The sequence below is a fragment of the Bifidobacterium catenulatum DSM 16992 = JCM 1194 = LMG 11043 genome (assembly GCF_001025195.1).
Lineage (GTDB): Bacteria > Actinomycetota > Actinomycetes > Actinomycetales > Bifidobacteriaceae > Bifidobacterium > Bifidobacterium catenulatum.
The window spans coordinates 1-57,671 of record NZ_AP012325.1; the positions used below are offsets into that span (position 1 = coordinate 1).

General features: G+C 57.0%; 42 protein-coding genes and 4 tRNA genes (1 of these 46 running past the window's edge). 23 read left to right on the plus strand and 23 right to left on the minus strand.

The features are described from left to right. From dnaA to BBCT_RS00035, 7 genes are all read left to right on the plus strand, one after another. On the plus strand, positions 1-1,476 hold the full coding sequence (gene dnaA / locus BBCT_RS00005; protein WP_003833534.1) for a chromosomal replication initiator protein DnaA: 1,476 nt from the start codon (positions 1-3) through the stop codon (positions 1,474-1,476). Positions 1,477-2,036: 560 nt separating this feature from the next. Beyond that, complete coding sequence (gene dnaN, locus BBCT_RS00010; RefSeq protein WP_033513127.1) at positions 2,037-3,161, plus strand: DNA polymerase III subunit beta; 1,125 nt, start codon at positions 2,037-2,039, stop codon at positions 3,159-3,161. A gap of 164 nt (positions 3,162-3,325) precedes the next feature. After that, a complete protein-coding gene (gene recF, locus BBCT_RS00015; protein WP_003833543.1) occupies positions 3,326-4,528 on the plus strand; it encodes a DNA replication/repair protein RecF in 1,203 nt (400 codons plus the stop codon). Further along, positions 4,528-5,013 (plus strand): DUF721 domain-containing protein, encoded by a 486-nt coding sequence (locus tag BBCT_RS00020; RefSeq protein WP_003833544.1) that lies wholly within the window; start codon positions 4,528-4,530, stop codon positions 5,011-5,013. The genes recF and BBCT_RS00020 overlap by 1 nt, the downstream gene beginning before the upstream one ends. A gap of 271 nt (positions 5,014-5,284) precedes the next feature. After that, complete coding sequence (gyrB, locus tag BBCT_RS00025; protein WP_003833546.1) at positions 5,285-7,402, plus strand: DNA topoisomerase (ATP-hydrolyzing) subunit B; 2,118 nt, start codon at positions 5,285-5,287, stop codon at positions 7,400-7,402. A gap of 53 nt (positions 7,403-7,455) precedes the next feature. Continuing rightward, positions 7,456-10,140 (plus strand): DNA gyrase subunit A, encoded by a 2,685-nt coding sequence (gene gyrA, locus BBCT_RS00030; protein ID WP_003833547.1) that lies wholly within the window; start codon positions 7,456-7,458, stop codon positions 10,138-10,140. Between the two features lie 75 nt (positions 10,141-10,215). After that, positions 10,216-10,755 (plus strand): DUF3566 domain-containing protein, encoded by a 540-nt coding sequence (locus BBCT_RS00035; RefSeq protein WP_003833550.1) that lies wholly within the window; start codon positions 10,216-10,218, stop codon positions 10,753-10,755. 371 nt (positions 10,756-11,126) lie between these two features. Here the strand turns inward: BBCT_RS00035 and gdhA are convergent, their stop codons facing one another. Further along, entirely contained in the window at positions 11,127-12,473 is a 1,347-nt protein-coding gene (gdhA, locus tag BBCT_RS00040) for an NADP-specific glutamate dehydrogenase (RefSeq protein ID WP_003833554.1), read from the minus strand. Positions 12,474-12,714: 241 nt separating this feature from the next. On the opposite strand from gdhA, the gene BBCT_RS00045 reads away from it, so the two are divergent. Continuing rightward, positions 12,715-13,158 carry an MscL family protein gene (locus tag BBCT_RS00045; RefSeq protein WP_033513124.1) on the plus strand — a complete coding sequence of 148 codons (444 nt, stop codon included), beginning with the start codon at positions 12,715-12,717 and terminating at the stop codon, positions 13,156-13,158. A 226-nt stretch (positions 13,159-13,384) separates the two neighbouring features. On the opposite strand, the gene BBCT_RS00050 is transcribed toward BBCT_RS00045, so the two are convergent. The 3 genes from BBCT_RS00050 to BBCT_RS00060 all read right to left on the minus strand — a co-directional run bounded on the left by BBCT_RS00050 (position 13,385) and on the right by BBCT_RS00060 (position 13,644). After that, a tRNA-Ala gene (locus BBCT_RS00050) sits at positions 13,385-13,457 on the minus strand. A gap of 1 nt (position 13,458) precedes the next feature. Continuing rightward, positions 13,459-13,531, minus strand: a tRNA-Ala gene (locus BBCT_RS00055). A 39-nt stretch (positions 13,532-13,570) separates the two neighbouring features. Further along, positions 13,571-13,644 (minus strand) — tRNA-Ile (locus tag BBCT_RS00060). A gap of 91 nt (positions 13,645-13,735) precedes the next feature. On the opposite strand from BBCT_RS00060, the gene BBCT_RS00065 reads away from it, so the two are divergent. Continuing rightward, complete coding sequence (locus tag BBCT_RS00065; RefSeq protein WP_231858062.1) at positions 13,736-14,386, plus strand: M48 family metallopeptidase; 651 nt, start codon at positions 13,736-13,738, stop codon at positions 14,384-14,386. Positions 14,387-14,651: 265 nt separating this feature from the next. Beyond that, positions 14,652-15,635, plus strand: a complete 984-nt coding sequence (locus tag BBCT_RS00070; RefSeq protein ID WP_003833562.1) for an L-lactate dehydrogenase — start codon at positions 14,652-14,654, stop codon at positions 15,633-15,635. Between the two features lie 175 nt (positions 15,636-15,810). Here the strand turns inward: BBCT_RS00070 and BBCT_RS00075 are convergent, their stop codons facing one another. The 3 genes from BBCT_RS00075 to BBCT_RS00085 all read right to left on the minus strand — a co-directional run bounded on the left by BBCT_RS00075 (position 15,811) and on the right by BBCT_RS00085 (position 21,066). Then, the gene (locus BBCT_RS00075) at positions 15,811-17,142 is read right to left on the minus strand and encodes a hemolysin family protein (RefSeq protein WP_003833564.1); all 1,332 of its coding nucleotides are present in this window, start codon (positions 17,140-17,142) and stop codon (positions 15,811-15,813) included. Positions 17,143-17,290: 148 nt separating this feature from the next. After that, on the minus strand, positions 17,291-17,986 hold the full coding sequence (locus BBCT_RS00080; RefSeq protein ID WP_003833565.1) for a carbonic anhydrase: 696 nt from the start codon (positions 17,984-17,986) through the stop codon (positions 17,291-17,293). A 323-nt stretch (positions 17,987-18,309) separates the two neighbouring features. Then, the gene (locus BBCT_RS00085; RefSeq protein ID WP_003833568.1) at positions 18,310-21,066 is read right to left on the minus strand and encodes a phosphoenolpyruvate carboxylase; all 2,757 of its coding nucleotides are present in this window, start codon (positions 21,064-21,066) and stop codon (positions 18,310-18,312) included. Between the two features lie 362 nt (positions 21,067-21,428). Between BBCT_RS00085 and BBCT_RS00090 the strand changes: the two genes are divergently transcribed. Both BBCT_RS00090 and BBCT_RS00095 read left to right on the plus strand, forming a co-directional pair. Next, entirely contained in the window at positions 21,429-23,156 is a 1,728-nt protein-coding gene (locus BBCT_RS00090) for a threonine/serine exporter family protein (RefSeq protein WP_003833572.1), read from the plus strand. A 308-nt stretch (positions 23,157-23,464) separates the two neighbouring features. After that, a complete protein-coding gene (locus BBCT_RS00095; RefSeq protein WP_003833577.1) occupies positions 23,465-25,093 on the plus strand; it encodes a sodium/proline symporter in 1,629 nt (542 codons plus the stop codon). 122 nt (positions 25,094-25,215) lie between these two features. On the opposite strand, the gene trpS is transcribed toward BBCT_RS00095, so the two are convergent. Continuing rightward, positions 25,216-26,316 (minus strand): tryptophan--tRNA ligase, encoded by a 1,101-nt coding sequence (gene trpS / locus BBCT_RS00100; RefSeq protein WP_033512833.1) that lies wholly within the window; start codon positions 26,314-26,316, stop codon positions 25,216-25,218. Between the two features lie 127 nt (positions 26,317-26,443). On the opposite strand from trpS, the gene BBCT_RS00105 reads away from it, so the two are divergent. Next, the gene (locus BBCT_RS00105; RefSeq protein WP_003833580.1) at positions 26,444-26,824 is read left to right on the plus strand and encodes a DUF3073 domain-containing protein; all 381 of its coding nucleotides are present in this window, start codon (positions 26,444-26,446) and stop codon (positions 26,822-26,824) included. A gap of 111 nt (positions 26,825-26,935) precedes the next feature. Here BBCT_RS00105 and BBCT_RS00110 read toward each other — a convergent pair whose 3' ends face one another. Next, positions 26,936-27,373: a sterol carrier family protein gene (locus BBCT_RS00110; protein ID WP_003833582.1), complete on the minus strand. Its 438-nt coding sequence runs from the start codon at positions 27,371-27,373 to the stop codon at positions 26,936-26,938. A gap of 356 nt (positions 27,374-27,729) precedes the next feature. Between BBCT_RS00110 and BBCT_RS00115 the strand changes: the two genes are divergently transcribed. Continuing rightward, positions 27,730-30,177 (plus strand): glycogen/starch/alpha-glucan phosphorylase, encoded by a 2,448-nt coding sequence (locus BBCT_RS00115; RefSeq protein ID WP_003833584.1) that lies wholly within the window; start codon positions 27,730-27,732, stop codon positions 30,175-30,177. A 220-nt stretch (positions 30,178-30,397) separates the two neighbouring features. Here the strand turns inward: BBCT_RS00115 and BBCT_RS00120 are convergent, their stop codons facing one another. Beyond that, entirely contained in the window at positions 30,398-30,625 is a 228-nt protein-coding gene (locus tag BBCT_RS00120) for a hypothetical protein (protein WP_033512835.1), read from the minus strand. Between the two features lie 186 nt (positions 30,626-30,811). Between BBCT_RS00120 and BBCT_RS00125 the strand changes: the two genes are divergently transcribed. Together BBCT_RS00125 and BBCT_RS09385 are read left to right on the plus strand one after the other, a co-directional pair. Then, positions 30,812-31,606, plus strand: coding sequence for a rhomboid family intramembrane serine protease (locus BBCT_RS00125; protein WP_003833588.1), 795 nt, complete (start codon positions 30,812-30,814; stop codon positions 31,604-31,606). Positions 31,607-31,983: 377 nt separating this feature from the next. After that, the gene (locus tag BBCT_RS09385) at positions 31,984-33,522 is read left to right on the plus strand and encodes a class I SAM-dependent methyltransferase (RefSeq protein WP_003833592.1); all 1,539 of its coding nucleotides are present in this window, start codon (positions 31,984-31,986) and stop codon (positions 33,520-33,522) included. A gap of 186 nt (positions 33,523-33,708) precedes the next feature. Here the strand turns inward: BBCT_RS09385 and crgA are convergent, their stop codons facing one another. Further along, on the minus strand, positions 33,709-34,194 hold the full coding sequence (gene crgA / locus BBCT_RS00135) for a cell division protein CrgA (RefSeq protein ID WP_081450262.1): 486 nt from the start codon (positions 34,192-34,194) through the stop codon (positions 33,709-33,711). A 117-nt stretch (positions 34,195-34,311) separates the two neighbouring features. Between crgA and BBCT_RS00140 the strand changes: the two genes are divergently transcribed. The 3 genes from BBCT_RS00140 (at position 34,312) to BBCT_RS00150 (ending at position 37,061) form a co-directional block, all read left to right on the plus strand. Beyond that, entirely contained in the window at positions 34,312-35,133 is an 822-nt protein-coding gene (locus tag BBCT_RS00140; protein WP_003833598.1) for a DUF881 domain-containing protein, read from the plus strand. 3 nt (positions 35,134-35,136) lie between these two features. Further along, positions 35,137-36,228, plus strand: coding sequence for a class E sortase (locus BBCT_RS00145; RefSeq protein WP_003833600.1), 1,092 nt, complete (start codon positions 35,137-35,139; stop codon positions 36,226-36,228). 188 nt (positions 36,229-36,416) lie between these two features. Further along, a complete protein-coding gene (locus tag BBCT_RS00150; protein WP_033512837.1) occupies positions 36,417-37,061 on the plus strand; it encodes an anthranilate synthase component II in 645 nt (214 codons plus the stop codon). Between the two features lie 94 nt (positions 37,062-37,155). Here BBCT_RS00150 and pknB read toward each other — a convergent pair whose 3' ends face one another. Genes pknB through BBCT_RS00185 form a run of 7 tightly spaced genes read right to left on the minus strand, consistent with a single transcriptional unit; the run spans position 37,156 to position 46,129 of the window. Further along, positions 37,156-39,234 carry a Stk1 family PASTA domain-containing Ser/Thr kinase gene (gene pknB, locus BBCT_RS00155; protein WP_003833606.1) on the minus strand — a complete coding sequence of 693 codons (2,079 nt, stop codon included), beginning with the start codon at positions 39,232-39,234 and terminating at the stop codon, positions 37,156-37,158. Beyond that, positions 39,231-40,175, minus strand: a complete 945-nt coding sequence (locus tag BBCT_RS00160) for a serine/threonine-protein kinase (protein WP_003833608.1) — start codon at positions 40,173-40,175, stop codon at positions 39,231-39,233. The genes pknB and BBCT_RS00160 overlap by 4 nt, the downstream gene beginning before the upstream one ends. Next, positions 40,172-41,638: a peptidoglycan D,D-transpeptidase FtsI family protein gene (locus BBCT_RS00165; RefSeq protein WP_003833611.1), complete on the minus strand. Its 1,467-nt coding sequence runs from the start codon at positions 41,636-41,638 to the stop codon at positions 40,172-40,174. The genes BBCT_RS00160 and BBCT_RS00165 overlap by 4 nt, the downstream gene beginning before the upstream one ends. Further along, positions 41,635-43,260, minus strand: a complete 1,626-nt coding sequence (locus tag BBCT_RS00170; RefSeq protein WP_003833613.1) for an FtsW/RodA/SpoVE family cell cycle protein — start codon at positions 43,258-43,260, stop codon at positions 41,635-41,637. The genes BBCT_RS00165 and BBCT_RS00170 overlap by 4 nt, the downstream gene beginning before the upstream one ends. Next, entirely contained in the window at positions 43,257-44,873 is a 1,617-nt protein-coding gene (locus BBCT_RS00175) for a PP2C family protein-serine/threonine phosphatase (protein ID WP_033512839.1), read from the minus strand. The genes BBCT_RS00170 and BBCT_RS00175 overlap by 4 nt, the downstream gene beginning before the upstream one ends. A gap of 5 nt (positions 44,874-44,878) precedes the next feature. Continuing rightward, the gene (locus BBCT_RS00180; protein WP_003833616.1) at positions 44,879-45,394 is read right to left on the minus strand and encodes an FHA domain-containing protein FhaB/FipA; all 516 of its coding nucleotides are present in this window, start codon (positions 45,392-45,394) and stop codon (positions 44,879-44,881) included. A 27-nt stretch (positions 45,395-45,421) separates the two neighbouring features. Beyond that, positions 45,422-46,129: an FhaA domain-containing protein gene (locus BBCT_RS00185; protein ID WP_003833618.1), complete on the minus strand. Its 708-nt coding sequence runs from the start codon at positions 46,127-46,129 to the stop codon at positions 45,422-45,424. Positions 46,130-46,340: 211 nt separating this feature from the next. Here BBCT_RS00185 and BBCT_RS00190 point away from each other — a divergent pair, with 211 nt between their 5' ends. Beyond that, positions 46,341-48,788, plus strand: a complete 2,448-nt coding sequence (locus BBCT_RS00190) for a S9 family peptidase (protein ID WP_033512841.1) — start codon at positions 46,341-46,343, stop codon at positions 48,786-48,788. A gap of 323 nt (positions 48,789-49,111) precedes the next feature. Here BBCT_RS00190 and BBCT_RS00195 read toward each other — a convergent pair whose 3' ends face one another. From BBCT_RS00195 to BBCT_RS09060, 3 genes are all read right to left on the minus strand, one after another. Beyond that, on the minus strand, positions 49,112-50,059 hold the full coding sequence (locus BBCT_RS00195) for a sensor histidine kinase (protein WP_231858063.1): 948 nt from the start codon (positions 50,057-50,059) through the stop codon (positions 49,112-49,114). 307 nt (positions 50,060-50,366) lie between these two features. After that, complete coding sequence (locus BBCT_RS00200) at positions 50,367-51,023, minus strand: response regulator transcription factor (RefSeq protein ID WP_003833623.1); 657 nt, start codon at positions 51,021-51,023, stop codon at positions 50,367-50,369. A gap of 7 nt (positions 51,024-51,030) precedes the next feature. Beyond that, positions 51,031-51,192 carry a hypothetical protein gene (locus BBCT_RS09060; RefSeq protein ID WP_155812143.1) on the minus strand — a complete coding sequence of 54 codons (162 nt, stop codon included), beginning with the start codon at positions 51,190-51,192 and terminating at the stop codon, positions 51,031-51,033. 130 nt (positions 51,193-51,322) lie between these two features. Between BBCT_RS09060 and BBCT_RS00205 the strand changes: the two genes are divergently transcribed. Further along, positions 51,323-52,393, plus strand: a complete 1,071-nt coding sequence (locus BBCT_RS00205) for an alpha/beta fold hydrolase (RefSeq protein ID WP_172620090.1) — start codon at positions 51,323-51,325, stop codon at positions 52,391-52,393. A 97-nt stretch (positions 52,394-52,490) separates the two neighbouring features. Next, complete coding sequence (locus BBCT_RS00210) at positions 52,491-53,474, plus strand: DMT family transporter (RefSeq protein ID WP_003833628.1); 984 nt, start codon at positions 52,491-52,493, stop codon at positions 53,472-53,474. 166 nt (positions 53,475-53,640) lie between these two features. Here the strand turns inward: BBCT_RS00210 and BBCT_RS00215 are convergent. Both BBCT_RS00215 and tgt read right to left on the minus strand, forming a co-directional pair. Next, positions 53,641-53,726: transfer RNA gene (locus tag BBCT_RS00215), tRNA-Leu, on the minus strand. A 191-nt stretch (positions 53,727-53,917) separates the two neighbouring features. Further along, entirely contained in the window at positions 53,918-55,231 is a 1,314-nt protein-coding gene (tgt, locus tag BBCT_RS00220; RefSeq protein WP_033512857.1) for a tRNA guanosine(34) transglycosylase Tgt, read from the minus strand. Between the two features lie 554 nt (positions 55,232-55,785). Here tgt and BBCT_RS00225 point away from each other — a divergent pair. Then, positions 55,786-57,671 carry the 5' portion of a S1C family serine protease gene (locus BBCT_RS00225; protein ID WP_003833636.1) on the plus strand. The gene runs 118 nt beyond the window's last position, so only the first 1,886 of its 2,004 coding nucleotides appear in the window; its start codon is at positions 55,786-55,788; the stop codon falls past the right edge of the window.

Consider the following 57,671-nt stretch of genomic DNA (forward strand, 5'->3'; position numbering starts at 1 on the left):
GTGGCCGATACGACAACCGATCCTCTCGATCAGGCTCGCGGGGTATGGTCCGACGCGCTGGCGTTGCTGCACCAGAATCCCGCACTTTCTGTACGTGACAAAAGCTGGCTGGAAAATGTTTTTCCGGAAGGTATGTGGGGTCCCACCATCGTGTTGTGCGTGCCCAGCGCGGCCGCGCAGCAGACACTGCAGAACGAATTGAACCAGCCTCTGCTGGAAGCCTTGCGGGAGTCTGCGGAACAGGACATTTTCCCCGCATTCAAGATTGCGGAAAAGAAAGAACCGGCACAGCCGCCCGTTGAAGAATACCCCCATTTCACCCCTGCGCCACATGTTGAGGAAACCACGCAGGGCCAGCTTCCCATTCCGGTCGCCATGCCTCCGGAACGCCCCAACACATTCCAACGAGGCCAGAACAGGCCTTTGCTGGACCCTAAGACCCATCTGAACAAGAACGCCACCTTCGACACCTTCGTCCCTGGCGATTCCAACCGTTTCGCGCGCACTGTCGCATTAGCCGTCGCGGAAGGTTCCGGCCATGATTTCAACCCGCTGTGTATCTACGGCGGCTCCGGCCTGGGCAAAACCCACTTGCTGAACGCCATCGGCAACTACGCACTGGTCAAGGATCCCTCGCTAAAGGTCCGTTACGTGACCAGCGAGGAATTCACCAACGAATTCATCGAAGCATTGGGCGATACCAACCAGAATTCCGGCCAAATCAAGGAATTCAACCGTCGCTACCGTGAAGTCGACGTGCTGCTGATCGACGATATTCAGTTCCTCAGTGGCAAGGACGCGACGCTCGAACAGTTCTTCCACACGTTCAATACCCTGCATCAGGCGAACAAGCGCATCGTGATCGCATCCGATGTACCTCCGAAGGATCTGCAGGGCTTCAACGAACGCCTAATCTCCCGCTTCGAATCCGGCCTGACCGTTGACGTCAAGCCGCCGGATCTGGAGACGCGAATCGCCATTCTGCGCATGATCGCCCATGAATCCAACGTTCAAGACGACGTGCTCAACCTTATTGCGGAACGTTTCACCGAGAACATCCGCGAGCTGGAAGGCGCACTGAACCGCGTGACTGCCATGGCTTCCCTGAGCGGACAGCCGGTGACTCGCGCGCTGGCGGAGCATACGCTGCAAGACTTCTTCGCGACCGATGTGGAGATCAAGCCCACCGACATCATCACTCAGGTGGCGAAATACTTCTACATCACGTTCGACGACATCGTCGGCCGTTCTCGCACGAAGAAAATCGCGCTGGCCCGCCAGATTGCCATGTATTTGGTGCGTGAGCTCACCAGCATGAGCCTGAACGACATCGGCCAGGTGTTTGGCGGCAAAGACCACACCACAGTAATGCACGCCTACACCCGTATCAGCGATGAAATGCAGGAAAAGCAGGAAATCTACAACTATGTGACGGAGCTGACGCTGCAACTCAAACAGCGTTCCGGCGAAAAATAACGTTTTTTGCGCGACTTTGCGCGTTTGCATGTGTTTTCGCACGCCTCAAAAAAACGGTTTTGGTGTTTTCTGCCTTTCTCAGGCGATTTTCAAAAGCCAAGCATGAGTATTGGTAAATTCTTTACCTACTGATTTACCGACCATTCTGACACGCCGGGTTGTGGAATATTTTTATCGAAGTTATCCACATAGTTATGCACAAATCAAGGATTCCTCGGTGGAAAAGCCGTTGGAAACGCGAAAATCGGCGGTGGATGACTTGTGGACTATACACAGGCTTTTGTGGATAACTTTTTTGCATCTCTGAGGCTGTGGATAACCCGGTAGCTTGTCCACACTCCGTTCAAAAGTTATCCACAGGTAGTGAGGTGAACTGAGCCCTTGAAAAACATGGGGTCTGTGCACTTACCCACATTATCCACAGGCCTTATTATGACGAATGTAGGTTGTTATAAGAAAATCATCATCGTCATCATAAGTGGGGAATTCCCCACGCTTCGTCAAAACGCTGGCAGCTCGCTAGAATGACTTATGGACCGAACGAAACGAGGAAATTAGCCATGAAAGTTGAAGTCAATTCCCAAGCGCTGGCAGACGCAGTAGCCTGGACCACCCGCGTGATCGACGCTCGCCCTGCATCTCCCATTTTGGCAGGCGTCCGTTTGGAGGCCATCGACGGCACTCTCCAACTTTCCGCCTTCAATTACGCCATTTCCGCCCGTCATCACATTGAAGCAGGCGTCGATGAAGCCGGATCCGTCTTAGTGCTCGGTAAGCTGCTGGCGGATATCACCAAGTCGCTTCCTGCTGCGAAAACCTATCTTTCCACCGATGGATCGACCATGACCATCACCTCCGGCAAGTCCACATTCACCATGCAGCTCATGCCGGACGCCGAATATCCGGATCTTCCGGTAATTCCGTCCAAACTGGGCCAAGTGGACGCGCAAACCTTCACCCAAGCCGTCACCCAGGCATCCGTTGCCGTTTCCCGTGAGGAGAATCGCCCCGTACTCACCGGCATCCGCGTGCAGTTCCAAGGCGACAAGGTGATCATGAGCTCCACCGACCGTTTCCGTCTGTCTCGTTCGAGCTTCACGTGGACGCCGGAAAACCCGGACACCAACGCCACCGCACTCGTTCGCGGCGCACTGCTGCGCGACGTGGCACGCTCTTTGGATGAGCATCAGAACATCGTTGTGGACTTCGACACGGAGAATCCGTCGCTGCTGGGCTTCGAGAACGCCGGACGCGTATCCACCTCGCAGCTGATCGACGGCGAATTCCCCGCGGTCGACCGCCTATATGCCGACGAATACCCGATTCACGCGGTCATCAACAAGCAGGATCTCATCAGCGCCATCAAGCGTGTCTCCCTCGTCGCCGAGCGCAACGCGCCGATCCGCATGGCCTTCACCAGCCAGGAGCTCACGCTGACGGCAGGAACCGCGGACGAAGCCCAAGCCAAGGAAATCCTCGACATCGACATGGATGGAGAAGACATCACCGTGGCCTTCAACCCGACCTACCTGATCGAAGGCCTGAGCGCCATTGCGGAACCGTTCGTGCGCATGAAGATGACCACCGCTGTCAAGCCTGTGGAATTCAACGGCCAGCAGGAGTCGGATTCCGAGGAATCCATGGACTATCGCTACCTGCTTGTGCCCATGCGTTTCAACAGCTGAACATAAGCCAATCCACACAAAACGTGGACGCATCGCAAAAATAGGGCTGAACATGGCTGTTACTGCCGGTTCAGCCCGTTTGCATGAATATTCATAAACAATCATATTCGTTAATAATTGTGATTATCCACGTAAGAAATTTGCTTGATTCTCAAGGATTGTGAATGTATATTTCCCGCCTAGCACTCGACCACTACCGTTCCTGGGAACATTGCGTGCTCGACTTCGAACCGGGAATCAACATTCTGCAAGGAGCCAACGGACTCGGCAAAACCAATATTGTGGAAGCCGTCGAAGTGCTTTCCACGGGATCAAGCCATCGCACGTCATCATCATTGCCACTAATCGAAAAAGGGTGCACTTCGGCTACCATCCGAGCCAATGTGGAAGACGATGAAACGCAACACACCTACGAAGCGACCATCGTGGCACGAGGCGCGAATCGGGCGCGAATCGATGGCGGAAAATCGCAATACATGCGCGATCTCATCGGACGTACGCCCTCCGTCTCCTTCACCCCCGAAGATCAGCGTTTGGTGGCAGGCGATCCAGCAACCCGACGTAACTTCATCAACCAGGCCGCTTCCCTGCTACTCCCCCACTACGCGCAGCTGCTGCAACAATTCACGCATGTGGCGAAACAACGTACGGCACTGCTCAAACAACTCGGCGACGGCACGAATCTCGACCCGCAATACAGCCAGCAGACGGTTTTAAGCGGACTGGAAATCTGGACGGGACAATTCATCGATCTCGGCATGAGACTGACACGTGAACGCAACGATGTCATCGCACGTCTGGGGGAGCCTTTCGCGCGAATCTACGCGTCTTTGGCAGGCGACGACGAGCGGGCGGCGCTCTCATACGAGCCGTCCTTCGACGAAGTGATGCTGTTCGACGATCCGAGCGCGGAAATCAGCCGTCATTTCCAGCGCATCTACCCGGGCGAAGTGGCACGCGGACAGAATCTGATCGGCCCGCATCGCGACGATCTGACCTTGCTGCTCAACGACATGCCCGCCCGTGAATTCGCGTCCAACGGCGAGATGTGGACCATGGCTTTGGCGCTGAAAATGGCGCTATATGAAGCGGTTTCCGCGCAATTCGAAAGCAAGCCGATCGTGATTCTCGATGATGTGTTCGCACAGCTTGACGAATCCCGTCGTGGGCAGATCCTCGATTTTGCGATGCGGCAGGATCAAGTGCTGATCACCGTCGCCGCGGCAAGCGACATTCCACAAACGGACGCCGTGCACGCGCATGTGATTGACGTGGCCGCGTTGCGTCGACAATCGCAAGATGGCGGCGATGACGATTTGGCGGCGATGATGGCGCAGCTTGCGGCAGGAAGGGAGACTGACCGCTGATGCCTAATCCTCCAATCTGCGAAACATTGCATCTCGACCAACGCAAGTTGCCCGCCGAAGTGTTCGAACGCATCAGCAAACGCGCCGGACGCTACAAGGAACGTGAGGAATGTGCGCGGCAGGCATGGGAGAATTTTGGCAAACCCGGACGCGACCCGCAGACGGTCGGCAATATATTCAACGTGATCGCAACGCAAGGTTTGTGGACGCCGCATTTGAAAATCGCGCAAATGCAGAATCATTGGAACCAGGTGGTCGGTGACGAAAACGCGCGCCACTCCTACCCCGTTGACCTGCGTGACGGCATTTTGACGATTCGATGCGACAGCCCCGCATGGACCACCACCTTGACGTACATGATTCCGCTGCTGACCGACACCATTCGCAGGAGACTTGAGGGGCTGACCATCAACGAAGTGCGCGTCACCGGCCCCCAGCAACAGGGATTCAGCCGAGGGCGAATGACCAGAAGGACCCGGTATTAGCAAAATATCACGCGATATTGGTGTGATAGTTGGTCTGCGATCGGGCGTACGTCGAATATGTCCCCGGAGATGACCTTTGCGAGGGCTGGCAGATACTTTTCCGAACGCGAAAAACAGGGGTAAACGGCTGAATTTCAAGGATAAATGCCTCTGGCGCGCTGTCCCCCTGCATGAGTAGAATATCAAGTAGTGTATGTAAACGCCTAGAAGGGGCCTTTATTTGCGTTCTAGGTGGTATCACCTGCGTGAATGACCCTCATTGGCGGGAAAAATGCAGGAAGGAATCTCTGTGGCAGACCTTGATGCGGATTCGCTGAACGAATCAGCTGAAAACACGCAGGAAGATCAGATCCAAAACGATCAGCTCGAAGATGCGCAGCTCGATGACACCTTGGCTCCGGAGCATTACGACGCGTCCGATCTGAGAGTGTTGGAAGGCCTCGAAGCGGTGCGAATCCGCCCAGGCATGTACATCGGCTCCACCGGCCCCCGTGGCCTGCACCATCTGGTGTATGAGATCGTCGACAACTCCGTCGACGAAGCGCTGGCGGGCTATGCCTCGCATATCGAAGTGACGATTCTGCCGGACGGCGGAGTGCGCGTGGTCGATGATGGCCGAGGCATTCCGGTCGACGAAGTGCCGGGCGAAGGCGTTTCCGGTGTGGAAACCGTGATGACCAAGCTGCACGCAGGCGGCAAGTTCGGTGGCGGCGGCTACGCGGTCTCCGGCGGTCTGCACGGCGTGGGTATTTCCGTGGTGAACGCGTTGTCGACCCGCGTCGACATCGAAGTGCGCCGTCAGGGCTTCCACTGGACCCAGACCTACATCAACCAGAAGCCGACCTCGCGTCTGCTCAAGGGCGAACCGATGGGCGAAGACGAATCCACCGGCACTTCCGTGACCTTCTGGGCCGACGGCGCGATCTTCGAAACCACCACCTACGATTTCGAGATTCTGCGTAACCGCTTCCAGCAGATGGCATTCCTCAACAAGGGACTGAAGCTGTCCCTAACCGATCTGCGTGAACCGGACCAAGCAGGAGACGAAGTCGCAGGCGACGGTGACGACAATGCCGAACCGAAGCATCAGACAGTCACCTACCAGTACAACGACGGCATCAAGGATTACGTCGATTACTTGGTGAAGTCCCGCAAGGCAACCCCGATTGAACCGGATGTCATCGATTTCGAAGCGGAAGATCTGAAAATCGGCATTTCCGCGGAAATCGCCATGCAGTGGACCACCGCATACTCCGAAGCGGTGCACACCTTCGCCAACACCATCTCCACCACCGAAGGCGGCACCCACGAAGAAGGCTTCCGTGCGGCTCTGACTTCGCTCGTCAATCGTTACGCACGTGAGAAGAACATCCTCAAAGACAAGGATGAGAACCTCTCCGGCGACGACGTGCGCGAAGGCCTGACCGCAGTGGTGTCGGTGAAGCTCACCACCCCGCAGTTCGAAGGCCAGACCAAGACCAAGCTCGGCAATTCCGAAGCGAAAACCTTCGTGCAGCGCGTGATGACCGACAAGCTCGGCGACTGGTTCGATTCGCATCCTAGCGAAGCCAAGAACATCATCCAGAAGGCCATTGAAGCCTCCCGTGCGCGTCTTGCAGCCAAGAAGGCACGTGAGAATACCCGCCGCAAGTCAATCTTCGAATCCGCGGGCATGCCAGACAAACTGAAGGATTGCCAGTCCAACAATCCTGAAGAATGCGAACTGTTCATCGTGGAGGGTGACTCCGCAGGCGGCTCCGCAATTCAGGGACGCAACCCGATCACGCAGGCCATTCTGCCGCTGCGAGGCAAAATCCTCAACACCGAGCGTGCAAGCCTTGACCGCATGATGAAGTCCGAAACCATCGAATCGCTGATCACCGCGGTCGGCGGCGGTTACGGCGAGGATTTCGACCTGAACAAAGTCCGCTATCACAAGGTCATCATCATGGCCGATGCTGATGTGGACGGCGCGCATATCGCAACCCTGAATCTGACGCTGTTCTTCCGCTACATGCGCCCGATGATTACCGCTGGTTACGTGTATGTGGCCATGCCGCCGCTGTACCGACTCAAGTGGACCAAAGGCGCGCACGACTTCGTGTACACCGACGCCGAACGCGACCGCGTGCTCGCCGAAGGCAAGGCCGCCGGCCGTCAGTTGCCGAAGGGCGAAGGCATCCAGCGTTACAAGGGTCTGGGTGAAATGAGCTACCAGGAACTGTGGGAAACCACCATGGATCCTGACCACCGCATTCTGAAGCAGGTGCAAATCGAAGACGCGGCTGCAGCCGACGAAACCTTCTCCATGCTCATGGGCGACGAAGTCGAACCTCGCCGTCTGTTCATCCAGCGCAACGCACGCAACGTCAGCTGGATCGACGCGTAGGGATTTCAAGGACTTCAGGCAAGGTTTCATAAGGATTTAGAAGGACTTAGAAGTTGGCAGACGAAAACAACAGCAACGAAGACGGCCAGTTCGTGCCTGATGGCTCCATGGAGCCGTTGAGCCCGCAGGAGGCCGACAACACCGATTACGGCCTGATGGTGGGCGAACGCATCCAGAAGAAGGATCTGCAGCAGGAAATGCGCGATTCCTACCTGGCATACGCCATGTCCGTGATCGTGGACCGTGCGCTCCCGGACGTACGCGACGGCATGAAGCCGGTGCATCGCCGTGTGATCTACGCGATGTACGACGGCGGCTACCGCCCCGACCGTGGTTACTCCAAGTGCGCCCGCGTGGTCGGCGAGGTCATGGGTAAATACCATCCGCACGGCGATTCCGCGATCTACGACACGTTGGTGCGTATGGCACAGTCGTGGTCGATGCGTTACACGCTGGTCGACGGCCAAGGCAACTTCGGCTCCCCCGGTGACGATCCGGCCGCAGCAATGCGTTACACCGAATGCCGTATGGCTCCGCTCGCCATGGAAATGGTGCGCGACATCGACAAAGACACCGTCGATTTCCTGCCGAACTACGATGGCAAGACGCAGGAGCCGACCGTGCTTCCGGCACGATTCCCGAACCTGTTGTGCAATGGTTCGTCTGGTATCGCCGTGGGTATGGCCACCAACATTCCTCCGCACAACATGCGTGAAGTGGCCGAAGGCGTGCATTGGGCGCTTGACCACCCGGACGCAAGCCGCGAAGAGCTGCTCGAAAACCTGATCCGCATCATCAAGGGGCCGGACTTCCCTACTGGCGCAACGATTCTCGGACATAAGGGCATTGAACAGGCCTACCGTACCGGCCGTGGTTTGATCACCATGCGCGCGGTTGTGAACACCGAAGAGATCAAGGGCCGTATGTGCCTCGTGATCACCGAACTGCCGTATCAGGTGAACCCGGACCGACTGGTCGTTTCCATCCGCGAAGCGGTGCGTGACGGCAAGATTCAGGGCATCGCCGACATGCGTGACGAAACCTCCGGCCGTACCGGACAGCGTCTCGTGCTCGTGCTCAAGCGCGACGCCGTGCCGAAGGTTGTGCTCAACAACCTGTACAAGCATTCCCAGCTGCAGCAGACCTTCGGTGCCAACATGCTGGCACTGGTCGATGGAGTGCCACGTACGCTGTCTCTGGACGCGTTCATCCGCCATTGGGTGGGCCACCAGCTGGAAGTCATCGCACGCCGTACCGCCTACCTCAAGCGTGAGGCGGAAGAGCGCGACCACATTCTGCAGGGCTACCTGAAGGCTCTTGACATGATCGACGAGGTCATCGCGCTTATTCGTGCGTCCGAATCTGCGGAAGTCGCACGTACGGGCCTTATGGACCTGCTGGACGTGGACGAAGTGCAGGCCGACGCCATTCTGGCCATGCAGCTGCGCCGACTGGCCGCATTGGAACGCCAGAAGATTCTCGACGAACATAACGAGCTGATGCGTCGTATCGCCGACTACAACGACATTCTCGCCAAGCCGGAGCGTCAACGCAAGATCGTGGGCGACGAGCTTGACGAAATCGTGTCCAAGTATGGCGACGAACGTCGAACCAAGATCCTGCCGTACTCCGGTGAAATGAACGTCGAAGATCTGATTGCGGAAGAAAACGTGGTCGTGACCGTCACTCACTCCGGTTTCATCAAGCGCACCAAGGCTGACGAATACCGTGCGCAGCACCGTGGCGGAAAGGGCATCAAGGGCGCCAAGCTGCGTGAGGACGACGTGGTCGACCACTTCTTCCTGACAAGCACGCACAACTGGCTGCTGTTCTTCACCAACAAGGGACGCGTGTACCGTTTGAAGGCTTACGAGCTTCCGGAAGGATCGCGCGATTCCAAGGGACAGCATGTGGCCAACCTACTGCAGTTCGGCCCTGACGAGACGATCCAAACCGTGCTGTCGATTCCGAACTACGAGGTGGCCAAGTACTTGGTGCTCGCCACTCGTTCCGGCAAGGTCAAGAAGACCGCGCTTGCCGAATACGATTCCCCGCGTCAGGGCGGCCTGATCGCAGTGCGTCTCATGGCTGACGAAAACGGCGAGAACGCCGACGAGCTGATCGGTGCCGCACTGTGCAATGCCGAGGATGACATCATTCTCGTGTCGAAGCTGGGCATGAGCCTGAAGTTCCAGGCCAACGACGAGCAACTGCGCCCGATGGGACGCCAGACTGCCGGCGTGCAGGGCATGAAGTTCCGCGAAGGCGACGAACTGCTGGACATGGACGTGGTCTGGGGTGATTCCGACAAGGATCTGTTCGTGGTCACCAACGAAGGCTTCGCCAAGCGCACCGCCATCAGCGAATACCGACTGCAGGGCCGTAATGGCTTCGGTGTCAAGGCCGTGCAGCTCGCCGAAGGCCGTGGTTCCCTCGTGGGTGCGGTGATCGTTGAGGAAGATGACCAGATCATGGCCATCATGAAGTCCGGCAAGGTCATCCGTTCCAACGTCGACGAGGTCAAGCGCACTGGACGTACCACCCAGGGCGTGACGTTCGCCAAGCCTGACAAGAACGACGAGATCATCTCCATCGCGCGTAACGAGGAAAAGGACGACGACGAATCCGCGGAAAACGCGACCGTGAACGAGGATACTGCACAATCGTCTGAATCCGCCGTTGAAGCCCCTGCTGAAACCAACGCCGAATCCGGCGATGGCGAGAATGTAGAGGCCTGACCGCAGCACGGGCAATCGTCTGTGAAAACTGGTAGCCTCAGCTAAGAACTGGGCACAATCTTGCAAGGAGCAACGATGAGCGAGAACAACGAAGGACAGCAAATGCCAGAGGTTGGGCATGCCCCGCGCGTGGCACGTTCCGCTTCCAGCCAGCCGCTGATTGGTGAGGATCAGGTTCAGGCACATGAGGGTGCCTCCTCCCCCGCTTCCGGTGGTGTGAAGGTTCGCGAGAAGCGTCGTGGCGGCGCTCCGCGCGCGCGCCGTATGAGCCTGTCTCTGACGCGTATCGACGCATGGTCGGCCGCCAAGGTGGCGTTCATGCTTTCCATCGCTGGGGGAATTATTCAGATCGTTGCGGTAGCTATTCTGTGGGGCATGCTGAACATGGTTGGCGTGTTTGACCAGGTTACGCAGATCGTGTCTTCCACGGGCTTGGATGCCGGCGGATTCGACCTGACGAACGTGTTTTCACTGAGCACCGTGCTGAGCACCGCCACCATCTTCTCCATTGTGGAAGTGGTGCTGATCACTGTGCTTGTGGTGATTCTCACGCTGCTGTACAACGTGGTGAGCACCCTCGTCGGCGGTATCCACGTCACACTCGGAGATGATTAACAGCCCTGTGGGCTGTTAATGGCAGCGAGCAGCGATAGCGTCGCGAGCGTCGCATGTGATGCTGGAACAGCCCTGTGGGCTGTTAATAGCAGCGAGCAGCGGTAGCGAACTCAAACGCAACAAGGCGGCCTGCATTGTGATTCCAATCACGGCACAGGCCGCCTTCGTATTTTTTAGACCAGTCTGTCTCTTACCGCACTCCAACCCCTATCTGCCCCCGCCCGCAATCTGCCCATATCTTTCAGATATAACTGCAACTAGATTAGGTGCGTGGAAATACATTGAGGGTCTGCCTGGAATGAAACCAGACAGACCCTCAATGTCTTCTCGATAAGTCGGCCGTATTGGCTAAATCGGTTAGATTAGCTAGATCAGAGCACGCCCTGAGCGACCATGGCGTTGGCGACCTTCACGAAGCCGGCTGCGTTGGCGCCGAGCATCAGATCACCCTCGTGGCCGTATTCCTTGGCGGCTTCCAAGGAGTTGGCGACGATGTTCTCCATGATGGACTTGAGCTTGCCGTCAACCTCTTCGAAAGTCCAGGAAAGGCGGTAGGAGTTCTGGCTCATCTCAAGGCCGGAAACTGCCACGCCACCCGCGTTCGCGGCCTTAGCGGGGCCGTAGAGCACGTTGTTGGACTGGTAGACGGCGATTGCCTCCGGAGTGGACGGCATGTTGGCGCCTTCGCATACCACAGTGCAGCCGTTGGCGACGAGAGCCTTGGCGGACTCCTCATCGATCTCGTTCTGGGTGGCGCACGGCAGGGCGATGTCGCACGGAACCGTCCACACGCCCTTGCAGCCCTCGTGATACTCGGAGCCCGGCACGCGCTCCGCATATTCCTTGATGCGGCCGCGATGGCCCAGCTTGATGTCCTTGACCACGTCAAGCTGAATGCCGTTCGGATCGTAGATGTATCCATTGGAATCGGAGGCGGTCACAACCTTCGCGCCGAGGGCCTGAGCCTTCTCGGTGGCGAAGATGGCCACGTTGCCGGAGCCGGAAATGACCACGGTCTTGCCTTCGAAGGAGTCATTGCGCAGCACGCGCATTGCCTCGGCAGTGTAGTAGCACAGGCCGTAACCGGTGGCCTCGGTGCGAGCCAGGGAACCGCCGAACTCGAGGCCCTTGCCGGTCAGTACGCCGGAATACTCGTCACGAATGCGCTTGTACTGGCCGAACAGGTAGCCGATCTCGCGACCGCCCACGTTGATGTCGCCGGCCGGAACGTCGGTGAACTGGCCGATATGACGGCACAGTTCCGTCATGAAAGCCTGACAGAAACGCATGACTTCAGCGTCGGACTTGCCCTTCGGATCGAAGTCGGAGCCGCCCTTGCCGCCGCCCATCGGCAGGCTGGTCAGGGAGTTCTTCAGAATCTGCTCAAAGCCGAGGAACTTGATGACACCCTCGTTCACGCTCGGGTGGAAGCGCAAGCCGCCCTTGTACGGGCCGATTGCAGAGTTGAACTGGATGCGGTAACCGCGGTTGACCTGCACCTTGCCCTCATCGTCGGTCCATGCGACGCGGAACTTCACCACGCGTTCCGGCTCGACGATGCGTTCGAGCACGCCCGCTTTCTCATATTCCGGATGCTTCGCGACCACCGGTTCGAGGCTTTCGAAAACCTCGCGAACGGCCTGCAGGAACTCCGGCTGGTCGCCGTCGCGCTTTTCCACCTGCGCGTACACGCGCTTGACGTACTCATCAGTGAGCATATTCTTCCCCTTCGGGATAGTTGGTTACCAATAGACGGTCTCATTCTATGTGTACGAATATGGACGGCACAAGACCTTGTTCAGGATTTGGAGACGCTTTTTTACGAGCGCTGGTTCCGAACTTGCTTCTTTTTACGGGATTGCCATGCCTTGCGTTGACTATAGGATGGAAATGCGGAAAGCGTGGGAGAGAGTACGTTCGCAACAGCATCTCACAGTCTCACATAATGGGAGAATCATCATGATTGAAGGATTCAAGAAATTCATTGCACGCGGCAACATGATCGACATGGCGGTCGGTGTTGTCATGGGCGGTGCCGTCACCACAGTGGTTAATTCGATCGTCAACAATGTGATTAATCCGTTCATCGCCATGATTTTCGGCAAACCGAATATGGATGGTCTGCTGGCAATCACATTCAATAATGCGACGGTTTCGTTCGGCGCGGTACTTGGTGCGATATTGAATTTTCTGATCATCGCGGCGGCCGTGTATTTCTGCATTCTCGTACCGATTAACAAATTCCGTGACGTGACCGAGGCGTTGCTCGCCAAAACCAAGCTTGCGGAAGAGCGGAGCAAAGCCGAGGAGGAGGCCATCAAAGAGCCGGAAATCTCCACCGAAGAGCAGACGATCCTGCTGTTGCAGCAAATCCGCGACGAACTTGCCAAACGGAATGCATAGGGTGCACAGAACGTGCCGAACGATTCTGTCACTGTTGCCGACGTGGTCGCAATGCAGTAGTCATCGCCAGCAATCGTAATAATCAATAATCCAAGGCCGTTTCAAGCGGTGACGCAAGTCCCGCCTGAAACGGCCTTTCGTAATGGTCTTTCAGCGGGTGGAGGAATTGGGATGCGGATGCGGGTATGAAAAAAGGGTTTCCGGAAATCATCGGAAACCCTATCTGTGGAGCTAAGGGGATTCGAACCCCTGACCCTCTCCATGCCATGGAGATGCGCTACCAGCTGCGCCATAGCCCCGTGGAGCTAGCCGGGTTCGAACCGGCGACCCTCTGCTTGCAAAGCAGATGCGCTACCAGCTGCGCCATAGCCCCATAGTTGAAAAAAAGCGGCCGCGCCGCTCTTAATCACTGTGGGCCCGGGAGGACTTGAACCTCCGACCTCATCCTTATCAGGGATGCGCTCTAACCACCTGAGCTACGGGCCCGTTCTTGCTGTACTGTTAAGCACAACGAGTTGAAATAATACGTGATAATCAGCGAAAGTCAAAATCCGGCGTGTCGTGGCATAATGCAGGCATGCCAAACAATCATCGCAATGCCAGCAGGGGAGTGCGCAACCGCAATCGCACGCTATCGGAAGAAACTGTGCAAATCGCTGGAATGACGGTGACTATCATGCGTAAGCCCATTAAAAACATGTATCTGCGAATCAAGCCACCGAACGCGCAGATCGTCATCTCCACACCTTCTCGCATGTCCCAAGCGGCAATCGCACGATTCGTGACGGAACGCAAATCATGGATCGAACAAGCGCAACGAGCCATGCTGCAAGCCAGAGATCAGCAGATCCATGAAGGAAACAATCCTAATGATCCGCATTCTTTCACATGGAACGACGCAACCAGAAAGCGAGCGGTGCAGACCATCAATGCGCAACTACCGGTGCTGCTTGCGAAATGGTCGCCGATTATCGGGCGCGAGCCAACGCATGTCACACTGCGCGTCATGACGTCGCGATGGGGGTCATGCACGCCGAAAACCGGCCGCATCCGCCTCAACCTACAACTCGGTCTTATGGACCCCAGATTCCTGGAATACGTGCTTGTGCACGAAATGACGCACCTGTGGGAAAACGGGCACGGAGAGGGCTTTCAGCGGCGTATGAGCGCATATTTGCCGCAATGGAGGCAATTACGGCGGGAGTTGAACCGTCACGTTGTACTGTGACGCTCGCGATGTTGTTGCGTTGCCTGCGATGTTGAAATACTTGCGATATTATGCCACTGCCGTCACATTGCGCGGATTGCCATGACTTGCCACGGCTTGCGAACTTTTGATAACGACGTATAGGTGATTCGTATAGCTTTTCCGTTCATAAGATGTTCCAAACGCTTAACATTCGCGAATTGCAAGCCTACAATCATGGCGGCTGAGATGTTTGCTTGCAAACAGTTCACGCAGAAAGATCAAACAAGTGAGGAAGGGAGCGATTATGGCTGTATTGAGAAAAGTCGGCATTATCGGAATCGGACACGTGGGCGCGCATGTTGCAAATGCCGTGCTTTCCGCAGGACTGGCTGAAGAACTGAAACTGTGCGACATCAACGAGCAAAAAGTAGTCAGCGAATGTCAGGATTTAAGCGACACGTTGAGTTTCTACCCGCATAACTGCGTGATCGGCAACTACGGTACGCAATACGAGCAGCTGGCTGACTGCGACGTGGTAATCAACGCTGCCGGTGACGTGAAAACCAGCGCCAAAGATCGTGATGGCGAACTGTTCGTTACCACCGACATTGCACGCACTTGGATCTCCCGACTGTTCAACGCAGGCTTCCACGGTGTGATCATCACCATCTCAAATCCGTGCGATGTGGTCGCAACCGAAATCTGGCACATCACCGGCTACGATCCGCGCAAAATCATTGGCACCGGAACCGCGTTGGATTCCGCACGACTGCGCAACGCCATCGCGAAACGCGTCAACGTGGATCAGAAATCAATCGGCGCATACATGCTGGGGGAGCATGGCAATTCACAGTTCGCCTACTGGTCGAACGTGAACATCGCAGGCAAGCCGCTCACCCAACTCGCACAAGACAATCCGCAACGATTCACCCTTGACGAGGACGAAACCGAGCAGGATGCCCGTCGAGGCGGATACCGCGTGTACGCCGGCAAAGGGTGCACGGAATACGCCATTGCAGCCACCGCGGCACGCCTTACGCAAGCCGTGCTCTGCGACGAACACTATGCGGCCGCCTGTTCCACGCTGCTTACCGGCGAACAAGGCGAAAGCGGCAATTACGCCAGCCTGCCGTGCATCGTCGGCGCGAACGGCGTCGAAGAAGTCCTCAATCCTACACTCACCGAAAGCGAACAGGCCAAATTCCACGCGTCCTGCGAACATATCCGCGCCAATATCGCGCAGCTTGCATGGTGGAACGACGAATGCCATCCCACACTGCGTAGCTGAATCTATGATTAAATCTGCGGCTGAATCTGTAGTAAATCGACAGATTTAATAACATGACAAACGTAATAAACAGACTTGCGATTACTGATGTTGATCGTATGAAAAATCAACATTTACATAATCGCAAGTCTGTTTTTATTTTGATTTATCTCAAATTATTTCGATTAATTTCAGATCATTTTGCAGTCTTTGCGGATTTCGCATTATCACCATCAACCATGTGCTTGCGGATTTCCAACGTTTCGATACGGCGGCCGTCCACTTGCGTGACAGTCATGTCGTAACCGTCGTCGGAAGGCAACGTATCGCCGACTTCGCCCATCTTGCCAGTGTGCGCCAGGAAATAGCCGGCAACCGTCTCGTACGGGCCATCCTCAAGCTCAATACCGGTCAAATCAGCGAAATCCTCAATCGTCATACCACCTTCGATAGTGGCGACGCCATTGACGAACGCGGTACGCTCCGTGCGCTCGCCGCCCTTTTCCTCCGGCAGATCGTATTCGTCGCGAATGTCGCCGACCAGCTCCTCTGTCATATCCTCCAACGTGACGATGCCGTCGGTACCGCCATATTCGTCGATGACCACCGCCAGATGAATGCCACGCTTACGCAGCAATTCAAGGCTTGGCAGCAGCTTCGACGTGCCCGGCAGCGAAATGCCTTCGCGCGTCACGTCGGCGACCGTCTTCGCCTCGGGATTGCGAATGTCGAGCAAATCGCGCACGTGCACAAAGCCGAGCACGTCATCGAAATCCTTGCCGGTCACCGGATAACGGGAGTATGGCATTTCGCGCACGTACGCGGCCGCATCCCCGATCGGCATGGCACCATCCAGAAATACCACGTCGGCGCGTGGACGCATCACTTCCGCCACAATCGTTTCGGATGCGTCGAACACGTCATCGAGAATCGTGCGCTCGTCCTTGCTTAAGTTCGTATTGGTGTTGACGAGCACGCGCAGCTCCTCGTCGGACACTTCGCTGTCAGTTTCGTTCGGGTCGAAACCAAGCAAGCGCACAATAATGTTCGTATTCTTGCCGATCAGCCAAATAATCGGCTTGCACACCTTCGCAAACACGTGAATCGCAGGCACCACGGAACGCGCGATCTGCTCGTTGCGCTGCATCGCGATACGCTTCGGCACCAACTCCGAAATCACGATCGAACAGTACGAAATAATCAACGTCAGCACAATGGTGGTTAGGGGAGCGGCCACGCTCGTTGGCACGCCCCAACTTTCAACAATCGGCACAATGTATGGCGAAATCGACGATTCGCCGAACGATGCGGAAAGAAAACCGCTCAATGTCACGCCAATCTGCACAGTCGACAGAAACGTGTTCGGATCGCGTGCGATTTGTGCGACGCGCTTGCCGCGGGCATCCTCCTGTTCCATTTGGTCGATCTGCGATCCGCGCAGGCTGACCAACGCCAGTTCGGTGCCGGCGAACACGGAACCGAGCAGCAGGAAGATGAAGATCAGGAGAATGTTCAAACCTAGAGACATGGTTCCACTCTATCGAGGTGGTATGTCAAAGTGTCTGTATCTCCTGATTTTTTGGATTTTCTCAATTATTCTTAGATTGCTTAGCTTCGGATTGTTCTTTTTCGGATTTCTGTTTCGCAAATCTCCGTTTTCCGAATTGTACTTCGTTTCAGAAGCTGAGAACCTCGACTTTGCCGGAGTCCAGCTGGTACCTTGCGCCGACGATCATGAGTTTGTCAGCTGCCAGAGCCTGCTGGATCGCTTCGGATTGTTCCACCAAGAGTTCGATGGTGCGCGCGATGTGCACGCGTTCGAAATCTTCGCTGGATTCCAATTCCGACTCGTGTGCCTGCCAGATCGAGAAACCGACAGTGCGCATCATGATCGAATCCGAATCGCAGATGCGTTCGTCGATGTCGGAAATGCTGTCGGCGGCCATCAGCGAATCTTCCGCATCGGCGGTCAATTCGTGCAGTAACGCTTCGTAATCCTTGGAAACTTGCTTGATCGCACCGCAATTCTGATGGCCGAGCACTACCAGCAAACGTACGCCGAGTACGGTCACCGCGTATTCTAGGGACGCAATCACGGCTTCGTCGATGATTTGACCGGCCGTGCGAACCGTGAACAGGTCGCCAAGACCGGAATCGAAAATAATATCCGGGCTTACTCGCGCGTCGGAGCAGCTCAGCATGGCCGCTTCCGGTGCGTGTGTGTCCACAAGTGCCTCGCGTGCTTCAGCGCCACGATTCGGATGTTCCGGTTTGCCCTCCGCAAACCTGCGATTACCTGCCAGCATGCGGCTCCAAACGCCGCTTGCCGTGCCTTCGACCTCGTCTTGGTCTACAAACAGTTCGTCTGCCATTGACTCCACCCCTCATTGTTCAGGCTAGCCAACATCATACGTTTTGGTCTGACCGTTCGCTGGGAAATAGAGCGATATCTCGCTTATGTATGGCAGATTTCGTGTTCTGTCCGGTGATATTTCGCTTATGTGTGGCAGTCCCAAAGGTGAAAAACCGGAAAAATGTACCCCCGAAGTGGGTTTTTCGCATGATGGTCTGCCATATATAAGCGAGAAGGCTCATGACAAGGCTCCGATTCTGCCATATATAAGGCAGATATAGGTATGAAAAAGGGTCCCCGATCGGCAGTGCGAACGGGGACCCTGAAAGAAACTGGCTAAAATCAGCCGGTGTTCTGCAAGCCTGCTGCGACACCCGACACGGTGCACAGGATCAGGTAGGTGTAGTTCTCCTTCTGTCCGTGCGTGAGCTCTTCCTTGTCCACGCGCTTGCGTAGCGAGCCGAGGGCGAGCACCTGGGTGGCGGACAGCGCATCTACGTACGGCGAGCGGATGCGGATGGCCTGGCCGAGCACGTGGCGGTGCTGCAGAGGCCACTTGTCGCCTACGATTTCGAGCACCCACTTGCGAGTGAGCTCCATCTCGTCGAGGACCTTCTTGTTGAGGTCCTCACGGTCTCCGAGAGCAAGGTACATCTTGGCGATGCGCTCGTCAGTCTTGGCCAGCGACATTTCGATGTTGTCGATGAACGTGGAGAACAGAGGCCATTCCTCATACGCTTGACGCAAGGTGTTCAAATCGCCGAACTGCTCGCACGCGGTGCCCAGGCCGTACCATGCAGCCAGATTGATGCGTGCCTGCGCCCAGGAGAAGATCCACGGAATGGTACGCAGATCGTCGAGGGACTTGGCTCCAAGGCCGCGTTTGGCCGGACGGGAGCCGATCGGCAGCAGGCCGATTTCGGTCAGCGGCGTGACGGTGGAGAACCACGGTGCGAATCCGTCGGTGTTCAGCAGGTCGAGGAAGCGGTTATGCGCGGCCTCGTCGAGCTTGCTGGCCATGTCGGCGTACTTGGCGGTCATGTCCGTATTGCGCTTCTCCACGCTCGGAGCGGACTGCAGCAGCGTTGCAGCCGCAACGGACTCGACGTGGCGGATGGCCAGTGCCGGGTTGCCGTAGCGCGCGAAGATGACCTCGCCCTGCTCGGTGAGCTTGAAGCGGCACTTCACGGAGCCGACCGGCTGTGCGAGCACGGCACGGTTAGCCGGGCCTCCGCCGCGGCCGACGGCGCCGCCGCGGCCATGGAACAGGGTCAGATCGATGTCATGCGATTCCGCCCACTTGGCGATGCGTTCCTGTGCGGAATGCAGGGCCAGGGTTGCGGAGGTCGGGCCGGCGTCCTTCGAGGAGTCGGAGTAGCCGAGCATGACTTCCATCTTGCCGCCGGTGGCCTTCAGACGAGCCTGGACCTCCGGAATCTTGATCATTTCCTCGAGTACGTCTACCGAGTTCTGCAGATCCTCAAGCTGTTCAAACAGCGGGATCACGTCGATGGTTGGAACATCCTTGGGATGGGAGAACGCCAGACGGTTCAGCTCGTACACGTCCTTGATGTTTTGGGCGCTCTTGGTGAAGGAGATGATGTAACGACGGGCAGCCTTGATGCCGTTGCGCTTCTGGATGGAACCAAGGGCGCGGAAGGTGTCGAGCACCTCGTGGGTCATCGGCTGCAGTTCGCCACGCTCACCGTGCAGACCATGTTCGCGGATATCCTCCAGCGCTCGGGAATGCACGACGGAGTGCTGGCGGAACTCCATCTCGACCATATGGAAGCCAAAGGTCTCTGCCTGCCAGATGAGGTCCTGCAGCGGGCCGTAGGCGGAACGTTTGGCGTTGGCTTCGGCGAGGGAGCGCTGCACGACCTTCAGGTCGGCGATGTAATCCTCGCAGGAGTGGTACATGAGATCAGCATCGCGGTCGATGGTGGCCTTCAGACGATCGGCCATGACCAGCATGACGGCACGGTGCAGCTCCTTGGTGGAGATCAGTGCGGCCTTGTCGGTCAGGCGCTCGCTCATTTCCTTCTGGTGGTTCCACAGGGACTTGAGCTCGGCACTCGGCGGAGTGGTCTCAGCTTCCATCGTCAGGTTCTTGCCAACGCGGCGGGTCTCGATCTCCAGCGCGCCCAGCACGTGGTCGCTGAACTTGCGGGCCACCTGACGGCTCACCTTGGCGGTGACGTTCGGGTTGCCGTCACGGTCGGAGCCGATCCAGCTTCCCGGGTGGAAGAACGCCGGGCATACCGGCGGCACGAGGCCGGCCTTGTCTCCGAGGACCCAATCGTCGAAACGACGGTAGACCTGTGGAATGGTATAGAACAACGTATTGTCGAAAATATCGAGAATGGTTTCAGATTCCTCAACCGGAGTCGGCTTCTTCAGTGCGATCGGAGAGGTGCGGAACAGCGCGTCAATCTCGTTGAAGAGTCGACGGGAGTTTTCCTTCTTGTCTGAACCGCCAAGCAGCTTGTGCGTTGCGAGCAGCTGGGAGATGCGGCGGATTTTGCCTTCCACGGCTTTGCGGCGGGCTTCAGTCGGATGCGCGGTGAACACCGGATGGAACTCGAGCTTGTCGAGCAGTTCCTTGGCTTTGGCCGGACCCATTTCGTTAATGAGCTGGTGGTAGGCACAGGTCATTTCGTTCACTGGGTCGACGGCTTGGGTGTCATCTACGGCGGCCTCACGGCTGTGCAGCACGGAGACACGGTAGTTCTCCTCGCATAGGTTGGCCAGATGGAAGTAGGTGGTGAAAGCGCGGGCCAGCAGTTGTGCCTCATGCACATCCGTTTTATCGATGATGTCGACGACCTTCTGCAGGTCATCCTGATTCGGATTCGTATCCGTCAGAATGCCGGAGAAGCGTTTGGCGCTAGCGTTCAGTGCGTGTTCGCGCACTTCATCGAACTTGTCCAGCAGCTTTTCATCGAATTCGCCGAGCACCTCGCGAAGAATCTGCAAACACAGATCCATTTCCTCTTTGAGGGAAGCGGGAAGATCACGCTCCTCGGGGCCTTTGGTGCCGGTGCCGGACGAGACGATAGCTGCGTCGGCAGGCGTGATCTGTTCGTTTTCAGTTGTCATCAGACCTCCTTCTCCAAACCATCGGGTTGCCCGGTCTGTCGGTCCTTCGCGGCACCTCCGCGATTGTTTTGGCCGTCTGTTGCGAGCCCACAGCCCTAAGTCTGGTGGGTAAATGCGTACCCATTGTATGCTCGGCAAATCGACAGTTTGGTTACGGAAATACCGGAAATGTCCGCATCGTGGTCCGACGGTGTCCACAAAGTGAAATCGATGGAAATTTCGAAAATCCTCCGACCAGCCCACACGTTAGACCTGAACTTGTGAGCGCACAATACGAACATGAACATGAGACGAATTTCGATAGCGCGGAAAAAAGCGCTTCGGCCGTCAGCAAATTCCATACACACTCCATTCCGCTCGATATGGAAGATATCGAACGGGATTGGGACAAGCCGGTCGCTGAAGCGGGAATCGCAGCAAAAGCCAGCGTGATCGTACGCGTCGGTATGCTCGATCTCGGCGCGGGCACCGGAAGCTTCCGCGTCCGCGAAATGATGCACCGCATCGCCTATCCGCTCGGCGTGCACGTACGCGCCGACGTGAACCTCACCGATATCGAAGCCTCCTGCACCGACGGCAAAGACCGCATCACCGAAGTCGTCGACCTACCAACCACCGGCGTCAATACGGAACGCATTTGGCTGCTCGAACACTTCGCTGACTGGTTCAACGTGAACCTCGGCAAAGGATCGATGTACCACAGCCAATCCGACGTGTCCGAAGGGCTTATGCAGCATCTCGACAAGCGTGATGCGTCGCAGGTGTCGGCTGACCTGTCGAAGCGTCTTCGCGAACGTCAGAAAGCCGAACAGAATCAGGAGGGATCTGACGATCCCGTGCTCGACGCGCTTGAAATGGTGACGGAACGCGCCGAAGCGACCGATACCATCGCGCAGCCGTTGCACTTGCGTGACATCGAAGCGGCAAGCGAGCAGCATAATCGCAGTGAACGTGAAACCAAGCGTGAAACTGCCAGCGCGGCCAACGTTGCGTCAAGCGAAGCGACCACGAAAAAAACGCGCAAAAATCGCAATCACAAGCCGCCAAAAGGCCAATACGCCGAACATTTCGACCATGTCGGCAAAGAAAAGAACCAAACGCAAGGTATCACCGTTCGTCAAGCGCACGAACGACTCAACATGATCGAACGGCGCAAGCCCCTGTATTCGCCGGCATTTGCGGGATTCGCCTCGGCCTGCGCCTGCGCATCCTTCGTGTTCCTGCTTGGCGGCGGCCCCTTCGACATGATTGGCGCGTTCATCGGCGCGGGACTTGGCCACTGGCTGCGCCGCCGCCTGTTCGCCCACCACCTCAACCAGTTCTTCGTGACATTCGTATGCGTGGCCGTCGCGGCACTCGCCTGCACGGGCACCCTGCGATTGATTGGTATTTTCGAGCCCGTCGCATTGCAGCATGACACGGCTTACATCGGCGCCATGCTGTTTGTGATTCCTGGATTCCCGCTGATTACGGGCGGACTTGATATGGCGAAAATTGATTTTCCGTCAGGTATTCAGCGCATTGCGTACGTGTTGTGCATTATTTTGATGGCGACGCTCGCAGGGTGGATGGTCGCTTCGATAGTGCACCTGAATCCGCAAGGATTCGAGCCTCTCGGATTGAACCCCGTCATCAACTGCCTGCTGCGCATGGTGTTCGCGTTCATCGGTGTGTGGGGCTTCTCTGTGATGTTCAATTCACCACAACGCATGTGCCTTGTGGCAGCCACCATCGGCTTGATCACAGACACCCTGCGCCTTGAAATCGTGGACATGGGCGTTCCCGCCGAAGCCGGCGCATTCATTGGCGCACTGCTCGCAGGCCTGCTCGCCTCTGCATGGCGTTCCGCGGTTCGTCGCGGTTGGCTCGCCCCGCATCTCGGCTACCCGCGCATCTGCCTGACCGTGCCGTCCATCGTGATCATGGTTCCCGGTTTGTACATGTATCAAGCCATGTTCCACCTCGGCCAATTCGATACCTTGAACGCCCTCGACTGGGCTTTCCGCGCCTTCATGGTGATTATCTGCCTGCCGATCGGTCTGGCCATGGCTCGCGTTATCACCGATAAGTCTTGGAGATACGACATCTAAAAATTTGGCAATGGAGCGTTATCTGCGTTGATCCTCAGTCGGTGTACCTTCGTACGCCTTCCTTTGGTATGCCTTGATACCGCACACATTGCCAAATTTTTCCTAGGATTCCGAACGATACATAACAAATCGCAGAGTTTCGGAATTTGGGCGCGTAAATGAGATAAATGCGATTGCCGCAATGTTCAACCGGTACATTGGGACAATCGCATTTTTTCAGAAGAGATTCGAAAGAAATTCGTTTCGACAGAGATTTGAAGAAAGAGATTCGAAAGAAATTCGGCTAGAAATCTAAGAAGAGAGAATTCATGATTACCAAAGATTTTTGGGTGCTGCTGGCGATGGTCATCTATTTTGTGGCCATGCTCACCATCGGCTTCATCTACTCCAAGCGATCCAATTCCTCCACTCGCCAGTATTTCGCGGGTGGTCGAGGCGTTGGTCCGTGGCTGACGGCTTTAAGCGCCGAAGCCTCCGATATGAGCGGCTGGCTGCTCATGGGCCTGCCGGGCGTCGCCTACTTCACCGGTGCCGCCGACCCGCTGTGGACGGCCCTTGGCCTGGCTCTCGGCACCTACCTCAACTGGAAGCTCGTCGCACGTCGTTTGCGCCGCTACTCCGTGGTGGCAGGTGACGCGATCACCATTCCGGACTTCTTCTCCAAACGATTCCATGACAAACGCAACATCGTCTCCACCATCGCGGCGCTGATCATTCTCGTATTTTTCTGCGTGTATGTCGGCAGCTGCTTCGTGACGGTCGGCAAACTTTTCTCGACCCTGTTTGGCTGGGACTACCACCTGACCATGGTGATCGGCGCGGCCATCGTGTTCGCCTACACCCTGATCGGAGGCTATCTTTCCGTGGTCGTGACCGACTTCATCCAAGGCTTGCTCATGTTTTTCGCGCTGGCCGTGGTGTTCATCGGTTCCATCGCATCCGTCGGCGGCGTAGACAACACCGTCGCCTTCCTCAAAGGCATTCCAGGCTTCCTCGACGGCACGCAAATGGCCACGCCGATTCTGAACGATGCCGGTGAGCAGATTATCAAGGCTGGTCAGGCCATGTTCGGCGCTCCTACCGAATACGGCGTGATCACCATGATTTCCATGCTTGCGTGGGGTCTCGGCTATTTCGGTATGCCGCAGGTGCTTGTGCGATTCCTGTCGATTCGCAGTTCCGAAGAGATCAAAAAGTCCCGTATCATCGCCACCACATGGTGTGTGGTGTCGCTTACGTGCGGCGTGTGCATTGGCTTGGTCGGCCGTGCGATGATGCCGACGCAGTTCGTCACGCAGTCCGCTGCGGAGAATATTTTCATTGTGGTTTCGCAGGCGCTGCTGCCGAGCTTCATGTGCGGCATCGTGGTGTCGGGCATTTTCGCCGCGTCCATGAGCTCCTCGTCGTCATACCTGATTATCGGCGCTTCCGCGGTCGGTGAGAATATTTTCCGTGGATTGCTCTATCGCAAGGCCACTGATCGTCAGGTGATGATGGTTGCCCGCATCACGCTGCTCGTCATGTTCATTTTCGGCATTGTGGTTGCGTTCGATCAGAATTCGTCGATTTTCCAGGTTGTGTCGTATGCATGGGCTGGTTTGGGCGCTTCGTTCGGTCCGCTGATGCTCTGCTCGCTGTATTGGCGCCGCACCAACAAATTCGGTGCGATTGCGGGCATGCTTTCCGGTACTGCGACCGTGCTGATCTGGCATAATCTCATCAAGCCGCTTGGTGGTGTCTTCGCTATTTACGAGCTGCTTCCGGCGTTCATTATCTCACTGCTGTTCATTGTGGTGGTGTCGCTGCTGACTCCGGCTCCCGATGCTGAAGTGCTGCACGAGTTCGATCATTATCTTGATGATCCCGATGACCGTAAAGTGGATGACGATTTGGTCGCAGCGGAAATCGCTTCCGGCGAAAAGCGCGCGCAAATCTAATCAAACATAATGTGGCACATGCCGCTCAGACGCAACAAAGGCCGGATTGCACAATACGCAATCCGGCCTTTGTTTGATGGCTGAAACGCTGTTTAAAGCATGATTATGGCGTTTCTGGAGCTTTAGTAGCGCATGCCCATGGCTTCGCGGACTTGCTCCAAGGTTTCGTTGGCGATGGCGTTGGCCTTCTTGTTGCCTTCGGCGAGCACGTCGCGCACGTAATCCATATCCTTGGCGAGTTCCTCACGGCGGGCACGATGCGGCTCAAGGAAGCTGTTCACCGATTCGATCACATACGCCTTCAGCGCGCCTGCACCGGAATCGCCGATTTCCTCGGCGATTTCTTTCGGATCGCGACCGGTGACCAAACCGGCGGTCGTCAGCAGTGCGGAAACCTGCGGACGACCGATTGGATCGAACGTGATGCGACGCTCGGAATCGGTCGGACTCTTCTTGATGAGCTTGGCGGTTTCCTGCGCGGTGGCGCCCAACATGATGGAATTGCCGTACGACTTGCTCATCTTGCGGCCATCCAAGCCTGGAATCTCCGGCGCTTCAGACAGAATCGCGGCCGGCTCGGGGAACACCGGATGTTTCTTGGCGTAACGTTCGTTGAAACGACGTGCGATGGTGCGCGTGATCTCGACATGCGGCAGGTTATCCTTGCCGATCGGCACCACATTAGCCTTGCAGAACAGAATGTCGCATGCCTGGTGCACCGGATAAGTCAGCAGCAGACCAGTCAACGCATGGCCGGAAGCTTCCATTTCCGACTTCACCGTAGGATTACGATGCAGCTCGGCCTCAGTCACCAACGACAGGAACGGCAGCATCAGCTGGTTCTCCGCTGGAACGGCGGAATGCGTGAAAATCATGGTCTTTTCCGGATCGATGCCGGCAGCCATGTAGTCAAGCACCAAATTGAGCACATTGTCTTCGATATGCTCGGTCGTGTCACGATCGGTGATCACCTGATAATCGGCGATGATGATATTCGAATTCACGCCGCGATTCTGCATGGCGACGCGCTCACGAATCGAACCAAAATAATGGCCGAGATGCAGGCGTCCGGTCGGACGGTCGCCGGTAAGCATGGTGAACTTGCCCGGATTCTGTTCGATTGCGGCGAGCGTTGCGTCGGAACGCTTCTTCGCGGCGAGGAAGCTCGCGCTCATTTCATTGCCGACAGCGGTGATCTGCTGCTCCTGGGTTTCGTCCGTCATACATGTCCTTTTCTTAAGAAAATCAGCGATTTTATCGTAAAAGTCTGAGCCGACAACGAAATATGGCATAACAAGTGGTACTCTCTTGTTTGATGAATTGATAGCACAGTAATCCTCAGGGGGTCAGATGGGCCGCGGACGTCAGAAAGCCAAACAGCAGAAAATAGCCCGAAAGCTCAAGTACCTGACCACCGACACCGATTACGATGAGCTCGCCAAGGAGCTCGGTGCCCAGGAGCCTGGTTCGGGTTCTTTTGATCCTTTCGCCGATATCGAAGCAAAATATTCTCACGATGCGGACGCTGAAGATGAGATTCCTGAAGATGTTCAGGAATCCGCGCAGGGCGACGCCGAGGATGACCTCGACGAGTATGCGAAGTGGGCCGCGGAGGCGGCGGCGAAGGCCACGAGCGGAGAGTTCCCGGCAGCCAAGTCCGCCGCACCGAAGCCACACAAGCCCATCCCGATGCCGATGCCCAGTGTGCTGAAGCCGAAGAAGCAGGACTGATCGGCATATCAGGTACTTTGTGAAACCGCGATGCGGATATGCCTGCTAGGTGTATCCGCATCGCGGTTTTGCTATGCGTCTTTGTGCCTGTGACGGTCTTCTCGCAGCCTGTCACACCAACGGCAGTAGATCGCTTAAATCGTCACGTTCGCCGACGGCGGTGATGCGGCCGGCATCTTTTTCCTCCTGCCAGCTGGTGATGCCGGCGGCGAGCCGCATCCACACGTCCGGTTCCAGTTCGATCACGTCCGGCGGTGTGAGATTATGCGGATCGGATGCCGGTCCGTCGAGAATCTTGATAGCGCCCCACGGTGCGACACGCACTTCCACGCCCTCTCCGGGCGCTTTTTTCTCCAGCAGATGCAGCGAGTAGCGCACTGCCATCGCCCACAGCTGGCGTGGCAATCGTGGAGAGAATTCCAGACGGAAATCGCGTGCCGCGTCGGTATTCGTGGGAATACTGTCGGCGATCATGCGATGAGACGTTTGCAGCCATTGCGCAAATGCGTCATGTCCCTTATGCAGATCTTGTTCTCGAATAACAGCCATACGTGTTATTTTGTCGCTTGCAAGCGACTATGATGGGGTGTTGCAGACAGCGTAGTCACAACTGAATAGGGGTGTGAAGAGAGGAAAAATATTTGCGATTGCTGACGGCGTTCTCAATTTTGTTGTATGTCGTTTGCATGTTGTTCACAACGTTTTGGCAGCCGGTTTGCATCATTTTTTGCAAACGAATGCTGACCTGTAATCGCTTGAAATTTCGTCTTTTTTCTGATTATGTAGTATGCTGTGTATGAGAACGTATGCATGATGTTACTTAGTGTTCATGTAGCCGCTAATGCAAGGACGCTGGAGCAAGGCATAATGTTTCTGGAGAGTAATCCGTCAAAGGGAGTCGACTAATGACTGAAATTACCGCACCGAAGTCCGCGATCACCGCGGAGCAGTTCGCAGATGAGATCCGCGAGCAGCTGAAGTACACCCAGGGCGTCACCGTCGAACAGGCCAAGCCGGCCGACGTGTATGTCGCCGCGTCCGCCGCGGTGCGCCGCCACCTCATGGATTCCTGGTTCAAGACCCAGGCTGACATGGTCAATGGCAACACCAAGGCAGTCGGCTACCTGTCCGCAGAGTTCCTCATGGGTAAGCAGCTGCGCAACGCTCTGCTCAACGCCGGTCTGACCGAGCAGTTCAATGCTGCGGTCAAGGAACTCGGCTTCTCCGTGCAGGACGTCGTCAACGCCGAGCACGAGCCAGGCCTCGGCAACGGTGGTCTCGGCCGTCTGGCCGCCTGCTTCATCGATTCGCTCGCTTCGCTGGGCGTGCCGGCATTCGGTTATGGCATCCAGTACAAGTACGGCATCTTCGAGCAGAAGTTCGACGAAAACGGCAAGCAGATCGAAACCCCGGACTACTGGCTGACCAACGAAGAGCCGTGGGGCCACATCGACTACAACCGCGACCAGAAGGTCTCCTTCGGCGGCGAAGTCGTCGAAGAGAACGGCAAGAAGGTTTGGAAGCCGGCTTGGTCCGTGCGTGCAGTCCCGGTCGACTACATGGTTCCGGGCTATGCTTCCGGCCGTGTGAACACCCTTCGCCTGTGGACCGCCAAGAGCTACGACGAATTCGACCTGCTCACCTTCAACAAGTCCGAGTACCTTGACGCCGTCAAGCCGCAGGTCGAAGCGGAAAACATCTCCAAGATCCTGTATCCGGAGGATTCCACCCCGCAGGGCAAGGCGTTGCGTCTCGAGCAGCAGTACTTCTTCGTGTCCGCCTCCATCCATGACGCCATCCGCGTCTTCTACCCGGGCCAGGACAAGCCGGATCTGACCACCTTCGCAGACAAGATCACCTTCCAGCTTAATGACACCCACCCGGTCATCGGCATCCCGGAGCTCATGCGCGTCCTCATGGACGAGTACGGCTACGATTGGGACACCGCCTGGACCGTCACCAACAAGACCTTCAACTACACCTGCCACACCCTGCTTCCGGAAGCCTTGGAAGTGTGGCCGTCCAAGCTCATCGGCGAACTTCTGCCGCGTCACCTCGAAATCATCGAGAAGATCCAGGACCAGTTCGCAGCCGAGCTCAAGACCAAGGGCGTCGACGAGGCCACCATCAAGGACATGGCCATCTACACCGGCGACTCCGTGCGCATGGCCTATCTGGCCACCTACGGCGGCTCCCACGTCAACGGCGTTGCCGAGCTGCATTCCCAGCTGCTCAAGGACGTCACCCTGAAGAACTTCTCCGACGTGTATCCCGACAAGTTCACCAACGTGACCAACGGCGTGACCCCTCGCCGCTTCGTCAAGCTCGCCAACCCGCGCCTGTCCGACCTCATCACCGAAGGCCTCGGCACCGACAAGTGGGTGAGCGACCTCGAACTGCTCAAAGGCCTCGAACCGCTTGCCGCAGACGACGAATTCGTCAAGAAGTTCGCCGCCGTCAAGCAGGCCAACAAGGTTGACTTCGCCAACTACGCCAAGCGCGAATACGGCTTCGACATCGACCCGAACACCATGATCAACACCATGGTCAAGCGTCTGCACGAATACAAGCGTCAGGCACTGAAGATCCTTGCCGTGATCGCACGTTACGCCGACATCAAGTCCGGCAAGATCTCTGCAGACGACATCATGCCGCGCACCATCGTGTTCGGTGCCAAGGCCGCTCCGGGCTACTATCTGGCCAAGCAGACCATCCAGCTGATCAACAACGTCGCCCGCGTCATCAACAACGACCCGGACGTCAAGGGCAAGCTGAACGTTTACTTCCCGTGGAACTACAACGTTCGCCTCGCACAGCACCTCATCCCGGCCACCGACCTTGACGAGCAGATCTCCCAGGCCGGCAAGGAAGCCTCCGGTACCGGCAACATGAAGTTCGCTCTCAACGGTGCCATGACCGTCGGCACCCTCGACGGTGCCAACGTCGAAATCCGTGAGCGCGTCGGTGCTGAGAACTTCTTCCTCTTCGGTATGACCGTTGACGAGGTGGACGCCCTCTACGCCGAAGGCTACGAGCCGAAGAAGTACTACGAGGCCGATCCGCGCCTCAAGGCCGCCATCGACATGGTCGCGGACGGCACCTTCTCCAACGGCGACAAGACCGTGTACGAAGACCTCGTCCACGATTGGCTCACCAAGGACTGGTTCATGACCCTCGCCGACTTCGGCGCCTACACCGCCATCCAGTCGGAAATCGAGGCTCTCTACGCCCAGCCGCTCGAATGGAACCGCAAGGCCCTCATCAACGTGGCGAACTCGGGCTACTTCAGCTCCGATCGTTCGATGGAGGATTACCTCGAGCGCATCTGGAAGACGGGTCCGCTCGCAGACTGACAGAGCGTTATCTGCGCTGTGGAAGGCTCGACGTACCTTCGTACGCCTTCGCCTTCCACGCCTTGATACCGCACGCGTCAGTCCACTCGCTCCGCTCGCCTGATAGCGCTAGATAAGGCGTGATGACGAAGGGACGATTCTTTGGAATCGTCCCTTTTTGTGTCTGGATAACAAAAAGCCCTGCGCGAAAGGGCGGCAGGGCTTTGAAAAGAAGTAGGAATCAGGCGGCTTCGGGAGTGGCGGCGGCCTCAGTGCCGGCTTCCTTGGCTTCTTCGGCATCCTTGGCCAGACCAAGATCGACAGGAGACGAGCTGTTCTCCCACGGCTCCTCCCACGGATCGTAATCCGGATTCTGCTGCTTGTACACATACAGACCGACGACACCGGCAAGCAAAGCTCCGAAGAGCAGTGCGAAGAACTTCCAACCGTTAGAAGACTTGTTCTCCATGACGGCTCCTTTCCCAAATATCGGCGAACATTGGCTGACCTGCTCGTTCAAGCCAACTCTGTTCACTATATTAATTCCTTGAATGTGTTGATTGGGTGGATTTACGCGCCGAGGATTCACAAGAATGCAATCATTTGCAATGATTTCGCGGATTCGCGGATTCGCACGTTCCAGTAGGGTTGAAACATGGCTTATCAACGTTTCAGTCTGTTTCCCGATTCCCCGTCGTTCAAAGACCTCTTCTCTGCACGTTCCATGAGGTACCGCTGGCGTAATGGCGATCCCGTAATCACCGTCGCGATCATGGTGATATGCGTCGCGGTCTGGATTGTCGAAACACTATTGAAAATCGCCTGGCCAGCCGGCTATAACTCGTTCGTCGGCACAGGCGTATTCATGCCCGCGCTGGCGACCCACCGTCCATGGACTTTCATTACGTCAATGTTCCTGCACCAGCCGGCATCCCTATGGCATATTCTTTTCAACATGCTGACCTTGTGGTGCGTCGGGCCTGTATTGGAACGCATGATGGGGCATCTGCCATATCTTGCGTTATACGTGCTGTCAGGACTCGGCGGAAGCGCCGGCATGATGGTCTGGGCACTGCTTTCGCAAGACGGTTGGCTAACATCCGCATATGGCGCTTCCGGCGCACTATTCGGCCTGTTCGCGTCGATTCTGGTGGTATACCAGCGCATTGGTATAGACATTCGATCCATGCTGATCTGGATGCTCATCAACTTCCTGATGCCGATCATCACGCCGAACATCGCATGGCAGGCGCATATCGGCGGATTCATCGTCGGAGGCGTGTTCGCCTGGCTGCTGGTTTCCGGCCTGCATGCGTTGCGCGGCAAAAGCCTGCAGCAGCGCACGCTGATTTACGGCGTAATCATGTTGGGCGTGATTATTGCGGTTGTCATCGCGTGTAATATGAGCAATCCACTTCGTGTAAACCCCCTTCTTGGCATGTTCTTCTAGTCGACAGGTAGAAGAAAAAAGAAGTTTTTGGAATTGCAGATATGCAGTTATCCACATTTGTGGATAACTTTGTGGATAAGTGAGGAGCGAGCTGTGGGTAAGTCGGGGATAACTCGGTGCATTATCCACAAGGATATTCACAAAACGGCGAATTCCCCAGCTTTTCAACGGTGGAAAATGTGGATAACCAGCCTGTGCATAGCGAAAAATGGGAAAAAATACCGTCCTATATCTTGTGTGCGGTCGTAAAACTGTCCACAAGATATAGACGCTATCCACATTCGTCCACAATAATCCACGACTTATCCACATCGTGCGGAACTAGAAAATCCCCAGAATGACGGCGGATCAACAAAACGAAATCAGGTACGTCACCAATGACAATCATGAATGACAAGACGCGCGAATTCGTGGCGATGCATCGCGACGAGGACGTGCGCGAACTGGCGTTGAAGGCCAAACGTGTGGAAGGGCTCGACCTGTCGTTGGCTCTCGACCAGATTGCCGGATGGCAGATCGCAAGCAAAAAACTGCCGCAATGGGCCTCATGCGAGGGAATCATATACCCTCCGCACATTTCCATGGAACAGTGCTCATCGCAGTTCACAGCCCAATACAAGTCCGAAATCGCGCAAACCCTGCTTGCGTCGGCCGCAACCGTGCGCGCCAGAGTGTCCGATTCTGCAGAATCGGACAACCAAACCACGAAAAGTGAGCCACAGTTGTCTGATTCGCCAGAATCGGACACATTGGTGGCGAAAAGGGCGATGGTGGATCTGACGGGCGGGTTCGGTGTAGACTTCTCGTATCTGGCGCGCGGATTCAGCCAAGCCACTTATGTGGAACGGCAACGACACCTGTGCGATCTGGCCGAGCACAACATGGCCGCACTGGGACTCGACCAGGCGCGTATCGTGTGCGACGACGGCGTGGAATACCTTGACAATATGGATCCGGTGGATCTCATCTACATCGATCCGGCCCGCCGCGACGAGCATGGCGCGCGCACCTACGCGATCGAGGATTGCACACCGAACGTACTCGAATTGCGTGACCTGTTGCTCGCCAAATCGCAGTGCACGCTGGTCAAACTGTCTCCCATGCTGGACTGGCGCAAGGCGGTCGCCGATTTCGACGGGGCCGTACGCGAAGTGCATATTGTGGCCACCGGCAACGAATGCAAGGAACTGCTGCTGGTACTGGGACGGCCGGCGCAAGTGGATGCGCGCGACGGCGTGGATGGCGCGGGTTCGCACCGGCGCCCTGCGGCGCACGCACACATGGGGCAGATGGATATACGGGCAAGACAGACAAGCAACGACAAGACGCCATTGGCACGCACGCGCGTGGAGCAGATGAATGGCGGCATGGATTTGGCGGACACGGTGGGCTCGTTTGACGGTGAATCGAAAGCCGAACGTACCGTAGCCGCATCGCATGATGGCCGGTATGCCGCGCCGCACGTGTTCTGCGTGAACGACGATCAGCGGATCGATTATGATTCTGCCGCATATACGCAAGGCCTGCGCATTGGCGGCAAACCGCTGCCGGAGGCGAAAAACTACTTGTATGAGCCGAATGCGTCGATTATGAAGGCCGGCTGTTTCGATCTGGTCGAGGAACGATTCGGTGTGACGCAGATCGGTCCGAGCAGCCATCTGTTCGTGTCGGAACAGCAAATCGCCGATTTTCCGGGACGAGGATTTGCGATTGAAGCAGTCGGAAGCATGAATAAAAAAGATATAAAACGATTGCTGAATGGTGCGAAACAAGCGAATATCGCGGTACGTAATTTCCCGCTTACGGCACCGCAGTTACGCAAGAAATTGAAGCTTGCTGACGGTGGGACGGTCTACCTGTTTGGTACCACCATGCAAGGCGGCGATCATGTGCTGCTGCGCACGTCGAAAATCTGAACAAGCGAACCGGAATTGAGAAGAACACGAGACAAGTGATAGACGAGTCGCAGGAATAGCAAGACGATTGCGAAAGAATCGTAAAAAGGGTACGCGAAAAGGGCGTCTGACTGTGCGAAGAGTACAGACGCCCCTACTTCAAACGTGCTACCGAGGCTGCCTAAACAATAAACGTGAAACGGTGGGTCAGCGCCACCACATGGTCATGATGAATCCGACCATGATGATCGCGAACGCGATGGCCAGATTCCATGCGCCGATGTTCGGAATCGGGTAGTCGGAAGTCAGGTAGTAGACCACGGCCCAAACCAGGCCGATGATCATCAGCGCGCAGAACAGAGGCACGAACCAGCGTGGATTGGACTTGGTGCCCTTGATGGTCTCCTCCACGCGGCGGGTGTTTTCCGCCTGACGGTTCATCATGCGCTGCATCTGCGGGCTCAGGGAATCCTTGTCGGCAGTGGCGTTCAGCACCGCTTCGACGCGGTCCATCGGAATATCGAGATCGTCAACGTCGTTGGAATCAGCGGAAGCGGATTCGACGGTGGTCTCATCAGCGTCATCCTGAACGGTTTTGTTGCCCTCTTCAACGGCAGCGGTGTCGTTCGTGGACTGCAGATCGTTCTGATCGTCCGCGGTGGTTTCGTGCAGCTCTTCGTCAGCCATCAGCATAGTCTCCTTTAATAGGCTAAAAGTCATAATAGTGGGTAGACTCGAAAGCGGCGAACTCACAGCGTAAAAACTGTTCTCGATCAGAGCAAATGCTTAACAGGAATCAGGAAGGTCCGCATGGCTAAGCACACCGGAAAGCACACTGCGAAACGGTCGAAAGCGGCCGGAGCGGCGGCAGTCCTCGTGCTCATGTTCTCCGGATTCCTGCTCGTCACAAACCTGCGCGTGAACCGTTCCGTCGTGGTGACCAATGATACCGCCGAACTCGTGGAACAACGTGTGAAAAAAGTCAACTCCCTGCAGACGGAAGTTGACGCGCTCAGCTCCCGCGTGAACGATTTGAGCAAGACACTGAGCAGCCAGGACGGCACCGACCCGCAAGACAGCGAAAGCGCAGGCACCGGCACCATGCTGCCCGCGGTGGAAGGTCCCGGACTCGTGGTGACGCTCGACGATTCGCCACTTTGGGAAGACATGGTCGACTCCAGCGGATCGACATCCAACATCAACGACTACGTGGTGCATCAGCAAGACATTGAAGCCGTGGTGAACGCGCTGTGGGCGGGCGGTGCGGAATCCATGATGATCATGGACCAGCGCGTGCTCTTCAACTCCGCGGTGCGCTGCTCCGGCAACGTGTTGCTCCTGCAGGGCAAAAAGTATTCGCCGCCATTCACCATTTCCGCGATCGGGCCAGTCGACAATATGAAAAAAGCGCTCGACGATTCGCAGGACGTGACCATATACCGGCAGTACGTCAGCGCGTTCGGCTTAGGCTGGCAGGTCGAAGAAAAAGAAAAACTGCATTTCGAGGCGACCGACGCTCTGCAGCAGCCGCTGCAATACGCGCAGGCGATGAGCGACGGAACAGAAGAAACGCAGCAAACGGACGCAACGCAGCAATTACAAGATGTGCAGGAATCGCAAGAGGGGAAGTAAACGATGAAGCACGTGGCACATAGACAACGCCGCAAAAGCGTGGTATGGACGATACTTGGCATACTCGCCGAACTCATGCTGACCGCAGCGGCCGTCTGCGCGCTTTACATCGCATGGCAAATGTGGTGGACGGGCGTGCAAGCAGAACACAACCAAATCGAAACGCGCCAATCCGTATCATGGTCCGACCCGGGCCAATCCGACAACGTCACCATCGCGCAGGCGCAGGAAGGCGACCCGCCAACGCAACCGCAAAGCGCGCAGGAAGGTGAGCTGATCGCCCAAGTCTACATTCCGCGATTCGGCAGCCAATGGCAACGCAACCTCGTTGAGGGAACTTCCCTCACCGAACTCAACAAACACGGCCTCGGCCACTATAAAGACTCGCAAATGCCCGGCCAAGTCGGCAACTTCGCTTTTGCAGGCCACCGCAACGGCTACGGACAGCCACTCGGCGATGTCGACAAACTGCAGGAAGGCGACCCGATTATCATCCGCACGCAGGATTACTGGTATGTGTACCACTACACGAGCTACAAAATCGTGCTGCCGACCGACATCGAAGTGGTCGCCGCCAACCCCGAAAATCCCGGCGCTACACCGACCAAACGCATGCTGACCATGACTACGTGCGAACCGAAATATTCCACGCCGACGCACCGCTGGATCAGCTACGCGGAATTCTCATACTGGGCGAAAGTGTCCGACGGCATCCCCCAGGAGCTCACATCCACCGACTCCAACGGCAAAGTCAAATTCGTCAACAACGAAAAATCGTCGATCGTCGCATCCGTCAGCTCGCTTGAACCGTGGATTTTCGGCGCGCTTGCCGCATACGTGATCATCTTCCTTTCCGCGCTCGTGGCATGGCGTTGGCCGTACCTCGCCGACGTGCGCGCGGGACGTCGCGAAAAGCCGGAATTCAGCTTGTACGGAGGATTGATGCGATTGCAGCCGGGCGTACTTCCGATTCGACTCGTGCTGATGGCGTTGTTGATTTTCGCGGCGGCCGCATCGTGCTTTGAATGGTTGTTCCCGTGGGCTGCGACGAATATTCCGGCATTGCGGGAAATGTCGAATTACACGGCCGTATAAGGCGCTTTTTGCAGTTGCTGCGGTTGCTGCGTGAGACGCGCGTCATGCTATGACATGTTGCGCACGTAGACTGCTGTTCAAGCGCAAGTATTCGCACAACGCAAACATTCGGAATATTCGAAGGATTTGAAGCATTCGAATGATTCGAAATATTCGGATGTCGGCATTCCAACGTCGATAGGAGCATGATGACCGATTCCGCACGCATTCTGGTCGTGGATAATTACGATTCGTTCGTGTACACGATCGTCGGATATTTGAAGACGTTGGGTGCCACGGTGACGGTGGTGCGCAACGATGCGATCGACCCGAGCGAGGACGGTGTGATCGACGAATATGACGGCGTGCTGATCTCCCCAGGGCCTGGTGCTCCGGCGGAATCCGGTGCCAGCGAAGGCATGATCCGCCTATGCGCGGAGCAGTCCAAGCCCATGTTCGGCGTTTGCTTGGGCATGCAGGCACTGGCCGAAGTGTTCGGCGCCACCGTAAGCCATGCGCCTACCATCATGCACGGCAAAACCAGTCTGGTGGAGCACATCGACGACGAGATCTTCGAAGGAGTGGCCAATCCTATGACCGCCACTCGCTACCATTCGTTGGCCGTGGAGCCTGATTCCGTGCCGGAAGAGCTGGTGGTGACCGCGTGGACGCAGAGCGACCACATCGTGCAGGGCATTAAGCACCGCAGCAAGCCGATGTACGCGGTGCAGTTCCACCCCGAATCCGTGATGACGCAGGACGGCTACCGATTGCTTGCGAACTGGCTGAAGGTGTGTGGGCAGGAGTCGGCAGTGGAGAAGTCGATTGGATTGAGGCCTAAGGTGAACGAGTAGTTTTCTTTTTGGGCGCTGCCCTTGACTGCTTTTGTTGGTTGAGGGGAAGAAGAGAGGGGAGGGAGCGGCTCGACGCCGCTCCCTCCCCTGATTACTAGTTATCTTGCTGGTTGTTGGTGCCGGTGTTGCTCGTGTCGGTGTTGGGGGTGTCGGTGTTGGGGGTGTCGGTGGATGACTTCTTGGTGGTGGTCAGTGTGATGGTCGATCCGCTGTCGGCTTGGCTGCCGCCATTCGGAGACATCGACACGACGGTCGCATCGCCATCCTGCGGCCCGTTGACACTCACTTGGAATCCGGCGGCCTGCAAAATGCTTTTCGCCTCGGCCAGCGTGGATTTGGTAACGAACGGCACGCTGATCTGCTGCTTGCCGGTGGACACCCAAATCGTGACCGCGGTACCAGCCTCAACCGTGCTTCCGACACCTGGATCGACACGGGTCACAGCGCCGGAAGCGATGGAATCGGAATACTCGTTTTCGATGGTGATTTGCGCCAGACCGGCCTGCTTGAGCTGCTCAATGGCCGAATCCTTCGGCTGTCCTATCAGATTGTCGGGAATCTTGGTCATGCCGGACGAAATGTACAGCGTGATGATCGTGCCCTCGGTTTGCTTCGAATTGGCGGCAGGATCGGTGCTTACCACCTTGTCTTTTTCGATGGATGCGTTGTCTACCGTACGCACGTTGCCCACTTTGAAGCCGGCGGCCTCAAGAATGGACTTCGCATCGTCCTGGCTCTTGTTCGACACATCCGGCACTGCGACCGACTGCGGGCCGGTGGAGAACCATACGGAAACCGTGGAGCCCTTGGAAACCTTCTTGCCGCCCCTTGGATTCTGCTTGGTGATTGTGCCTTTCGGCTTGCTCGAATCGGAATCCTCGCGGGCGTCGAGCTTCAGTCCTTTGGCTGCGAGCTGCTCTTCGACGCGAGCCTCGGAAATATTCGCCGTGGCGGTGAAATCAGGCACTTCCACCATGTCGGCTGCGGAGTCGCTCTTGTTCAGCATGAAGAACACGCCCAGAATGACCAGCAAAGCCACCAGACCGCCCACGACGGAGCCGATAATGATCTGCTTCTTCTTGCGTGCCTTCGCGGCCTCCGCACGCTGTTCCGCACGGGTTTTCGTGGCAACGCCGTTCTGTGGGTTCGGCACGGCTTCGAACTGGCCTGTGACGGGATTGAACGCCTGCGTTGCGGTCGTTTCGCCGGCAGGGGTCATGGCCACGGTATTCGCAGTCATTTCGGCCTGCTTGCGTGCCTTCATATTGGTCAGATCGGTCAACGGATTGAACGCGGCAGCCATCGGCACACCGCCGTTCATGAACGTCAGCAGATCGTTCTTGAATTCGGAAGCCGTGGCGTAACGGTTCTGACGATCCTTCGCCATCGCTTTCGCACAAATCGAATCCCACATCTTCGGCAATCCTGGAACAACCGAACTTGGGGGAGTGGCGACCTCTGAAACATGCTGGTAGGCGATCGCCACTGCGGAATCGCCGGTAAACGGCGGTCTTCCAGTAAGCATTTCATACAGCACACAACCTGCGGAATACAGGTCGGAACGCATGTCGACGCTTTCGCCGCGCGCCTGCTCGGGAGACAGATACTGCGCGGTGCCGACCACGCCCTGCGACTGCGTCATCGTGGCGGCGGAATCGTCGAGCGCGCGGGCGATGCCGAAGTCCATGACCTTGACCATGCCCTGCTCGGAAATCATGATGTTGCCGGGCTTGATGTCGCGGTGGATGATGCCCATGCGATGCGAATAATCGAGCGCGTTGAGCACGCCCATCATCACCTGTTCGGCGTCGCGCTGGCTCAAAGCGCCGTTCACTTTGAGAATGTCGCGCAAGGTCTGGCCCTTGACATACTCCATCACCAGATACGGCAGATGCTCGGTCTGGCCGGTTTCGGTGGTGACGACTTCCTCGCCCGAATCGTAGATGTTCACAATGTTGGGATTGTTCATTTGCGCCACGGAATGGGCTTCGCGACGGAAACGCTCAAGGAAGATCTTGTCGTTGGCGAAGTCGGCGCGCATGATCTTGACCGCGACGGTACGCCCAAGACGCGTATCGAGCGCCACGTGCACTTCGGCCATGCCGCCACGGCCGACCAGTTGGCCGAGCTGGTAACGTTCACCAGCCAAAGAGGTAGGCATGTTGATGTTCATCCCTGTTCCTTCCCATCAGTGATCAAGGAGATATGAGGTCTGCTAACCACGCGGCGCGGAAGCCTTCCACCTGTAGGCACCACCATCGTGTCAGCCAATTGTGTCTGCTGGTCGAGCAGACGGCGTTCGATGCGGGACAATGTGCGCGACACCGTCAACGCGTCCTTCGGACGGTCAAGGGGATCCTTGGCCAGCATTGACATGACGAATTCACGCAGCTGCACATCGACGGAGTCAGGCAGCGGCGGAACCGGATTGTTGACATGGGCTGCGGCGATGTCAACCGGCGTGGCACCCGTGAACGGACGATGCCCGCACAGGCCCTCGTAGGCGACGACGCCAAGCGAATAGATATCGGATTGAGGTGTGGCATGCTGGCCCTGCGCCTGCTCCGGGGAAATGTACTGCGCGGTGCCCACCACCATGCCATCCTGCGTGATCTGCTCCTGATTAGTGGAGTAGGAGACGCCGAAATCGGTGATCTTCACCTCGCCGGAATCGGACACCATGATGTTCGCCGGCTTCACATCGCGGTGGATCACGCCATGCGAATGGGCGACGAACAGGCCACGGGCGGTCTGGATGAGAATCGGCAGCAAGCGGGTCGGCTCCATCGGACCATTCTGCTCGTGGAACAGGTCGGCCAACGACTTGCTGGGCACATACTCCATAATGAGGAATCCGATGCCGTCATGCTCGTAATATTCGAACAACGCGGCGATGTTCGGGTGTGCAAGATTGGCGGAATTATGTGCTTCCGCACGCAAGCGAAGCAGTTTGGCCTCCTGCGTGACCCCTAAATCGCCACGCAACGCCTTGATGGCCACTGGTCGGCCCAACTGGATGTCGTAGCCTTTCCACACTTCGCCCATGCCACCTTGGGCTAGACGGGCATCCAACCTGTAGCGTCGGTGGATGAGCTGTCCTTCAATCAGTTTCACTCTGCCAGCGCCTCCTGCATCATCGCTTTCATAATCGGTCCTGCGGCGAACGAGCCATACAAGTCCACATTGTGCACCACCACGGCAACGGCGATTTTCGGATCATCCGCAGGGGCGAATCCTATCACCCAGCCGTCGATGGACGTGTTGCCGTCGCCGATCTGCGCGGTGCCGGTTTTCGCTGCTACTCGCACGCCGTCGATGGCCAGATTCTGGTTTTCCTTGGTGACCACGGCTTCCATCATCTGCGTGAGCTTGCCCGCGGTGTCCGAACTGAACGCGCGGCTCATCACCCGCGGCTTGGTCTGCGAGATGACCGACAGATCGGAGGAACGCACGCAATCCACCAACGTCGGGCGCATGACCTTGCCGCCGTTCGCCACTGCAGCAGCCACCAGCGCGTTCTGTAGCGGGGTCGCCACGGTGTCTCCCTGACCGATGGACGCCAAGGCGAGCTTGTCGTCGGACGCATCGGTTGGGAAATTCGACGCCACGCTCACCCACGGCGTGCCCGTGGATTCGGAACCGTCGACGGCGATCGGATTGTCGAAACCAAGTTTTTCGGCCATGGATGAGACCTTTTCGTCACCCAAAGCCACTCCCAGCTGGGCGAATGCGGTGTTCGACGAATACGCCATCGCGTTTTCCAACGTGATCTTGCCATCCGAACCGTCGGCCTGCGACACGGCGTTCGTCAACTGCGTGGCCGTGCCTGGAAGCGTATAGCTCGATCCGGCCGGAATCTCGGTGTCAGTCTGGTATTCGCCCGTTTCCAACGCGGCGGCCGCCACCACCGTCTTGAACGTGGATCCCGGAGGATACAGCTGCGAGGTGACGCGGTTGAGCATCGGGTTCGATTCGTTTTGCGAGAGCGTGGAATAGTTGCCGTTCGCTTCGGACGTGTCGTGGCTTGCCAGCTGGTTCGGATCGTAGCTTGGCGTGCTCGCCATGGCGAGAATACGGCCGGTCTTCACTTCGATGGCCACGGCCGCGCCGTCATTGTTGGCGAGACCGTTGTAGGCGGCCTGCTGGATCTTCGGATCGATGGACGTTTCGATGGTCGCGCCCTTGTTCTCTTGGCCGGTGAACAGCGATTTGAACCGCTGCCACACCAGTTGGTCGGATTGGCCCGACAGCAGCGAGCTGCGCGAGGCTTCGATACCGCTCCAACCGCGCTGGCTGATGGAGAAGAAGCCGGTGACCGGCGCATACAGCTCGCCGGCCGCATAGGAGCGCTGATAGGAGAACGCGTCGTTCGACGGGTCGGATTTGGCGATGACGGAGCCGTCCGACGCGAGAATCGCGCCACGCGGAGCACCATACTCGTGGTAGAGGGCGCGGGTGTTGCGCGGGTCGCTGTTGAGCTGGTTCGCGCGAATCGCCGTGATGATCGTGGTGGACATGCCCAGAATGACGAACAGCGCCACCACGATGGTGAACAGTTGGCGAAGTGATTTATTCATGCTTGGCTCCCCTCTGACGTGTTGCCCGATGGGTTCGGCGTGCTCGTCATGTCAGATGTGCCGAACCCATTCGATGGGGGAGCAGGGGGCACGATTGGCGTGCCTGCGACCGGCGTTTCCGTGGAGATGATTTCCGTTGCCTGCGATTGCTGCATGGTGGCCGGTATGGCGACTTGCGGAACGGCTTGCGTGGCTGCTTGTGAAACAGCTTGCGATTGTGCAGCGGATTGCTCGGAGGCAACGCTTCTGCGGGCGCGGCTCTGCTTGCGGGCGCTCAGTGCCTGCATCGCCTCGTATTGGAACGTGTCGCTGTCGATATCGGATTCGGGTTTGTTTGCCGAGTTGGAAATCACCATTAAGAGTGTTGCCAACATGTAATTCGCTATGAGTGAGGATCCGCCGGCGGCCATGTACGGAAGAGTCAAACCCGTAAGCGGTATGACTAATGTGATGCCTCCCACAACGGTGAACACCTGGAAGGCCATGGTGAACACGAGGCCCGATGCGAGAAGTTTGCCGAACCCATCCTTGATTTTCATCGCAGTGATCATCCCAGCGGCGATGATGAGCAAATAGAGCATCAGAATGGCCATCAGGCCGGTGAGGCCCAGCTCTTCGCCAAGTGCCGCGTAGATGTAGTCGGAGTTGGCGATCGGAGTGAGCGACGGGTGACCTTGCCCAAGGCCGGTGCCCATCAAGCCGCCTGATGCCAGGCCGAAAATACCTGTGACGAGCTGGTATGAGCCGCCATACTCCTTGTTGTATTGCGTCGAGTCGAACGGATGCAGCCAGGCACCAACACGGGCGCCGACATGGCTGAAAATGTTGGCCGCCGCAAACGCGCCCACGGCGAACGCGATGAAACCAATCACAATCCAACTGGTACGCCCTGTGGCCACATACAGCATGGACACGAACATGGCGAAGAACATGAGCGACGTGCCCAAATCGTGCTGCATGACCAGCACGCCCATCGACACGATCCACACCACGATGATCGGCCCCAGATCCTTGATGCGCGGCAACTGCAGGCCCAACACCTTCTTGCCGCCGACCGCAAGCTGGTCGCGGTGGTCATATAGGTAGGAGGCGAAGAAGAACGCAAGGAACAGCTTCGCGAATTCGCTTGGCTGGAACGATCCCAAACCGGGAATCTTCACCCAAATACGGGCGCCATATTGTTCGGAACCGACCACCGGAAGCATCGGCGACAGCAGTAATACCAAACCGATTACCATGCTGACGTACGAGAACCGCCGCAACACACGGTAATCCTTCATGAAAATCACCAGCAGATCCGCCACAACCAGCGCGATCGACAGCCAAAGCAACTGTTTGAACGCGACGGACGTGTTCAAATCCTGATCGATGCGGGCGATCATCATGATGCCGGTGCCCGTCAGCACCATCACGCAGCACATGATCGCTTGGTTGGCGTACGGCTGGAACCGCAGCAGCAATCCCCAGGCAGTCAGGAACAATGCGCCGACGAATGCAAGCATCCACAGGTAACTATGCGGAAAACCGCCAGCGGTGCGTTCGAACATCTGGAAGAATGAGACGCCGCAAATCAGCATGCTGAACAAGAGTAGGCCGAATTGCTTCAGACGGGTTGCCATCATGACTGGTCACCGCCTGACTTGTCTGCCGAAGCGTTGCCCGAATCACCTGATTTGCTTGACGATTTGTCGGAAGTCGTATCAGAGGATTTGCTTGACGACTTGCTGTCGGATCCGCTGTTCGTCTTGTTTTGCACCTTCTGCGCTTCGGCGTCCTGCTGCTGTTTCAGCTGCTTTTTGATCAGGCGCGTATGCGTTTTCGCCTCGCCGTACGTATCGAAGGAAATGCCCTGCGTGAGTTGCTCCTGCCAACTTGGCGGCAGTTCGCTCGTCTTCATATTGGTGTCGGTGATGGCATGCGATAGCTGGAAGCCGAACAGACTGGTCGGCACGCCTTGGAAAATCGACACTTCGCCGTTATTGTCGCCGATATAGTACTTGGTTTGGCTCCAGCGGTAGGTTGCGAAAGCGCCGCCTGCCAGCCCTAGCAGTATCACGATAGTGACGATGATGGCGATCACGCGGTTGCGTCGGGTGCGTGATCGCTTCGTCTTGCGTTGCTCGATATGTTCGTTGTGGATGGCTTTGGCGACTTCCGGATCGTTTGGATCGGCGGAAATACGGCCGTCATCCTTTTGCACGACGGGGATTTCTCCGGTATCGGGATTGGTGCGGTCGCCGTTTTCCTCGCGTACCGTGGACGGTTGTGCCACGCGCTGTTCCTGAGGATTGTCGTTTTCGTCGGGATTCTTGCCGTTGCGCAATGCCGCCGCGCGGGCCGCCGGCGACTTCTTGCCTTCGCGCAGTGCGGGTGCGGATGCGACCGGCTCGTTGATGATGTCGGCGATCGGTTCGAGGCTTGCGCTGGCCGCGCCGCCGACCAGCGGTGTCTGATGTGGCAGGTCGAACGCGTCCGCGTCGAGGGCGAGCGTCGCGTCGGCGATGACCGCGGTGACATTGTCGGTACTGCCGGCACGAAGCGCCATCGAAACCAGCTGTTGAGCGCATTCTTCCTGATCGGAGCAGGTGGATAGCACCTCCTGCAACGTGGAATCCTCAAGCACGCCGCACAAGCCGTCGGAGCATAGCAGCCAACGGTCGGACGGATGCGCCTTGCGTACGGCGATGTCCGGGCGCGAGTCGATATCGAAATCGCCCAAAACCCGCATCACGACGTTGCGCTGCGGATGATTGCGCGCCTCGGACTCGCTGATGCGGCCGGTATCGATCAAATGCTGCACATAGCTGTGGTCGGATGTCATGCGGATCAAACGGCCGTCATGCAGTAGATACGCGCGGGAATCGCCGATATGCGCCACAACCCAATATCCCGCAACCAGTGCGACAGAAGTGACGGTGGTGCCCATGCCCGCGAGACGACGTTCACGTTTCGCCTTGCCGACGATCGCGTCATGCGCGGCCATCACCGAGGTTTTCAGCATGTGGGCAATAATCTGGACATCGCCCTGCACATTGTCTTGCTCGATGTGGGCCAGCGAACGGATGGCGATGGTGGAGGCGGTGTCGCCTCCCGCATGGCCTCCCATGCCGTCGCAGATGGCGATCAGATGCTCGCCTGCGAACGCGGAATCTTGATTATTGGAACGTACGGTACCCACGTCGGAAACGACGGTGGAATACATGAACAGCGGTTGTGAAGCGGGGGAAGTCGGCAAACAGGTCACCTCAATTCGAAGGTGGTTGCGCCAATGCGTACGGGAATGCGTGTTCCGAGGATCATCGGCGCGTTCAGACGCTGCTGGTTGACCACAGTGCCGTTGGTGGAACCCAGATCTTCGACGGCCCATTTGCCGGTGGCGGGATCCGTGTAGACGCGCGCATGGTGGGATGAGACGAATTCATCATCCAAGACCACGGTGTTCGATGCGGAACGGCCAAGCGTGATGGTGTTGCCGGTCAGGGGGACGGAACTGCCGGCAAGAGGGCCATCGATGATGACCAGCAAGGTAGGTTTGGCACTTGATGTAGCGCCGACCGCCGGCGCGAGGGCGGCCACGGGCGCTGGCGCTTCGACGGCCTTGCGCGCGCGACGCTCCTTACGGCGATGAGCCCGCGACTTGCGCGGGCTGAGCGTTTCCACATCCCTGTACAGCGAACGCACCGTGCAGGCTACGAAGATCCAAAGCAGTACGAGGAAGCCGTACTTGAGGATCGCGAAAGTAAGTTCAGTGAGCATAGAGGCAACTCCCGAGATTGGGGTTGGTTACTCCTGATCCTGCGAAGAGGCCCAATACAGGATTCGGGTGCGGCCGATGGTGATGGTGTTGCCGTCGAGCAGCGTGGCCGCCTCGACATGGTGGCCTTCGACATACATGCCGTTGGTGGAGCCCAGATCGCGCGCGATGACGGTGCTGCCATTGTCGGTGACGTCAATCTCCATATGGCGGCGGGAGATGCCCGGATCGTCGATCACGATGTCGCAGTCGGATCCGCGGCCGATGATGGTCTTGCTTTCCGTAAGCAGATACTGGTGCTCGCCGATCTCCAGCATCGGGCAATCCTCGGTTTGCGCCTCGGTGGTGACGGGCACGGTGTTGCCCTGTACGGATTCGCTCGTCAGCTTGAAGTTGCTCTTGGTCAAGTCGAGGTCCTCTTCGAAGATCACCACGACCGGGCCTACGAATGCGTAATGCTGGTCCTTCGCATACTGGGTGAGGTTGTCGGCCAGCTCGTTGGCTAGCGCCTCGGCACCCCAATCGACGATGTTGTTGAAATCCGGTGTGCTGAGCTTGAAACGGTACTCGTTCGGCGCCACGGTACGGTCTCGCGTGACGGGCATGGCCTCTTTATCAATCTCACGTTCCAGTGCGCTGGAAAGGTCGACGGGCTGCAGGTCCTTGGACCCGAACTTGGCGAAAACCCCGTTGACGGCGCCTTCCACGCTCTTCTCAAATCGGTCGAGAACACTCATGCTTGTCCCTTTCTATCCTCACCCATCCTACGCGGTAGAGCGCCGAGCGCCAATTCGTAAGCTCTTTAATTGCAAAAATTTCATTCAATATTTCGGTCTTTATACCATCTAGGGGGTATATGATTCTGGGTTTGTCACCATCATTTCGATTCCATGCTGTGCGATGGATGTCTGTGGGAAAGGAGATATGGAATGGTGATAGGTTGGAAATATGACAGATGCGATTCGACAGTTTCCTCGTAAAAAAGCTCGTACACTGCGGTTTTCCTGCGGAGCTCCGCGTTCCGCGCGTGTGATTGCAGACGGTTCCCGTGCATTGTTCCTGCGTTCCGACGGATCGGAAGACACCGTCACCTCACTGTGGATGAGCGTGATCGACGAAAACGGCAACGCCAGCGAAATGCTGCTCGCCGATCCACGCACGCTGCTCGCCGATGCCGACGCCGAAGACGTTCCCGCTGAGGAACGGGCGCGTCGCGAACGTGCACGCGAAGGTGGTTCCGGAATCGTCGGCTATTCCACCGACGCAAGCGGCAACCGCGTGACCTTCACCATCAACGGACAACTCTTCCTCACCGACATCGCAGTCGGCGTGACGCGAGCTATCGCCATAGAAGAAGACGAGCTCAAGCCGGTACTGAATCCGCGTATCAGCCCTGACGGGCAGCATGTCATGTACACCACCGGCACCTATCTGGTGAATGTCGATCTTGCCGATACCGCTTTCGACACGGCTTTCGGTGACGACGATTGCGAAATCGGAGACGCGATTTCGGTAGTCGCTTCAATCCCGCAAGACGGCGAATGGAAGATCGGCTTGGCGGAATTCGCAGCAGGCGAGGAAATGGACCGCTACGACGGCTTCTGGTGGTCTCCCGATTCCAAATATGTGCTGTTCGAAACCTACGATGAATCCCCGGAACCAATCTGGCATCTTTCGGACCCAGCTAATCCTGCGAATCCTGCACGATCCAACCGCTATCCGCAAGCATTGACCGCCAATGCCAACGTGCGACTGACCCTGCTGGAACTTGGCTTCGACAACGACAACTGCTGCTACGGGGCAATCGCGAATGAGGTGCAGTGGGATCATGAAACTTACGAATATTTGGCCGCAGTCAGCTGGACGAGCGGGCATGAGCCGATCATCCTCGTGCAAGACCGACTCCAGCAGCACGATCAGGTGCTCGCCATCCACGTGGGCGAACCGATCGTTACCATGCGAGACGCGGAAAACGGATTTACCGACGATGAAGGCGATCAAGTCGAAACCTTCTCCATCGCCATTCCCGAATATGCCGAAGGTGAACGCCCGGGCAGCACGCGCGTGCTCGAAAAACACAGCAACGCCTACTGGCTCGATCTGATCCACGGCACGCCCGCATTCACGCCGAATGGACGCCTGATCTGCGCGATGAACGACATGGATGCCGACACGAACCGCCTTACCGTCGATGGCGTGCCCTTCACGCCGGCCGGACTGCAGGTGCGCGAAGTGCTCAATGTGACCGACGACGACGTGCTCTGCGTGGTACAGCGCACCCCCGAACTGTTGTCTGACGACAGCCTGCCATTCCTCTGGCAGTCCAACGCCGCCGATCATGACGCCCGCAGCTTCGACGTGGTGTCGATCCGCTATGACGGCACATGGGAACCCCTCACCTACGCGCCCGGCCAGTGGACCATGTCTCGCGCAGGCAACGGCTGCGTGGTGACCGGACGCGGCATGGATGATGCAACTGTGCAAATGCAGCATTGCATGAACATCGTCACAACCGACGAAAATGGTACAGACGTGGCGTCAATGGTGGTCTCACCAATCGAAAACCATGCCGAAACCCCCGGATTCACGCCGAACGTACACTTCACCCGACTTGGCGAACGTGGCCTGTACACGGCAATCGTGCTCCCCTCGGCTAGCAGCGAATACGCGCATGCCGACACTCTGCCGGTGCTCATGAAGCCTTACGGCGGTCCAGGATTCCAGCAAGTCGTCGAAAACCAATCCTTCTACTGGGATGCGCAATGGTGGGCCGACCAAGGCTACATCGTGGTCACCGCCGACGGACGCGGCACCACCGGACGCGGGCCGAAATGGGACCGTGCCATCTACGAAACCATGAAATCCGTGACGCTCGAAGACCAAGTAGACGCCGTACGTGCGCTACCGGAAGCGTTGGCAACACTGGCTGCGCAAGAAAACAAGGAATCCTCGGAAACCACCATCCCGCAACCCGACCTCAACCGCGTAGCCATGATCGGCTGGTCGTACGGCGGATTCCTTTCCGCGCTCGCCGTGCTGGAAGCGCCGGAAACCTTCGCTGCGGCCTGCGCGGGCGCACCCCCGACCGACTGGACGCTGTACGACACGCACTACACTGAACGCTACTTGGGTCTTGACCCGGCCGTGTACGAACGTAACAGCATCATCTCCGACGCGCCTCAGCTTGATCGCCCGCTCATGCTCATTCACGGATTCGCCGACGACAATGTGACGATCGCGCACAGCCTACGCCTGAGCCAAGCGCTGATGGCGGCCGGACGCAAGCACACATTCCTGCCGCTGACCGGCATCACGCATATGACCAATGACGAAACCGTCGCTGAAAATCTGCTGATCCTGCAGCGCGATTTCCTCGCGGAAGCATTGGAACGGTAGTGCTGAGCCGATAGCGCTGTAATGATAGCTGCAACAGCGCAAGCAAAAGCGACGAACAAAAGCAAAACGCGTTCCCCCGCGACTCCCGGACTGCCAAGCATCCGAGCGTCGTGGGCGAACGCGTTCCCTTCTCGATTGCCAACATAAAACAGGTGAAAGCGACTTCGCAAGCGAGGGGGTACCACATTTGTGTACCCCCCCCCAATTTGGGCTTGGAAAAGCCGAAAATCGTTAGAAATAGGCGAATATCAAGCAAAGTCGAAACGTGAATCACATCAGAAAACACGTGAATCACGTCAGATTTGCAATAGCAATATGCACGATCACGCCTGCACTTGCTCAAACAATCCCGGCGAATCGTCGATGACAGTCACCGGAATATACGCGAAAAGCGTCCAACTGCCGTCCTGCGCGGACGCGGTGAGCGTGCCCTGATATGATTCAAGTTGCTTCTTGAACGAGGCAAGCCCATGGCCGCCAGGAAGTTCGTTATCGTGCCCGTCAGCTCCGGCTATCCCTTCTTTCATGGGATTGATTTGAGTGATTTCAATGGCATTCGGTCTAAGTATCACCGAAAGATCAACCTTGCTTCCCGGGGCAGCATGACGAGCGATATTCGCATAGATTTCACGCAGCAGATTATTGACAAGCTCGGCGGTCTCCCGCGATGCACTCGGTTTGCCACCCGCACAGTGCCGTATGGACGTGATTTCGAAGCCGAGTTTACGCAAACGTCGGTCGCCGTCGTTCATGGTGGCTCGCAGCAGATTGGCCAGCGCTTCGCCGTCAGCATCGCCGGGGAGGACGGTGGCATCCATATTCAATTCGTCGATAACGCGATGCACATTCGTCAATGCGAAAAGAATGTATTCGTTGATCTGACGCCAGTCTTCGGCGTCGGCTGCATCGGCTGCGCTGACAGGGCCTCCGGCAGTGGCACTAGGGCTGCCTGAAACGCCGCCAACATGCCGTTGTGCCACAAACGCCGCCGCCGACAAATCGCCCGTCACCGCATCGTGAATAGCGTCGGCAATGCGTGCGCGGCTTTCCAACTCCTGCAACCGATTCTTGTTTTGCGCCGCTTCAAAACGCTTCCGCGTCGTTTTCTCGCTCCAACTCAACGCCCTGCCGAGCAGCAGCACCATGGCATACATGCTGATCATGGAGACAGGGTTAGTGCCTGGGCCAGGAGGCGAAATCAGCAGGATAGTAGCAATGTAATATGTGAACAGCGCTGCCGCGATAATGACATTGGTACTGTACGCAAGCATGCCATAAGCGTAGAGATGCGTGGGAAGAGAATTACCCGAACTTGCGTAAGAGGTAAACAGATCACCAGCATAGGCAATCACAATAATCGCCACCGACATGCTTTTTGGAAATAATGGAGATACCACGAGCGCTGCAACCAGCATCGCAATCCAAACCACGCCAGATATGTCGGTAGGCGGTTCGTAACAAACTCCATATGCGGTCCATACGAGCACGATCAACATGATGGTAAAACGGATTGGATGCCACAAATTCGGATGCAACGTGCGCACATGATTCCGCCACGTAATGTACTGAGCTGCAGGTTTAGAACGCATTGGACCTCACCCACAATGCCACTGCCTGACGCGAAGTCTTACAGTTGAGTTTCCTTAAAATACTTTGTATATGCTTGCGGATGGTGGCTTCGGAAATCCTCAAACGCTCGGCAATCTCTCGATCAAGCATGCCCTCCGCACACAAAGAAATAATCTGCTCCTCACGAACAGTGAGCGAAGGCGCAGTCTCAGCCTCCCTGCTAATACGCAAATTAGCCAACGCAGGCGTCTCAAACCCCTCCATCACCTCGCCATTGCACATACGCATAATAATCTGCGCCAACTGGTCGGCATTCTCCTTACCAACCAAACCCTGCGCACCAGCCTCCACCAGTTTGTCCCGATAACTCTTGATGGAAAAACTCGTCGCACCAAGAATCGGCATATGCTTGCCCATCAAACGCAACCGACGACAAGTAGCAGGCCCCTGCAAACCCTCCATCGACATATCAAGAATCAACAAACTGACATTGCTGTTCGCGTCCTGACAGCGTTCTATCGCCTCATCGCCAGAAGTCGCAGTCCACACCACATATGCGGTCGGCACTTTGCAGGCAATGACGGCACTGAGCGAATCCAGCGCTCGCGGATCATTGTCGACCAGCGCGATGCGATGAATCTTAGGATGCTTTTCCGACGTGGTCATTATGCGATCACTTTCTTTTCCCACACAGCCATTGCAGCCATGTTGGGCAGTTGGGATTCGCGGCAGTGGAGATATCGTCGTTGCCGTCAACGGGAGTTGTTGCATACGCATATGCTGGTGTGATGGTGAGAGACAACGTCACCACCATCAGTAGTGAAACACATTTCATGCTTCCATAGTATGCGAGGATGACGCGCGGGGTGGCGATACAGTGCGTGACGCACTGTTGATACATCGTTATACAGCGCACATGCTTGTGCTTAGTTTTGTCTTGGCTTTGTTCGCCTAAGATGGAATTCATGACTATCACGCTCATCGATGAGGCGCGCTACGACGCCGAAATGGACGAAACGGTACTGCCTGCGCTGCGTAACTGCATGGCGGAGGGCTGGATGGAACCTGCCACCGTTGATTGGGACGGCAATATGCTACCTAAGCTGGAGCATTCTGGACGGTTGCATTACTACTGCTACGACGCGCACAAATTCGACGCATTGCGTGAAGACGGCGCATCGGGCATATTCCGCGGTGCGGTGGTGATTTCGCACGGATTCACCGAATTCGGACGCAAATACAGCGAAATGGTGTGGTACTTCCTACTGGCCGGCTATTCCGTATGCGTGTTCGAACATCGCGGACATGGCCATTCCACGCACGACATGAGCAACCCGAGCTTGGTATGGATCGACGATTGGCGCCGGTATGTGGCCGATTTCGCCACGTTCGCGCAGACCGTGGGTCGCGAAGTGGCTGGAGATGGCCCAATGTACTTGTACTGCCATTCCATGGGCGGCGGCATCGGCGCGGCCGTGCTGGAACGCTACCCGTCATTGTTCGACAAAGCGGTGCTGTCCGCGCCGATGATTGCGCCGGTGGTCGGCATGCCAACGTGGATTGCACGCATTGTGGTCGGCGTGATCTGCGGGCTTGGCTTCGGCAGATCGCGCGTGTTCGGCCATACCGATTTCGACGGAAACCTCAATCCCGACGATTACAAGGGAGCTTCCGAAGCACGCATCCGCTGGTTCCACAAACAGCGCTTGACAGACAAGTCATGCCAGACCAATGCTGCCACTTTCGATTGGGCAAACCAGGCGATGGCGCTTTCCCGAGCTGTGCTCAAACCCGACATGTGCGGAGCCATCGAAGCCCCGGTATTGCTATTCCAAGCCGGCCGCGACGTGTGGGTGCTCAACGGACCACAAGATGACTTCGTTGAACGTGTGCGAGAAGGTGGCGGTTCCATCGAAAAAGTGCGGTACAGCCAGTCATTGCACGAAATTTTCTCCATGCCGAATGCCGTGCTCGAATCATATCTTGACAAAATCCTCGTTTTTTTGGCGGCACCGAACGCAAGTTTGGCGGAATAAAATCTGTTTTGCATAACTGACGTTTAGTATGCGCACCGTGTGCGTTACAATCGCCGTGAATTTGCCGTGAAAGCCGTGGAGAGAGCGAGGATAGGCCGTGGCAAAGCAAACGTCGGGACAGGCGTCGCAATCGCAGAAAACTTCCGAATCGCAAAAAAATGCGAAAAAAACCGCGAAAAAAATGGAACATGTGCTGGAGCAGACGCCGAAAAGTCTGCTCATCGGCACTGGCATGACACTGCTGGGTGGTGCCATGTGGGGCATGAACAGCACCGTGGCCAAACTGCTGATGCGCGACTACCAGCTGGATCCGGTCTGGCTTTCCTGCGTGCGCGCGCTATTCGCCAGCCTGATCTTCCTGGTCGGATCGGCCATCACCACGCCGCAGAAACTCGCCGGAGCGGTCAAAGACGTCAAATCGTATCCGAAATATCTGGTCACCACGCTGATATGCGTGCTTCTGGTGCAGGTCTCCTACCTGATGACCATCGACTGGACGAACTCCGGAACCGCCACCGTATTGCAGACGCTCAACCTAGTCTTCGTGCTCACCTGGGTATGCCTGCGCGTCAAACGACTGCCTCTCAAGCATGAATTGGTCGGCGTGCTCCTGGCATTCGCAGGCACGTTCCTCATCGCCACCGGCGGCAACTTCGCCTCGCTGTCGCTGCCATGGCAGGGGCTCGCATGGGGACTGGTTGACGCAGTGAGCACCGCGGCCATGTCCATCCTGCCGGTCATGCTCATGCTCAAATGGGGCGACATGACCATCAACGGCATCACATTCCTTATGTCCGGACTCATTCTATGCCCGTTCGCGCAACCGTGGGCGAACATTCCCGCACTGGACGCGCGAGGCGTGCTCCTGCTGCTCTACACCATCGTATGCGGCACGTTCCTCGCGTTCTGGCTCTACATGGCAGGCGTGATGCGCGTCGGCGCGGTGCGTGCCACCATGCTCGGCACCAGCGAACCGGTCATGGCCACCATCACCGCAGTGGCATGGGCTGGCGAAACGTTCACCTTCACCGACCTGACCGGCTTCGCCATGATCATCATCATGGTCTTCCTCGTGCGCTAACCATTCTCCACAAACTGTCCGATTCTGCAGAATCGGACAGTTATGGTGCGCACGTCCGACCACGAGTCCTGATTTTTCCAGTCACTGGAGGTGTCGGGAGCCGCTGAGCCTTACTGCCGCTTGGGAAACGAAAAGGCCGGAACCTTTCGGCTCCGGCCTTTCATCATGGTGCGAGCGGGGGGAGTTGAACCCCCACGAGCATACACTCACTGCCACCTGAAGACAGCGCGTCTACCATTCCGCCACGCTCGCAGACAGTGAATTAATTTACACCAAAACCCACACAACCTCAAATCGGCGTGTCGCGCCGCCATTTTCCGTAGGAAAATTCAAGCGGCGCGACACGCATGAAAAAAAGACGCCGACGGGTTTGTTCGTCGGCGCCTTGGAATGCGGAAGTGTGGTTCAGCATTCGTTTGGGCAGAAAGCCCACGTGAAATGCATTAGCCGCGGGAACCGTTGGCGTAGAAGCGGGCCAAGGCTTCGTCGCGGAATTCGTCGAAATATCCGCCGTCAATCGACGCGCGAATGTCGTCCAGCAGCTTCACGAAGAAATGCTCGTTGTGGATTGTGGCCAATGTGAAACCGTTGAATTCGCGGGCGCGCAACGCATGATCCACGTAAGCACGCGAATAATGCGTGCACGTGTAGCAATCGCAGCCCTCTTCAAGCGGGCCAAAATCATGCTTGAATTGCGCGCGCTTGATGTTGTAACGTCCGTCGCGCGTGAAAATCGCGCCATTTCGGCCGCAACGCGCCGGTGCGACGCAATCGAACGTGTCTCCACCATTCTCGACACATGCGAAAATGTCGTCGACTGCAGCGATACCGAGCACGTGACGTGGCCGGTTTTCCGGCATCGCATCGCAAATCCAAGCGCAAGTGTCGCCGATAATGCGCTTTTCAATCGCGCCTCCGATGCCAACGCCGTCAAAATCCAGCGAAGCGATCTGTTCGGCCGCATGCCTGCGCAAATCCTCATAATTCGCGCCCTGCACCACACCATACAGCGCCTGATACGGCTTGCCGACGCGCTCTTCGGTAAGCCTCTTATGCTCGGCAACGCAACGCTGCGCCCAACGGTAGGTGCGTTCCACGGAACGTTCCTGGTAGCCGCGCGTGTTCATCAGTGTGGTCAGCTCGTCGAACGCAAACATGATGTCGGCACCGATCTTATGCTGGATTCCCATTGAAATTTCGGCGGAAAAACGGTGCAGTGAGCCGTTGAGCGGCGATTTGAACGTTACGCCGTCCTCGTCTACGAACGCGAGGCGCTCTTTACCTTCGGCGATCACGTCGTCTGATTTCATTCCGGTCACATCCATGGCGAGGGTTTTCTTGAAGCCCGCGCCGAGCGAAAGCACTTGGAAACCGCCGGAATCGGTGAAGGTCGGACCGTTCCAGTTCATGAATTTGGCAAGACCGCCGGCTTCGTCGAGCACTTGCTCACCGGGGCGTTCATACAGGTGAAACGCGTTGGACAGCAGGCATTGTGCGCCGAGGTCCTTCATGGTTTCGGGCAGCACGGCTTTCATCGCGGCCTGCGTGGCCACGGGCACGAACGCCGGAGTGTGAATATCGCCGTGGGGGGTATGAATGGTACCGGTGCGGCCGTATCGTGCGCCGCCGCGTCCCTTGCCGTCGGCCGCGTCGGGAAGGCGGGTTTTCTGCTCGAAATAGAAGGCGTCGCGGCGGCCCGGCTTGCCTGGTTCCGCTCCACGCGGATGTTCGATGAGGTTTTCGACTGGTGCCGCCATGTTCGCTGCGGCTGTTGCCGCGGTTTCGTGCGCCGCCGCGTTGATCTGTGGTTCGTTCAAGCTTGTCATGCTTTCAACTGTATGCGATAGCGCCGATTGCCGACGGTGGCTACGTCGTTCGCCGGCTGAATACGATTTTCCTTATATGTGGCAGATTCGTTCCGTTGAAAAATGTGATTTCCCTTATATGTGGCAGTTTTCCGAAAACAAGAGTCGTTAGGGGGTATTGAAACGACGTTTTGAACCCATCTGTGCAGAGGAAAGTGCCACATATAGCGCAAATGAGTTTTTGTGTGGCTGCATTTCTGCCACATATAACGCGAATGAGTTATCGAATTTCTTGCGATGGTTGTGAGAAGGCGTATCGGCTGAGGTTTGTCAAGTTGCATCGCATAGCCTCTGGCACCGTATGGAGAGAACTGCCAAGAGATTCGGTTGCTACTTTCAACAAACATTCAGGAAACTTCCAGAGCGAGTATCTTTACTCGTAGATAGCAGTTCGAGCGGCACGATTGCTGATTTGTGAAATGCCGCGAGACGAATAAGGAGCGAAAATGGCTGAAGAGAACGACCAGAACGCCGTGCAGCCGCAGAATGACGAACAGCAGACCGTGCCGATGCCGCCGGTTGATGCGGAACAGACGCAAACTTACGCAGGCGAGCCGTATGCTGCAGAGTCGGCTACCGAACCGATTGACATGCAGAGCGGTATTGAGAATCAGCCGACGGCCGCCATGCCTGTTGCGAACGACGACGCTTCGGCGGAATCCGCGACTGCGGCGGGCGATACTCCGGATTACGCTTCCGCAGCGGGCGAGCGTACCGTGGTTGGCGGTTCCGCGCAGGATGCGCCGGCCCAGCAGTACCGTCCGGCACCGGAATATGGTGCGTACGGTCCCGTGCCGACGCAGCCGACTGATGGCACCGCAGCCGCGAACGGCACTGCGAACGGTACGGCGAGTGACGCGCCGAACATGCCTCCGCAGCCGCAATATGGCACATACGGGCAGGCTCCGCAGCAGTCGCAGCGGCCTCGCAATCCTTTCTTCGGAAATCCGTATGTGGGTGGAAATCAGCAGAACAATCAGCAGAACGCGCAATCGAATAACGGTAATCCGTTCATGAAGCCCACGGCGCAAGGCGGTGCCAACGTGCCGCCGGCCGGGCCGAATAATCCGAATAACGGTAATCCGTTTGGGAATCCGAATAACGGTAATCCGTTCGGTACCCCGCAGCAAAATGGCGCTGCAGCCAAGCCGAAGTTCGCTTCCGGCGTGACCGGTCATGTGATGACCGGCGTGGTGGCGGCACTTGTTTCCGCGGTCCTCTGCCTCGGAGTCGGCTACGCGGCAATCACCAATGGATGGGTGACCGTACCCACCTCCAGCTCACTGGCCAGCGTGAAATCCAACACGTCCGGATCTGGTTCGGCGAAAGCCAAATCCGGCGAGGCCGCAGACTGGAGCGCAGTGGCGAAAGAAGTGTCCGATTCTGTGGTGTCCATTGACGTGGCAACCAGCGACGGCAGCGCCAAAGGCTCCGGCGCAATCATCAGTGACAAAGGCTACATCGTCACCAACAACCATGTGATTTCCGGCGCGAAGCAGATTCAAGTGACGCTTGCCAACGGCACCATCTACTCAGCGCAAATCGTCGGCACTGACACCACCACCGATCTGGCCGTAATCAAGCTCGACAATCCTCCGAGCAGTCTGAAGGCCGCGGAATTTGCCGATTCCGACAATCTTGCCGTGGGTGAATCCGTGATGGCCATCGGCAACCCGCTCGGCTACGATGACACCGCAACCGTCGGCATCGTTTCCGCGCTCAACCGCCCGGTGACCGTGGCCGATGACAACAACAACGACATCGTCACCAACGCCGTGCAGATCGACGCGGCCGTCAACCCAGGCAATTCCGGCGGTCCGACCTTCAATGCGGCCGGCCAGGTGATCGGCATCAACTCGTCCATCGCATCCACCACAACGTCTTCCGGCACAGCCGGATCCATCGGCATCGGCTTCGCCATTCCATCGAACCTGGTAAAGCGTGTGGCCAACGAAATCATTGACAACGGCACCGTGCAGCATGTGGCGCTCGGCGTCACCATCAAGAGCTCCACGGTTGAGGCGGACGGCGTGACCCGCGGTTGCACGCAGGTGCAGTCCGTGGTCGACAACAGCCCGGCAGCCAAGGCCGGAGTGAAGGCTGGTGACTCCATCGTGGCGTTCAACGGCAAGGCGGTGAACAACAACTATTCGCTGCTCGGCTACGTGCGCGCCTCCGCCATGAATGACAAGGTGACATTGACGGTCGTGCGTGACGGCAACACCATGGAGCTTGACGTGACGCTTGACCAGGAGGAATCCCAGACGAACTCCTCCAACAGCCAGAACCAGCAGAACAACGGCAATGATGGCCAGAGCCAGAACGGCAACGG

Coding starts and splice junctions, on each gene's coding strand:
- dnaN (WP_033513127.1), top strand. CDS start 2,037: ATGAAAGTTGAAGTCAATTCCCAAGCGCTGGCAGACGCAGTAGCCTGG.
- recF (WP_003833543.1), top strand. CDS start 3,326: ATGTATATTTCCCGCCTAGCACTCGACCACTACCGTTCCTGGGAACAT.
- BBCT_RS00020 (WP_003833544.1), top strand. CDS start 4,528: ATGCCTAATCCTCCAATCTGCGAAACATTGCATCTCGACCAACGCAAG.
- gyrB (WP_003833546.1), top strand. CDS start 5,285: ATGCAGGAAGGAATCTCTGTGGCAGACCTTGATGCGGATTCGCTGAAC.
- BBCT_RS00035 (WP_003833550.1), top strand. CDS start 10,216: ATGAGCGAGAACAACGAAGGACAGCAAATGCCAGAGGTTGGGCATGCC.
- gdhA (WP_003833554.1), bottom strand. CDS start 12,473: ATGCTCACTGATGAGTACGTCAAGCGCGTGTACGCGCAGGTGGAAAAG.
- BBCT_RS00045 (WP_033513124.1), top strand. CDS start 12,715: ATGATTGAAGGATTCAAGAAATTCATTGCACGCGGCAACATGATCGAC.
- BBCT_RS00065 (WP_231858062.1), top strand. CDS start 13,736: ATGCCAAACAATCATCGCAATGCCAGCAGGGGAGTGCGCAACCGCAAT.
- BBCT_RS00070 (WP_003833562.1), top strand. CDS start 14,652: ATGGCTGTATTGAGAAAAGTCGGCATTATCGGAATCGGACACGTGGGC.
- BBCT_RS00075 (WP_003833564.1), bottom strand. CDS start 17,142: ATGTCTCTAGGTTTGAACATTCTCCTGATCTTCATCTTCCTGCTGCTC.
- BBCT_RS00080 (WP_003833565.1), bottom strand. CDS start 17,986: ATGGCAGACGAACTGTTTGTAGACCAAGACGAGGTCGAAGGCACGGCA.
- BBCT_RS00085 (WP_003833568.1), bottom strand. CDS start 21,066: ATGACAACTGAAAACGAACAGATCACGCCTGCCGACGCAGCTATCGTC.
- BBCT_RS00090 (WP_003833572.1), top strand. CDS start 21,429: ATGGAAGATATCGAACGGGATTGGGACAAGCCGGTCGCTGAAGCGGGA.
- BBCT_RS00095 (WP_003833577.1), top strand. CDS start 23,465: ATGATTACCAAAGATTTTTGGGTGCTGCTGGCGATGGTCATCTATTTT.
- trpS (WP_033512833.1), bottom strand. CDS start 26,316: ATGACGGACGAAACCCAGGAGCAGCAGATCACCGCTGTCGGCAATGAA.
- BBCT_RS00105 (WP_003833580.1), top strand. CDS start 26,444: ATGGGCCGCGGACGTCAGAAAGCCAAACAGCAGAAAATAGCCCGAAAG.
- BBCT_RS00110 (WP_003833582.1), bottom strand. CDS start 27,373: ATGGCTGTTATTCGAGAACAAGATCTGCATAAGGGACATGACGCATTT.
- BBCT_RS00115 (WP_003833584.1), top strand. CDS start 27,730: ATGACTGAAATTACCGCACCGAAGTCCGCGATCACCGCGGAGCAGTTC.
- BBCT_RS00120 (WP_033512835.1), bottom strand. CDS start 30,625: ATGGAGAACAAGTCTTCTAACGGTTGGAAGTTCTTCGCACTGCTCTTC.
- BBCT_RS00125 (WP_003833588.1), top strand. CDS start 30,812: ATGGCTTATCAACGTTTCAGTCTGTTTCCCGATTCCCCGTCGTTCAAA.
- BBCT_RS09385 (WP_003833592.1), top strand. CDS start 31,984: ATGACAATCATGAATGACAAGACGCGCGAATTCGTGGCGATGCATCGC.
- crgA (WP_081450262.1), bottom strand. CDS start 34,194: ATGCTGATGGCTGACGAAGAGCTGCACGAAACCACCGCGGACGATCAG.
- BBCT_RS00140 (WP_003833598.1), top strand. CDS start 34,312: ATGGCTAAGCACACCGGAAAGCACACTGCGAAACGGTCGAAAGCGGCC.
- BBCT_RS00145 (WP_003833600.1), top strand. CDS start 35,137: ATGAAGCACGTGGCACATAGACAACGCCGCAAAAGCGTGGTATGGACG.
- BBCT_RS00150 (WP_033512837.1), top strand. CDS start 36,417: ATGACCGATTCCGCACGCATTCTGGTCGTGGATAATTACGATTCGTTC.
- pknB (WP_003833606.1), bottom strand. CDS start 39,234: ATGAACATCAACATGCCTACCTCTTTGGCTGGTGAACGTTACCAGCTC.
- BBCT_RS00165 (WP_003833611.1), bottom strand. CDS start 41,638: ATGAATAAATCACTTCGCCAACTGTTCACCATCGTGGTGGCGCTGTTC.
- BBCT_RS00170 (WP_003833613.1), bottom strand. CDS start 43,260: ATGATGGCAACCCGTCTGAAGCAATTCGGCCTACTCTTGTTCAGCATG.
- BBCT_RS00180 (WP_003833616.1), bottom strand. CDS start 45,394: ATGCTCACTGAACTTACTTTCGCGATCCTCAAGTACGGCTTCCTCGTA.
- BBCT_RS00185 (WP_003833618.1), bottom strand. CDS start 46,129: ATGAGTGTTCTCGACCGATTTGAGAAGAGCGTGGAAGGCGCCGTCAAC.
- BBCT_RS00190 (WP_033512841.1), top strand. CDS start 46,341: ATGACAGATGCGATTCGACAGTTTCCTCGTAAAAAAGCTCGTACACTG.
- BBCT_RS00195 (WP_231858063.1), bottom strand. CDS start 50,059: ATGCTTGCGTACAGTACCAATGTCATTATCGCGGCAGCGCTGTTCACA.
- BBCT_RS00200 (WP_003833623.1), bottom strand. CDS start 51,023: ATGACCACGTCGGAAAAGCATCCTAAGATTCATCGCATCGCGCTGGTC.
- BBCT_RS09060 (WP_155812143.1), bottom strand. CDS start 51,192: ATGAAATGTGTTTCACTACTGATGGTGGTGACGTTGTCTCTCACCATC.
- BBCT_RS00205 (WP_172620090.1), top strand. CDS start 51,323: ATGACTATCACGCTCATCGATGAGGCGCGCTACGACGCCGAAATGGAC.
- tgt (WP_033512857.1), bottom strand. CDS start 55,231: ATGGCGGCACCAGTCGAAAACCTCATCGAACATCCGCGTGGAGCGGAA.